Annotated in this window: 55 protein-coding genes (2 of these 55 cut by a window edge); 51 read left to right on the top strand and 4 right to left on the bottom strand. The window is 38.3% G+C overall.

All coding sequences use genetic code 11. The features are described from left to right. From fliP to ABH968_RS04360, 42 genes are all read left to right on the top strand, one after another. On the top strand, nt 1–100 hold the 3' end of the coding sequence (fliP, locus tag ABH968_RS04565; protein ID WP_370042857.1) for a flagellar type III secretion system pore protein FliP. 566 nt of this gene lie to the left of the window's left edge; only the last 100 of its 666 coding nucleotides appear in the window; its start codon lies beyond the left edge, outside the window; its stop codon occupies nt 98–100. 13 nt (nt 101–113) lie between these two features. Further along, nucleotides 114–383 carry a flagellar biosynthesis protein FliQ gene (gene fliQ / locus ABH968_RS04560; protein WP_079560472.1) on the top strand — a complete coding sequence of 90 codons (270 nt, stop codon included), beginning with the start codon at nt 114–116 and terminating at the stop codon, nt 381–383. 4 nt (nt 384–387) lie between these two features. After that, nucleotides 388–1164 carry a flagellar biosynthetic protein FliR gene (gene fliR, locus ABH968_RS04555; protein WP_370042856.1) on the top strand — a complete coding sequence of 259 codons (777 nt, stop codon included), beginning with the start codon at nt 388–390 and terminating at the stop codon, nt 1162–1164. A 1-nt stretch (nt 1165) separates the two neighbouring features. Then, the gene (flhB, locus tag ABH968_RS04550; RefSeq protein ID WP_370042855.1) at nt 1166–2254 is read left to right on the top strand and encodes a flagellar biosynthesis protein FlhB; all 1089 of its coding nucleotides are present in this window, start codon (nt 1166–1168) and stop codon (nt 2252–2254) included. Between the two features lie 22 nt (nt 2255–2276). Next, the gene (gene flhA / locus ABH968_RS04545; RefSeq protein WP_370042854.1) at nt 2277–4310 is read left to right on the top strand and encodes a flagellar biosynthesis protein FlhA; all 2034 of its coding nucleotides are present in this window, start codon (nt 2277–2279) and stop codon (nt 4308–4310) included. Continuing rightward, the gene (gene flhF / locus ABH968_RS04540) at nt 4307–5503 is read left to right on the top strand and encodes a flagellar biosynthesis GTPase FlhF (protein WP_370042853.1); all 1197 of its coding nucleotides are present in this window, start codon (nt 4307–4309) and stop codon (nt 5501–5503) included. Before flhA ends, flhF begins: the two co-directional genes overlap by 4 nt. Continuing rightward, complete coding sequence (locus tag ABH968_RS04535; RefSeq protein ID WP_370042852.1) at nt 5500–6375, top strand: MinD/ParA family protein; 876 nt, start codon at nt 5500–5502, stop codon at nt 6373–6375. The genes flhF and ABH968_RS04535 overlap by 4 nt, the downstream gene beginning before the upstream one ends. Next, nucleotides 6376–7530 carry a protein-glutamate methylesterase/protein-glutamine glutaminase gene (locus ABH968_RS04530; RefSeq protein ID WP_370042851.1) on the top strand — a complete coding sequence of 385 codons (1155 nt, stop codon included), beginning with the start codon at nt 6376–6378 and terminating at the stop codon, nt 7528–7530. It begins immediately after the preceding gene. Between the two features lie 14 nt (nt 7531–7544). Then, entirely contained in the window at nt 7545–9611 is a 2067-nt protein-coding gene (locus ABH968_RS04525; protein ID WP_370042850.1) for a chemotaxis protein CheW, read from the top strand. A 27-nt stretch (nt 9612–9638) separates the two neighbouring features. Beyond that, entirely contained in the window at nt 9639–10085 is a 447-nt protein-coding gene (locus ABH968_RS04520) for a chemotaxis protein CheW (protein WP_370042849.1), read from the top strand. A gap of 9 nt (nt 10086–10094) precedes the next feature. Then, nucleotides 10095–10727, top strand: a complete 633-nt coding sequence (locus ABH968_RS04515; RefSeq protein ID WP_370042848.1) for a chemotaxis protein CheC — start codon at nt 10095–10097, stop codon at nt 10725–10727. Further along, entirely contained in the window at nt 10728–11234 is a 507-nt protein-coding gene (locus ABH968_RS04510; protein ID WP_370042847.1) for a chemotaxis protein CheD, read from the top strand. It begins immediately after the preceding gene. Continuing rightward, nucleotides 11234–11608: a hypothetical protein gene (locus ABH968_RS04505; protein WP_370042846.1), complete on the top strand. Its 375-nt coding sequence runs from the start codon at nt 11234–11236 to the stop codon at nt 11606–11608. Before ABH968_RS04510 ends, ABH968_RS04505 begins: the two co-directional genes overlap by 1 nt. A 267-nt stretch (nt 11609–11875) precedes the next feature. Beyond that, nucleotides 11876–12646: a FliA/WhiG family RNA polymerase sigma factor gene (locus ABH968_RS04500; protein ID WP_370042845.1), complete on the top strand. Its 771-nt coding sequence runs from the start codon at nt 11876–11878 to the stop codon at nt 12644–12646. 37 nt (nt 12647–12683) lie between these two features. After that, complete coding sequence (locus ABH968_RS04495) at nt 12684–12992, top strand: RNA polymerase subunit sigma (protein ID WP_370042844.1); 309 nt, start codon at nt 12684–12686, stop codon at nt 12990–12992. 9 nt (nt 12993–13001) lie between these two features. Beyond that, the gene (locus ABH968_RS04490; protein ID WP_370042843.1) at nt 13002–13598 is read left to right on the top strand and encodes a hypothetical protein; all 597 of its coding nucleotides are present in this window, start codon (nt 13002–13004) and stop codon (nt 13596–13598) included. Nucleotides 13599–13755: 157 nt separating this feature from the next. Then, complete coding sequence (rpsB, locus tag ABH968_RS04485; protein WP_049668466.1) at nt 13756–14475, top strand: 30S ribosomal protein S2; 720 nt, start codon at nt 13756–13758, stop codon at nt 14473–14475. A gap of 101 nt (nt 14476–14576) precedes the next feature. Next, nucleotides 14577–15464, top strand: coding sequence for a translation elongation factor Ts (gene tsf / locus ABH968_RS04480; protein ID WP_370042842.1), 888 nt, complete (start codon nt 14577–14579; stop codon nt 15462–15464). 419 nt (nt 15465–15883) lie between these two features. Then, nucleotides 15884–16609, top strand: coding sequence for a UMP kinase (gene pyrH / locus ABH968_RS04475; RefSeq protein WP_370042841.1), 726 nt, complete (start codon nt 15884–15886; stop codon nt 16607–16609). After that, entirely contained in the window at nt 16609–17166 is a 558-nt protein-coding gene (gene frr, locus ABH968_RS04470; protein WP_370042840.1) for a ribosome recycling factor, read from the top strand. Before pyrH ends, frr begins: the two co-directional genes overlap by 1 nt. A 931-nt stretch (nt 17167–18097) precedes the next feature. Further along, nucleotides 18098–18892: an undecaprenyl pyrophosphate synthase gene (locus tag ABH968_RS04465; protein WP_370042839.1), complete on the top strand. Its 795-nt coding sequence runs from the start codon at nt 18098–18100 to the stop codon at nt 18890–18892. Beyond that, nucleotides 18889–19686 carry a phosphatidate cytidylyltransferase gene (locus ABH968_RS04460; RefSeq protein WP_370042838.1) on the top strand — a complete coding sequence of 266 codons (798 nt, stop codon included), beginning with the start codon at nt 18889–18891 and terminating at the stop codon, nt 19684–19686. The genes ABH968_RS04465 and ABH968_RS04460 overlap by 4 nt, the downstream gene beginning before the upstream one ends. A gap of 141 nt (nt 19687–19827) precedes the next feature. Continuing rightward, nucleotides 19828–20973, top strand: a complete 1146-nt coding sequence (gene dxr / locus ABH968_RS04455) for a 1-deoxy-D-xylulose-5-phosphate reductoisomerase (protein WP_370042837.1) — start codon at nt 19828–19830, stop codon at nt 20971–20973. Between the two features lie 45 nt (nt 20974–21018). Next, nucleotides 21019–22284: an RIP metalloprotease RseP gene (rseP, locus tag ABH968_RS04450; RefSeq protein ID WP_370042836.1), complete on the top strand. Its 1266-nt coding sequence runs from the start codon at nt 21019–21021 to the stop codon at nt 22282–22284. A 200-nt stretch (nt 22285–22484) separates the two neighbouring features. Then, a complete protein-coding gene (locus tag ABH968_RS04445) occupies nt 22485–24191 on the top strand; it encodes a proline--tRNA ligase (protein WP_370042835.1) in 1707 nt (568 codons plus the stop codon). Nucleotides 24192–24680: 489 nt separating this feature from the next. Next, a complete protein-coding gene (locus ABH968_RS04440) occupies nt 24681–29012 on the top strand; it encodes a PolC-type DNA polymerase III (protein WP_370042834.1) in 4332 nt (1443 codons plus the stop codon). 668 nt (nt 29013–29680) lie between these two features. Continuing rightward, nucleotides 29681–30151: a ribosome maturation factor RimP gene (rimP, locus tag ABH968_RS04435; RefSeq protein ID WP_142507439.1), complete on the top strand. Its 471-nt coding sequence runs from the start codon at nt 29681–29683 to the stop codon at nt 30149–30151. Between the two features lie 32 nt (nt 30152–30183). Then, nucleotides 30184–31323 carry a transcription termination factor NusA gene (gene nusA / locus ABH968_RS04430; RefSeq protein ID WP_370042833.1) on the top strand — a complete coding sequence of 380 codons (1140 nt, stop codon included), beginning with the start codon at nt 30184–30186 and terminating at the stop codon, nt 31321–31323. A gap of 517 nt (nt 31324–31840) precedes the next feature. Next, the gene (gene rnpM, locus ABH968_RS04425; protein WP_370042832.1) at nt 31841–32119 is read left to right on the top strand and encodes an RNase P modulator RnpM; all 279 of its coding nucleotides are present in this window, start codon (nt 31841–31843) and stop codon (nt 32117–32119) included. Next, nucleotides 32116–32424, top strand: a complete 309-nt coding sequence (locus ABH968_RS04420) for a YlxQ family RNA-binding protein (RefSeq protein ID WP_370042831.1) — start codon at nt 32116–32118, stop codon at nt 32422–32424. Before rnpM ends, ABH968_RS04420 begins: the two co-directional genes overlap by 4 nt. A gap of 14 nt (nt 32425–32438) precedes the next feature. Beyond that, nucleotides 32439–34694, top strand: a complete 2256-nt coding sequence (gene infB / locus ABH968_RS04415) for a translation initiation factor IF-2 (RefSeq protein WP_370042830.1) — start codon at nt 32439–32441, stop codon at nt 34692–34694. Continuing rightward, nucleotides 34694–34972 carry a DUF503 domain-containing protein gene (locus ABH968_RS04410; protein ID WP_004225006.1) on the top strand — a complete coding sequence of 93 codons (279 nt, stop codon included), beginning with the start codon at nt 34694–34696 and terminating at the stop codon, nt 34970–34972. Before infB ends, ABH968_RS04410 begins: the two co-directional genes overlap by 1 nt. Nucleotides 34973–35075: 103 nt before the next feature. Next, nucleotides 35076–35417 (top strand): 30S ribosome-binding factor RbfA, encoded by a 342-nt coding sequence (gene rbfA / locus ABH968_RS04405; protein ID WP_100543905.1) that lies wholly within the window; start codon nt 35076–35078, stop codon nt 35415–35417. Nucleotides 35418–35555: 138 nt separating this feature from the next. Then, nucleotides 35556–36467: a tRNA pseudouridine(55) synthase TruB gene (gene truB, locus ABH968_RS04400; protein WP_370042829.1), complete on the top strand. Its 912-nt coding sequence runs from the start codon at nt 35556–35558 to the stop codon at nt 36465–36467. Between the two features lie 13 nt (nt 36468–36480). Beyond that, entirely contained in the window at nt 36481–37437 is a 957-nt protein-coding gene (gene ribF / locus ABH968_RS04395; protein ID WP_370042828.1) for a riboflavin biosynthesis protein RibF, read from the top strand. 484 nt (nt 37438–37921) lie between these two features. Beyond that, entirely contained in the window at nt 37922–38191 is a 270-nt protein-coding gene (gene rpsO / locus ABH968_RS04390; protein WP_370042827.1) for a 30S ribosomal protein S15, read from the top strand. A 278-nt stretch (nt 38192–38469) separates the two neighbouring features. Next, the gene (gene pnp / locus ABH968_RS04385) at nt 38470–40584 is read left to right on the top strand and encodes a polyribonucleotide nucleotidyltransferase (protein WP_370042826.1); all 2115 of its coding nucleotides are present in this window, start codon (nt 38470–38472) and stop codon (nt 40582–40584) included. Nucleotides 40585–41072: 488 nt separating this feature from the next. Next, nucleotides 41073–42296, top strand: a complete 1224-nt coding sequence (locus ABH968_RS04380; protein WP_370042825.1) for a M16 family metallopeptidase — start codon at nt 41073–41075, stop codon at nt 42294–42296. Nucleotides 42297–42530: 234 nt separating this feature from the next. Then, nucleotides 42531–43526, top strand: coding sequence for an ABC transporter substrate-binding protein (locus ABH968_RS04375; protein WP_370042824.1), 996 nt, complete (start codon nt 42531–42533; stop codon nt 43524–43526). A gap of 15 nt (nt 43527–43541) precedes the next feature. Then, nucleotides 43542–44534, top strand: a complete 993-nt coding sequence (locus tag ABH968_RS04370; protein WP_370042823.1) for a FecCD family ABC transporter permease — start codon at nt 43542–43544, stop codon at nt 44532–44534. After that, on the top strand, nt 44534–45316 hold the full coding sequence (locus tag ABH968_RS04365) for an ABC transporter ATP-binding protein (RefSeq protein WP_370042822.1): 783 nt from the start codon (nt 44534–44536) through the stop codon (nt 45314–45316). The genes ABH968_RS04370 and ABH968_RS04365 overlap by 1 nt, the downstream gene beginning before the upstream one ends. 11 nt (nt 45317–45327) lie before the next feature. Further along, on the top strand, nt 45328–45822 hold the full coding sequence (locus ABH968_RS04360; protein WP_370042821.1) for a pyridoxamine 5'-phosphate oxidase family protein: 495 nt from the start codon (nt 45328–45330) through the stop codon (nt 45820–45822). A 35-nt stretch (nt 45823–45857) separates the two neighbouring features. Here the strand turns inward: ABH968_RS04360 and ABH968_RS04355 are convergent, their stop codons facing one another. The 4 genes from ABH968_RS04355 to ABH968_RS04340 are packed head-to-tail and all read right to left on the bottom strand — an operon-like array spanning nt 45858 to nt 48337. Then, nucleotides 45858–46475 (bottom strand): ABC-2 transporter permease, encoded by a 618-nt coding sequence (locus ABH968_RS04355; protein ID WP_370042820.1) that lies wholly within the window; start codon nt 46473–46475, stop codon nt 45858–45860. Nucleotides 46476–46487: 12 nt separating this feature from the next. Continuing rightward, nucleotides 46488–47114: an ABC-2 transporter permease gene (locus ABH968_RS04350; RefSeq protein ID WP_370042819.1), complete on the bottom strand. Its 627-nt coding sequence runs from the start codon at nt 47112–47114 to the stop codon at nt 46488–46490. Further along, a complete protein-coding gene (locus ABH968_RS04345; protein WP_370042818.1) occupies nt 47114–47959 on the bottom strand; it encodes an ABC transporter ATP-binding protein in 846 nt (281 codons plus the stop codon). Before ABH968_RS04345 ends, ABH968_RS04350 begins: the two co-directional genes overlap by 1 nt. Beyond that, nucleotides 47960–48337 (bottom strand): GntR family transcriptional regulator, encoded by a 378-nt coding sequence (locus ABH968_RS04340; RefSeq protein WP_370042817.1) that lies wholly within the window; start codon nt 48335–48337, stop codon nt 47960–47962. Nucleotides 48338–48480: 143 nt separating this feature from the next. On the opposite strand from ABH968_RS04340, the gene ABH968_RS04335 reads away from it, so the two are divergent. The 9 genes from ABH968_RS04335 to ABH968_RS04295 all read left to right on the top strand — a co-directional run. Then, nucleotides 48481–48744 (top strand): YlmC/YmxH family sporulation protein, encoded by a 264-nt coding sequence (locus ABH968_RS04335; RefSeq protein WP_370042816.1) that lies wholly within the window; start codon nt 48481–48483, stop codon nt 48742–48744. Between the two features lie 9 nt (nt 48745–48753). After that, complete coding sequence (locus ABH968_RS04330) at nt 48754–49533, top strand: dipicolinate synthase (RefSeq protein ID WP_370042815.1); 780 nt, start codon at nt 48754–48756, stop codon at nt 49531–49533. Continuing rightward, nucleotides 49527–50117 carry a dipicolinate synthase subunit B gene (locus ABH968_RS04325; RefSeq protein ID WP_370042814.1) on the top strand — a complete coding sequence of 197 codons (591 nt, stop codon included), beginning with the start codon at nt 49527–49529 and terminating at the stop codon, nt 50115–50117. The genes ABH968_RS04330 and ABH968_RS04325 overlap by 7 nt, the downstream gene beginning before the upstream one ends. Nucleotides 50118–50199: 82 nt before the next feature. Continuing rightward, the gene (locus ABH968_RS04320; protein ID WP_370042813.1) at nt 50200–51237 is read left to right on the top strand and encodes an aspartate-semialdehyde dehydrogenase; all 1038 of its coding nucleotides are present in this window, start codon (nt 50200–50202) and stop codon (nt 51235–51237) included. A gap of 13 nt (nt 51238–51250) precedes the next feature. Further along, nucleotides 51251–52168, top strand: a complete 918-nt coding sequence (dapA, locus tag ABH968_RS04315; RefSeq protein ID WP_370042812.1) for a 4-hydroxy-tetrahydrodipicolinate synthase — start codon at nt 51251–51253, stop codon at nt 52166–52168. A 362-nt stretch (nt 52169–52530) separates the two neighbouring features. Further along, nucleotides 52531–54198, top strand: a complete 1668-nt coding sequence (locus ABH968_RS04310; RefSeq protein WP_370042811.1) for a ribonuclease J — start codon at nt 52531–52533, stop codon at nt 54196–54198. Between the two features lie 139 nt (nt 54199–54337). Beyond that, the gene (locus tag ABH968_RS04305; protein ID WP_370042810.1) at nt 54338–56626 is read left to right on the top strand and encodes an FtsK/SpoIIIE family DNA translocase; all 2289 of its coding nucleotides are present in this window, start codon (nt 54338–54340) and stop codon (nt 56624–56626) included. Between the two features lie 185 nt (nt 56627–56811). Beyond that, the gene (locus tag ABH968_RS04300; RefSeq protein WP_370042809.1) at nt 56812–57540 is read left to right on the top strand and encodes a GntR family transcriptional regulator; all 729 of its coding nucleotides are present in this window, start codon (nt 56812–56814) and stop codon (nt 57538–57540) included. 54 nt (nt 57541–57594) lie between these two features. Beyond that, nucleotides 57595–57671, top strand: partial view of a BMP family lipoprotein gene (locus ABH968_RS04295; RefSeq protein WP_370042808.1) — the 5' portion only. Its footprint extends 1012 nt past the window's final position; only the first 77 of its 1089 coding nucleotides appear in the window; its start codon is at nt 57595–57597; the stop codon falls past the right edge of the window.

Below are 57671 nucleotides of genomic sequence, written 5' to 3'. Positions count from 1 at the left end.
GTTACCACCGGTTATGATTTCATTGCCGTTTAAGATTTTATTATTTGTACTCGTTGATGGTTGGTATCTTGTGATGAAATCACTACTACAAAGTTTTTAGGGGATGATACAGTATGACAGGTGAATTGGTTATTTCAATTGCAGAGCGTGCCATTATGATTATCCTTCTAACAAGCGGTCCGCTACTATTAGTTGCTTTAATCACTGGTTTAGCGGTAAGTATTTTTCAGGCAACAACATCAATTCAAGAGCAAACTTTAGCATTCGTTCCAAAAATCATCGCTGTATTTGCAGCCATCGTATTTTTCGGTCCTTGGATGTTATCACAAGTGACTAGCTATGCGAGAGATATTTTTGAGAATTTAACGCGTTATATAGGGTGAGTAGATGAATGAATTAATCCCGCATTTTACGATTTTCTTATTAGTACTTGTGCGCGTATCGGCATTTTTCGTCACGGTGCCTTTTTTCTCGTACAGAACGATTCCGCCACAAGTTAAAATAACTCTCGCATTAGTTTTAGCTTGGATGATGTACTACACGATTGACGTCGAACCATTTGTATTTAATGGTGATTACATACTTTTAGTGATGAAAGAAGCGCTCATTGGGCTGTTACTTGGTCTAGTTGCTTATATCATCATGTCGGCAATTCAAATTGCCGGAAGCTTTATAGATTTTCAGATGGGTTTTGCCATTGCCAACATTATTGACCCGCAAACAGGCGCACAAAGTCCATTGATAGGACAATTTTTTAATTCGCTAGCATTACTGTTCCTTCTAGCTATAAATGGACATCATATGATTCTCGATGGAATTTATTATAGTTATCAATTCTTACCGATGAATCAAGGATTTCCTAATTTCGCAAATGACAATTATATCGAGTTTATCATCACAACATTTACGGCTGTTTTTGCGATTGCCTTTCAAATGGCTGCTCCTGTTGTAGCAACTTTATTTTTAGTTGATTTAGCACTAGGAATCACAGCGAAAACTGTACCACAATTAAATATTTTTGTTGTCGGTTTTCCTATTAAAATAGGCGTTAGTTTTCTAGTGTTGTTCACAATGATGGCTGTAATGATTCAAGTTATTCAAAAGCTTCTTTCAATTATGATTTATGCTATGCGTGATTTTATGGCTATTTTAGGTGGTGGGTAAAATGTTGCTACTACTGGATTTAGATTTACAGTATTTTGCGGGAGAAAAAACGGAAAAGGCGACGCCTAAAAAACGACAAGATGCTCGAAAAAAAGGTCAGGTTGTCAAAAGTCAGGATATTTCCAGTGCAATTGTCATGCTCATGGTATTTATCTTTTTATTCTTCTTTGCAGGTTCACTGCGAGACGATCTTTTAGCTTTTTTCAGGCAAACTTTTATTCATAACATACGCGTAGAAACATTAACAATTGATAGTGTGATGCGCCTATTTACAGAAACGTTAGTGCAAATGGCTTTTATTATTGTCCCAATAATGGGAATTGCATTTGTTGGAGCGTTGGCAGGGAACTTCCTACAGTTCGGTTTCCTATTTACATTAGAGCCGATGAAGTTTGATTTAAAAAAGATGGACCCGATTAAAGGGTTGAAAAAAATATTTTCTGTTAAAGCCATTATAGAGCTTCTCAAGTCAGTATTAAAGATTGGCTTCATAGGTGGCGTTACGACAATTATCGTTTGGACGAATTTGCCGGAAGTTTTGGCGTTATCCTTTAAAAGCCCATGGATGACTCTTATTACAGTGGGTAAGCTTGTTGGTATCATGGGGATTGCTGCTTCTCTCGTCTTACTATGTGTATCCCTTTTAGACTGGATGTATCAAAAACATGATTACGAAAAAAATCTTAAAATGTCTAAGCAAGACATTAAAGATGAATATAAAAATAGTGAGGGCGATCCGCTGATAAAATCGAAAATCAAACAACGCCAACGCGAAATGGCGATGCGTCGAATGATGTCAGAGATTCCAAACGCCGATGTTGTCATAACAAACCCAACTCACTATGCGATTGCCATCAAATATGATGAGGAAAGTATGGATGCCCCACGCATCGTTGCTAAGGGTACAGACTTTATCGCTCAAAAAATTAAACTGATTGCGAAAGAACATGATGTAGTAATGGTTGAAAATAGGCCATTAGCACGAGCAATGTACGATCAAGTAGAGATTGGCGATCAAGTACCAGAAGAGTTTTTCAAAGCAATAGCAGAAGTGCTTGCTTATGTTTATCGAATTAAGCGGAAAATTTAAAGCTTTTTTAGGAGGGACACAAATGAAAGTTCGCGATATAGGGGTTTTAGGTGCGGTTATTTTAATCGTTGCGATGCTCATCATTCCTCTTCCTCCGTGGATGTTAAGTTTCTTAATCGTCATTAATATTACATTAGGATTAATAGTACTGTTAACAGCAATGAGTATGAAGGAAGCGTTAGACTTTTCTATTTTCCCCTCAGTTATTTTATTGTTAACTTTGTTCCGACTCGGACTGAGCGTTTCTACAACACGTGCCATTTTAGCCAAAGGTGATGCTGGTGCTGTTGTTGAAACGTTTGGTGATTTTGTAGTCGGCGGGAATGTACTAGTTGGTTTAGTTGTATTCTTAATTCTTGTGTTAATTCAGTTTATCGTTATTACAAAAGGAGCGGAGCGTGTAGCTGAAGTAGCAGCACGTTTCACACTGGATGCGATGCCGGGTAAACAAATGAGTATTGATGCTGATTTAAATGCAGGAATTATTTCTGAACGGGAAGCACGTGAACGACGCGAAAAAGTAGCGGGTGAAGCGGACTTCTATGGAGCGATGGATGGTGCCACAAAGTTCGTAAAAGGGGATGCCATTGCCTCAATGGTCATGGTTATTATCAACTTATTATTTGGTATCATCATCGGTGTTGTGCAGATGGGTCTTCCGTTTGCAGATGCAGCAAATCATTTTTCTAAGTTAACGGTTGGGGATGGTATTGTCTCGCAAATTCCTGCGCTACTTATCTCTACAGCGACAGGGATTGTTGTAACACGGGCATCCTCTAAAGGTAGCCTGGGTGAAGATATTACAGGACAGTTATTTGCTCAAGCAAAACTGCTTTATGTAGCGGGTGGAACAATACTTTTACTTGGATTTTTCACACCTATACCTCTCTGGATAACAATTCCAATTGGTGGTTCACTAATTGCTGGTGCTTATATGATGGATCATAAAAAACCAGAGGATGAAGAAGAATTACTTGAAATTGAGGAAGAAGTGGCAACAGACGGCATGAAGAGCCCTGAAAACGTTGTGAATTTATTAAATGTGGACCCAATCGAGTTTGAATTTGGCTATGGTTTAATACCGTTAGTAGATGCTGCTCAAGGCGGCGATTTATTAGATCGAGTCATTATGATACGTCGACAGTTAGCATTAGAATTAGGGATTGTCATTCCGGTTGTCCGTATTCGCGATAATATTCAATTACAACCAAATGAATACCGAATTAAAATAAAGGGTAACGAAATGGCACGTGGGGAACTTCTGCTTGATCATTATTTAGCAATGAGTCCAGGAGATGATGATTCCATCGAAGGAATTGACACAGTTGAACCGTCATTTGGTTTACCTGCAAAATGGATTACTGAGCAAGTTAAAGAGGATGCCGAAATGTTCGGCTACACAGTTGTTGACCCACCGAGCGTTGTGTCGACTCACTTAACGGAAATGATTCGTGCAAATGCTTATGAATTACTCGGTCGTCAAGAGACGAAGCAGTTAATTGATCATTTACGTGAAACGCATCCAATTTTAGTTGAAGAGTTGACGCCTACACCGTTATCGACTGGGGAAATTCAAAAAGTACTGGGTAAACTTCTACGAGAAAATGTTTCTGTCCGAAACTTACCAATTATTTTCGAGACGCTAGCAGACTATGCAAAATTAACGAGCGATACCGATGTATTAACTGAGTATGTCCGTCAATCATTGGCACGTCAGATTACTTCTCAATACGTAGGGGACAGCACATCATTAAAGGTCATAACTGTTTCGGGTAGAGTAGAGAAGATGATTGCTGATAGTATTCAACAAACTGATCACGGAAATTACTTAGCGATGGATCCACAAGATTCTCAAACTGTCTTGGAGACTATTGCTGCAGAAGTAGAACGCGTTTCCTTTATGGAACAATCTGCTATTATATTATGCTCTCCAGCAGTTCGTATGTATTTACGTCAACTAACGGAGCGTTATTTCCCGCAAATTCCAGTTCTATCATACAATGAACTTGATGCTACAGTTGAAATTCAAAGTGTTGGGGTGGTGAATGTTGAATGAAAATGAAAAAATATTATGCATCCTCCATACCAGAAGCGATGAAGCTTGTGCGTGCTGAATTAGGTGAGGACGCTGTCATCTTGAATTCAAAAGTAGTAATTACAAAAAAGTTTTTTGGAATCATTAAAAAGAAAAGTTTTGAGGTTGTTGCAGGGATTGATTCAATGGAGCCAAGTAATGCGGCTCCAGCACCTGCAGTTTTACCTATAACAACATCTAAAAAAGAAAATGTAAGGTTACAAGAGATTACGAATGCTGTGCAAGCTAAAGTACACCCAGTACAGCCACAGAATGATGCGCCCTTACATGAGGAAACTGGCATTTCTGAAGATTTGAGGAAGGAAATTGCAGATTTAAAATCTTTAATGCATTCCATGCATAAGAAGACTATCCAAGATCAATATCCCGATGAACTCTTACCCTTCATTGAATACTTAAGACAGCAGGAGCTAAGTGAGGAGCTCATCACAACGATTGGTGATGAGCTTTTTACGCATTTCAAAGAAGCGTCAGAAATCAATTTCTCTCAATGTAAGATGATTACGAAAAATTTATTGCGCAAAGAGCTGGAGGATCTCCCAGTGGGGGGCCTATCCTATGAAAAAAAATATATTAATGTTTTAGGTCCAACAGGTGTCGGAAAGACTACGACCATTGCTAAAATGGCAGCTAGAGCAGTTTTAGAAAAAAAGAAAAAAATAGGATTTATCACGACAGATACTTACCGTATTGCCGCAATTGAGCAATTAAAAACGTATGCTGGACTGTTGCAGGCTCCTGTCGAAATTGCCTATAATGCAACAGATTTTGAACAAGCAATCCACCGATTGGCCCATTTAGATTTAGTGTTTATAGATACAGCAGGCCGCAATTATAAAGAGGTAAAATATGTAGACGATTTACAGCGTCTCATAAAATTTGATGATCAAGCAGAGTCCTTCTTAGTACTTGCTATGACAACGAAAGAAAAGGACATGGCAAACATAGTAGAGCAATTTAAGCAATTACCAGTTGAAAAATTCATTTTTACAAAGATTGATGAAACAAATTCTATTGGCACAATGATTAATTTAATGATTAAATATAATAAAGGACTTGCTTACTACACGAATGGTCAAGAAGTACCAGAAGATATTGAAGAAGCTGATCTAGAAGCAGTACTAAATTTATTTTTTCAAGGTGAAGAAAAATGAGAGACCAAGCTGAAACATTACGCTTGAAAATGTTGGGGCAGCAGGGCGAATTAGGTAGGGCAATTGCGGTTGTAAGCGGCAAAGGTGGGGTTGGTAAAAGTAACTTCTCTATGAATTTTGCAACTACATTGGCCAATAAAGGGAAAAAAGTTGTCATCGTTGATATGGATATTGGTATGGGCAATATCAATATTTTAATTGGAAAAAATGTTTCTTATAGTTTAAAAGATTACTTGGAAGGAAATAAGTTACTAGATGAGGTAATATTTGAAGGTCCTTGCGATTTAAAGTATATTTCAGGTGGGTCTGGTATGTCGGGCGTCTTAGAATGGTCAGAGGAACTGTTTGAACGACTCATTCATGCATTTGAGCAGCTTCAAAAAAACTTTGATTACATCTTCTTTGATATGGGAGCAGGGGCTACTAGCTGGTCATTAGACTTGCTAGCCTCAATAGATGAAATCATTGTTTTATCAACAGCTGAGCCAACTTCTATAACAGATGCATATTCAATGATGAAATACATTCATATGCGAGATACGGACAAGCAGTTTTATATACTCTGTAACCGTGCTTATAGTAAAGAAGAAGGACTGGAAACCACTGAACGCCTAAAGCGTACGATGAAACGTTTTTTGGACAAAGAGGTTACGATATTAGGCTCATTACCTGAAGATTCTGTTGTGCGTAAGGCTGTGCGAGAGCAAGTACCTTTTTCACTTGCCTATCCAGACGCACTTATTACAAAGACACTTCAACTTATAGTGGCGCGTTTTATGGAACACCGTGCGGAGGAAGTTCATGCACATGATCAGTCAGCGGGTAAATTCTTAACTAAATTAAGAAGTATTTTTTCGAAAGGACGTGATTAATTGGACTTTTTACATAAAAGCAAGCTATTAGTTGTTGATGATTCTGCTTTTATGAGAAAGCTAATTAGTGACTTTTTTGTTGACAACTCGAAGGTTGAAGTAGTTGGAACAGCACGAAATGGGAAAGATGCGATAAAAAAGATTCAATCATTGCAGCCAACAGTTGTGACAATGGATATTGAGATGCCTGAAATGAATGGGCTTGATGCTTTAAAAGAAATTATGACTATATGTCCAGTACCTGTTGTTATGCTCTCTAGTACTACTCAACGAGGAGCAGAAAATGCCTTATCAGCAATTGAATTTGGGGCAGTAGATTTTGTCGCGAAGCCTAGTGGAACGATTTCTCTTGATTTACATAAAATCCAAACCGAACTTGTCCACAAGGTTGAACAAGCATCATTGGTACCTATTTCAAAATTAAAGAAACCTTCTGGTAGTAAAAGACAACAAGAACAGACATTAAAAGCGAGTACCATTAGAAGAGAATCACTTAGTGAAGGTAGAGTGACTCCTCCTGTCAATGTTTTTCCGACAAGAGCAGAACTATCAAAGCCATATGTGGAATGGAGTAAAGTAGGTCGGAAAATTGTACTGATAGGTACTTCCACTGGCGGACCTAGAGCATTACAAGAAGTAATTACAAAAATCCCGAAATCAATTCAAGCACCAATTTTAATTGTCCAGCATATGCCAGCAGGATTTACAAAATCTCTTGCTACTCGTCTGGATCAATTGAGTGAGATTACGGTAAAGGAAGCTGAGCAAGGAGATATTCTCCAAAACGGAGTGGCGTATATTGCACCTGGTGGGTATCATTTAAAACTTAGAAAAGTAGGTACCTCCTTTGGCATAGTCCTTGATAATAATGAACCACCTAGATCTGGACATCGCCCTTCTGTAGATGTGATGTTTGAAGATGTGAGTCAATTTACAGATTTTGATAAAGTGGCAGTTATTATGACAGGTATGGGCCATGACGGCTCTAACGGACTAAAAGCACTAAAAAGTACTGGAAATGTGATGGCAATCGCTGAGTCAGCCGAAACTTGTATAGTGTATGGTATGCCGAAAGCAGCAGTGGAAACGCAACTTGTCGATGAAGTAGCAGATGTAGATGATATTGCACAAACAATAATGAAATATTTGCCTTAAAGGGGTGTCCTCTTATGGAAGTCAATCAATATTTAGAGATGTTTATTGAAGAAAGTAAAGACCATTTACAAGCGTGTAGTGAACATTTATTAGAACTAGAAAAAAATCCAGATGATCTGGCGATTGTTGGAGAAATTTTCCGCTCCGCGCATACATTAAAAGGTATGTCTGCGACAATGGGCTTTGAAGATTTAGCGGACTTAACTCATAAAATGGAAAATGTGTTGGATGCGATCCGAAACGAGAAAATCCATGTTTCTCCTGAAATTTTAGATGTTGTCTTTGAGTCTGTAGACCATCTAGAAGAAATGGTGATGGACATTGCGAATGGTGGAGATGGAAAACGTGATGTATCTTCGACTGTTGCTCAATTAAAGCGTATTGAATTAGGTGAAGAAGCGATTTCTGAAGTCGTAGGAACTATTGAGACACCAGCTACTGCTGTAGCAAGTATGTTAGAGTATGACGGCTTCGAACAAACAGTTATTTCACAATCTGCTGAGCAAGGTTTCAATGCATTTGAAATTTCAGTGAAATTACGTGAGGACTGTCTTTTAAAAGCAGCACGAGTATTTATGGTGTTTGAGATTTTAGAAAAAGATGGGGATGTTATTAAATCAAGTCCATCTGTAGAAAAGCTTGAAGACGAACAGTTCGATCAACAATTTTACGTAGCTTTCGTAACAAAAGAATCTGCCGAAGATATGCAGAAAAAGATTATGAAAGTTTCGGAAGTCGAAGAAGTGATTGTCTCAACTATCGAACAAAAGCAATATAGTGAAAAAGAACAAGCAATTCAAGAAGTAGCAGCAACAGCTACAGTAGAAGCGGTGGCTAAACCTGCTACTGCACCTGAAAAAAATACTGCAGCACCTGAACCTGAAAAAGCAGCAACTCCTGCTAAGGCTGATAAAAGCCATGCGCCTGTTGGTAATAAAACAATTCGTGTTAATATCGAGCGACTTGATATATTAATGAACTTATTTGAAGAGCTTGTGATAGATCGAGGACGACTACAGTCTATTGCAACTGAGGTTAACCATGGAGAGTTAAATGAAACAGTAGAACGCATGAGCCGTGTCATGGGTGACTTACAAACGATTATTTTAACGATGCGTATGGTTCCGGTTGAAACAGTATTCAATCGCTTCCCGAAAATGATTCGTCAATTATCTCGTGATCTAAACAAGAAAATTAACCTCGAAATTATTGGTGCTGAAACAGAATTAGATCGTACAGTAATCGATGAAATTGGGGATCCTCTTGTTCATTTAATTCGTAATTCTGTTGACCACGGTATTGAAAATCCTACGGCTCGTCTTGCTAAAGGTAAACCAGAAGAAGGAACGGTTGTACTGCGTGCTTATCATAGTGGTAACTATGTCTTTATTGAAATTGAAGATGATGGAGCAGGTATTAACCGTGAAAAAGTACTTGCGAAAGCTATTTCTAAAGGTATTGTTACACAAGAACAATCATATTCAATGTCAGATAAGCAAATCAATGAGCTTATTTTAGCTTCTGGTTTCTCAACGGCAGATGTTATTTCTGACGTATCAGGCCGAGGCGTTGGATTAGACGTTGTTAAAACAACGATAGAATCATTGGGTGGAAATATTTCAATTGAATCTACACAAGATGTAGGCTCAGTATTCTCGATTCAATTACCACTAACATTATCGATTATTTCTGTCATGCTAGTAGAAATCGAAAAAGAAATTTATGCAATTCCACTTTCATCAATTATTGAAACTTCAATTATCCGTTCATCAGAAATTATGAATGCGCATAATCAAAAAGTAATCGACTTCCGTGGCAAAGTAGTACCACTAGTATTCTTAGAAGAAATCTTTGAGGTACCTCGCAAAGAACTACAGGATGACGAATTCCATTCAGTAGTCATCGTTCGAAAAGGTGAAAAACTTGCTGGTTTAGTTGTGGATTCATTCATTGGCCAACAAGAAATTGTTCTGAAATCATTAGGAAATTACTTAACGAATATCTTTGCAATTTCAGGTGCAACAATTTTAGGTAACGGGAAAGTAGCCTTAATTGTGGATTGTAACGCACTTATTAAATAAGGTGAATGAATAAGAGAGGTGTAAACAATGACAAATGCAGTGGAACAAGAAAGTATTAAAGTAATTGTTTTTCAATTAGCCGATAAAGAATATGCGATTCCAGTGTCACATGTACAAGGGATTGAAAAACTAATGCATATTACACGTGTACCGAAAACGGCGAAATATGTAAAAGGTGTTATTAACCTACGTGGTGTCGTAACGCCAATTGTGGATTTACGTGAACGATTTGAATTACCTGTCTCTGAGCATGAAGAAACAACACGTATTATCATTATTTCATTAGAAGATATGGAAGTAGGTTTCGTCGTAGACTCTGCAAATGATGTGTTAGACATCCCAGCTGACTCAATTGAACCACAGCCCGAAGTGGTAGGTTCACTGGAAGAAGAGTTTATTTCAGGAGTGGCTAAAATAGATAAAAGATTATTAATTTTATTGCATTTAGAGAAAGTACTAAATCCACTAAAGTAGGGATCTATAATGACATATAATCAAAAGATTACATCACTACATTTAGATGTATTGAAGGAAATTGGTAATATAGGTGCTGCGCATGCTGCGACAGCACTTTCCAATTTACTTGGTAAAAAAATTGATATGCGAGTACCAAAGGTTGAAATGGTGTCATTTAATGACATGATGGAGCTTGCTGGAGGATCTGAAAATGTCGTAGTTGGAATCTATCTTCGCATTGAAGGTGATGCTCAAGGTAGTATGTTCTTTATCCTGCCAATTGAACAGGCAAATCGTTTTATTCGTCGTCTCATATTTGATGAATCATTCGACTTTAAAAAACGACCTGTTTCAGAGTTAGGTTTATCAGCTATGCAGGAAATGGGTAATATTTTATCCGGCTCTTATTTATCGGCATTATCTGACTTTACGAATTTAAAAATTTATCCAACTGTGCCAGGACTAAGTGTTGACATGTTTGGTGCTATTATTAGTATTGGCTTGATTGAATTATCACACGTTAGCGATAATGTTATCGTCATAAACACATCCATTTTTGAAGACGGTGTAGAGGATCAGGAAACAGTAAGAGGGCATTTCTTCTTATTACCAGATCCAGACTCATTTGATGCTATTTTTAAAGCATTAGGAGTTTCGTAGATGATACTAAACAGTAGTAATGGGCAAGTTATCAAAGTTGGAATTGCACAAATGGATGTAGTAAAGTTACCAAATACGATAAGAACATCAGGTCTTGGGTCTTGTGTAGGTGTTATTTTATATGATGAATCAAAAAAAATTGCTGGTTTAATACATGTGATGTTGCCGGATTCGAGTTTAGGTAGACAAGAGTCAATAAATGTGGCTAAATTTGCTGACACAGGCATTGCGGCAATGATTGACTTATTAAAGTTAGAAGGCGTTCAAAAATTCAAGCTAAAGGCAAAAATTGCGGGTGGTGCGCAGATGTTTCAATTCACTTCAGATAAAGACTCCATGCGCATCGGTCCACGTAATGTAGAAGCTGTAAAGCATGAACTAAAGCGTCATGGAATTCGTTTAGTTGCCGAAGACACTGGTGGTAATAGTGGTAGAACAATTGAATTTAATCCTGCGACGTCTACATTACATATTCGAACGGTTAACCAAGGAGTGAGCGAAATATAATGTTTGGTTCTATTTTTTATAACCTATGGGGAGCGTTATTGGCCTTTTCTCTATACTTTTTTATTACATTTCAAAAACCCTATACACCACTACGTATTATCATAGGGTCATTTGTGGCGGGAATATTTGTGTTTTTCGTCATGTATATTGTAAGGTTTTTAATTGCCTACGTTTTATTCACACCAGAGGGTGATGAAGAAGTCGTTGAAGGTGAGTATGAAGAAAACGAATCCGACAATCACGAGGAAGAAAATCAAGAAACACCGACGGCCAACTCTGCCGTTGAGTTTCAAGATGAAAGCTCAGAAGAAATTGCTCAGGTTGTACGAACGATGATGAATCGTGAGGATGATCCGCAAGTAAATAATGCTTAAAAATGGGAGTCGCTAGTAGCGGCTCTTTTTTATAGTTATCTTAATTCTTTTGCATTAGTAAGTTTTGACTATAACCAAACTAAAAAATGCCCGACACATAAATGTAAAGAATCTGTGATAGAGTAGGAGAAACAAATGAAATTATAGTCGATTTTTGTTATAATAATAGGAAAGAATTACAGAATGAACTAGTTAATAAACATCAAGGTAATATAAGACAGTGGCAAACAGACGCGTAAATGCGTTTTTCTTAGAGAGGTGGATTACATGACACAACCAATTCTGAACGATGAACAAAAGCTGTGGAACCGCTGGATAAATGAACGTGATCCAGATGCTGGTGATTTACTTATAAAAAAATATATTTCTCTAGTATCATATCATGTACAACGCATTGGAGCGAGCTTACCAAAGAATGTATCGCGAGACGATTTAACGAGCTTAGGTATGATAGGTCTTTTTGACGCGTTGAATAAATTTGATATTAATAGAGACTTGAAATTTGATACATATGCCTCTTTTAGAGTAAGAGGAGCAATTATTGATGGTTTACGTAAGGAAGATTGGTTGCCACGCTCCGCACGTGAGAAGGCGAAAAAGTTAGATGCACAGATTGAACAGTTAGAACAAAAATATATGCGTCATGTAACACCTGAGGAACTTGCGGAACATATGGCTTTACCTGTTGAGGACGTTTACCAAACTGTACAAGAGCATTTCTTTTCAAATGTTCTTTCCATTAATGAGCAGCAAGATCAAGATGAGACTGATGGAAAGTCATTTGTTATTCGTGATGACACGACTAAAACACCTGAACAAGCTGTCGTTAAGTCAGAATTGCTTGGGGATTTAGCGGAAAATATCCAAAAGCTCAATGATAAGGAGCAGCTGGTGCTTAGTTTATTTTATTCTGAGGAATTAACATTAACAGAAATTGGAGAAATGCTTGAATTATCTACATCACGCATTTCACAAATCCACTCTAAGGCGTTATTAAAGCTACGGAAATTATTATCCAATGAAATGATTAATGCATAATAATCCTTATATACATATCATTTAAGGAGGGAGTCACATGAGTTTAAAGGGTGTCGAATTACAAATAGCTATTCCAAAAACGTTTGAAGCAGGAAAAATGGCTGATCAGGCACAACAACAAACTTTGGCTCAGCAAGCACATGCAAATGAAGCGTTAAAGAAAGAAATAGAACGCAAGCAAAAAGTTGTGAATACTTCAGAGGGTATGGATGGGATTAGTGAAGATGAAGAAGCAGGTGGCGAGTATATAAAAGGTACTCGAAAAAAGAAAAATAAGGATGACGAGAAGCGAGAAAAGCAGGCGCAGCATCCGTTTAAAGGGAATTTCGTGGATTTTAGTGGATAGGAGTTTACTATGACAATCATACTAATTGCGGTTCTATTTATTTTACAGCTAATTTCATTTTATTTCCTTATCATATTAAATACGAAGCTAGCAAAATTTAAGGACTTAGAAAAGAAACAGGAGCGCTTAATGCGTGAAATGGATGATACCATCAGTGTCTATTTAGCTGATATGAAAGATGAAAATGATCGCCTAATTCAAGAGCTGCAAAGAGTTTCTAAGTCTGAAACTCAAACGAATGCTGTGAAACAGGAAGAACAGATTGTGAGACAAAAGGAGCAGGAGCAACCACCTTCTCTGACAAAGGAAAAAAGTACAGTAGACGGTTCTATTAGTCTAGATAATGAACAGCGTATTTATGTGCCCAAAAATATCGTAGCCAATGCTTATTCACGTCAGCAGCAAACTGGGGCTAAAACTGAAGCGAAGGTGGTACATTCGGACCAACAAGCAACTGATGCAACCAAAAAGCAAGAAGCTAAGCCATTAACAGTGGAACAACAAGTTGTTGAATTAGCGAAACAAGGTAAAACACCAGAAGAAATTGCAAAGCAGCTTCAAAAAGGAAAAACAGAAATCGAGCTTTTATTGAAATTTCATCACTAAAACAGTTGCGAATGGGGTAAAGCTATGATATAGTTGCAAATGGTGTTATTAATACACACGCATTTTGATGTAGTAAGTGGTGCTCTAAGCTTAGGGTAGCTTGTTGCAAGTGATAAATGCGGAGGATAAAAACCAAACATACTAGGAGGAAATACACATGTCAGTAATTTCTATGAAACAATTACTTGAAGCTGGTGTACATTTCGGTCACCAAACTCGTCGTTGGAACCCAAAAATGAAGAAATATATCTTCGTTGAGCGTAACGGGATCTACATCATCGACTTACAAAAAACTGTTAAAAAATTAGAGGAAGCTTATGACTTCATGCGTCAAGTTGGTCAAGACGGTGGTAAAGTTCTTTTCGTTGGTACGAAAAAACAAGCACAAGAAGCGATCAAAGATGAAGCTGAACGTTCAGGCAACTACTACATCAACCAACGTTGGTTAGGTGGTACTCTTACAAACTTCGGTACAATTCAAAAACGTGTTGCACGTATGAAAGCAATCGAAAAAATGGAAGAAGACGGAACTTTTGAAGTTCTACCTAAAAAAGAAGTAATCCAACTTAAAAAAGAACACGAACGTCTAATCAAATTCTTAGGCGGTATCCGTGATATGCACGCTCTTCCAGACGTAATGTTCGTGGTTGACCCACGTAAAGAACGTATTGCTGTTGCAGAAGCTATTAAATTAAACATCCCTCTAGTAGGTATTGTTGATACAAACTGTGATCCAGATGAAATCGACTACGTAATTCCTGCTAATGATGATGCTATTCGCGCTGTTAAACTTTTAACTGCTAAAATGGCTGACGCTTTAATCGAGTCAAAACAAGGTGAAGAGGAAGCTCCAGCTGTAGAAGCTGCTGCTGAGTAATTCACGTTTACAAAAAGGTGATAAGTGGCTCAAAACCCTTATCACCTTTTTTAGAACCTATCACTAAAATTTGTAGAACCAATTTGAGGAGGAAACACTAAATGGCAAACATTACTGCACAATTAGTAAAAGAATTACGCGAAAAAACTGGCGCTGGAATGATGGATTGTAAAAAGGCGTTAGTACAAACTGATGGCGATTTAGATGCTGCAATCGACTTCCTACGTGAAAAAGGACTTTCTTCAGCTGCTAAAAAAGCTGACCGTATCGCTGCAGAAGGTACAACTTACATTTTAGAACAAGGTAACGAAGCAATCATCCTAGAAGTAAATGCTGAAACTGACTTCGTTTCTAAAAACGATAAATTCCAAGTATTAGTTGCTTCATTAGCTGAACAATTACTTGCTGCTAAACCTGCAACAGTTGAAGCTGCATTAGAGCTTGCAAATGCTGAAGGTGTAAAAGTTGTTGACCAAATTTCAACAGCAATTGCAACAATTGGTGAAAAAATCACTCTTCGTCGTTTCGAAGTGAAAACAAAAACTGATGCAGATGCATTCGGTTCTTACCTACACATGGGCGGCCGTATCGGAGTATTAGTATCTTTAGAAGGCTCTACAGATGCTTCTGCTGCAAAAGATGTTGCTATGCACATCGCAGCTATTAACCCAACTTATGTTTCTCGTGATGAGGTTTCTGCAGCAGAGGTTGAACGTGAGCGTAAAGTATTAACTGAACAAGCTCTTAACGAAGGTAAACCAGAAAACATCGTAGCAAAAATGGTTGAAGGCCGTCTTGGTAAATACTTCGAAGATGTTTGCTTACTTGACCAAACATTCGTTAAAAACTCAGACCAAAAAGTACGTGACTTCGTTGCTTCAACTGGCGGTTCAGTAAATGGCTTCGTACGTTACGCTGTAGGTGAAGGTATCGAAAAACGTGAAGATAACTTTGCTGAAGAAGTAATGAGCCAAGTTAAAGGTAACTAATTTAGCTTGCGTTTGATCCTAACCAAATAATATCTAGATTTTCTAGACAAAAAATGGGGAACACAACATAGCGTGTTCCCTATTTTTCCGAAATGAACGAAAAAAAGATATAATGGGTTCATTCACCAAAAGTTGTGGATGACATTTGTTGAAACGTATGCTATGTATATAAGTTGATTGGAGTGGAGGCTGGGCGACTCCTTGGCGGCTCATCGGACGCCCCCAGGAAGCTCTGCTCTGCGCGAAAGCGAAGCGTCAGCAACAAAGCGCCCAGTCGGAACGGAAATCAACCACACGTTATGGTGATGAGCCATATAATTTTCTATTCTGCCTTATTCATAACTAGCAATTATTGTTATTTATACTATAATGGAAAAGGGAATAGAGATGTTTTAAATAAAGTCTGACGGAGGTTTACAATGAGTGTGCCACAATATAAACGAGTAGTTATAAAATTAAGTGGTGAAGCGTTAGCTGGAGAAGCGGGCTTCGGTTTATCACCAAAAATAATCAAGTCTGTTGCAGAAGAAGTAAAAGAAGTAGTAGATCTTGATGTAGAAGTTGCTGTTGTTGTAGGTGGCGGTAATATATGGCGTGGGAAAATCGGTAGCGAAATGGGGATGGATCGTGCAGCAGCCGACTATATGGGTATGCTAGCAACGGTTATGAACTCATTAGCGTTACAAGATGCACTGGAAAAATTAGGGATTGAAACACGTGTGCAATCTTCTATTGTAATGACACAAGTAGCAGAGCCATATATTCGCCGTAAAGCAGTTCGTCATCTAGAGAAAAAACGCGTAGTAATTTTTGCAGCAGGTACGGGTAACCCATTCTTCTCTACTGATACTACAGCTGCGTTACGAGCAGCTGAAATCGACGCAGATGCGATTTTAATGGCAAAAAATAATGTAGATGGTGTTTATTCTGCAGATCCGAAAGTAGATGCAACTGCCGTTAAATATGAGACACTCACTTACTTAGACGTTATTCAACAGGGCTTACAAGTAATGGATTCAACAGCTTCTACTTTATGTATGGATAACGATATTCCGTTAATTGTCTTCTCAATTACGGAACCAGGTAATATTAAACGTGCCGTACAAGGCGAGAAAATTGGAACAGTTGTTAGGAGGAATGTATAATGTCTAAACAAGTTTTAGAACAAGCTAAAGAAAAAATGAACAAAACAATTGCTGCTTTTACACGTGAACTAGCTTCAATCCGTGCAGGTCGTGCAAATGCTGCTCTATTAGATCGCATTATGGTTGAATATTATGGTGCACCAACACCAATAAATCAACTTGGTGGTGTTTCGGTACCAGAAGCACGTTTATTAGTTATTACACCTTACGATAAAACAATTTTAGGTGAAATCGAAAAAGCGATTATGAAATCAGATATTGGTATTACACCAACAAATGATGGATCTGTTATTCGTTTAATGATTCCTGCTTTAACAGAAGAGCGTCGTAAAGATCTTGTGAAGCAAGTGAAAAAAGAGGCAGAGGATGCAAAAATCGCTGTACGTAATGTTCGTCGCGATGCTAATGATGATCTAAAAAAACTTGAAAAAGCTGGCGAAATCACAGAAGATGATCTACGTGGCTACGGTGAAGATATTCAAAAATTAACGGATGAATTCATTGTTAAAGTAGACCAAGTAACGAAAGATAAAGAAAAAGAAATTCTAGAAGTGTAAGCAACTATTCGCTTTGCATATCTATGATGGAACTTTTTGATGAGATGAAGGCGTCCTATAAATATCAGGACGTCTTTTCTCTTTACTTTTAAATTATTATGTAAAAGATGTAGTAAAGTCTTATACATTAAACTTTAACTTCTTTCATCAGAAGTCCCCCACCTCTATGGGTGGTGAGATGAATGCGGATTTAAGCTACTTTTCAGCGGATGTCCAAACACCTGATGAAAGAGGTTAAAGCCTCCGGCGGATGTCACGGAATCGGAGAGGAGTTCTTAGGGGATGTTAGCCTAAAACCATCGCATCCATGCGATAACGGCTAACTGACCTGCATCGGTAAAAACGCCACGTCCTGTGGCATTACCGAAATGACCGACATCGTGTCGGCCCTCGTGCAGGCCTAAGCACAAAGCCGATTCCGGACGCAATTATGCCGAGGCATAATTGATTAGTTTTAGGGAAATACCTTTCATCTATTTTTACTTTCTTTTAAGATTAAGAAGAACTGTTCTTTACTTAAGCGAAATACATTATTGAAGATTGAACGAAATAAGGGAAACACCTCTTAATAAGTTTTCTAGCCTTTCTTTATAAAGGGATCATCACCAAAAGCTGGGGATGACATTTTGTTAAAACGTATGTCATGAGGATAAGTTGATTGGAGTGGAGACTGGGCGACTCCTTGGGGATTAGCGAAAGAGGAACGAAGGCTAAAAACATCACGTCCTGTGATAACGCCTTCGTCAGCAACAAAGCGCCCAGTCGGAACGGAAATCAACCCCACGTTATGGTGATAAGCCTAAAATGTGTGTTGTTCTAAAATAAGGTAGTTCATACATAGTCAATTTAGAGGGAAAAAAAAGACAAAAAGCGCTTTTGTTTGTTATGATAGGTTAGTATACGTCCGATTAGTTGTAGTGGGGGAGTTAGCATGTTTAAAAAGCTATTAGGTAAACAAATAAATATGGATTCACTATCATTGGAGGAACGTGTTGCCCTTGCTAAAAACGAGCCGATTCCTAACCATGTAGCGATTATTATGGACGGAAATGGACGTTGGGCGAAGAAGCGTGCCATGCCACGTATTGCTGGGCACCATGAAGGTATGAAGACGGTACGAAAGGTAACTAGATTTGCATCAGATCTAGGTATTAAAGTTTTAACGGTGTATGCGTTCTCTACAGAGAATTGGAAGCGACCAAAAACAGAGGTCGATTTTCTAATGCGTTTACCTGTAGAATTTTTAGGTTCCTTTTTACCTGAAATGATGGAACGCAATGTACGTGTTGAAATGATAGGCGATCCATCTTTGTTACCAGCACATACGCAAAAAGCGTTGTACGAGGCGATGGAGGAGACGAAGCATAATACAGGGTTAATTCTAAATTTTGCTCTGAATTATGGAAGTCGTTCGGAAATGGTTAGCGCCATGAAAATGATGCTTCAAAAGGTGCAGGACGGTCAATTAACGATGCAAGACATAACGGAAGAATGCTTGACATCTCATTTAATGACGGCTCATCTGCCAGAGCCGGATTTATTAATTCGTACAAGCGGTGAAGTGCGATTAAGTAATTTTATGTTATGGCAGCTCGCCTATACAGAATTTTGGTTTACAGATACATTGTGGCCAGATTTTAGTGCGGAAAACTTACTGGAAGCGGTGGAAAACTACCAGAAACGTAATCGCCGTTACGGTGGGTTGAAGGGAGAAGAAACAACTTGAAACAACGAATTATCACGGCAATAATTGCAGCAGCGCTATTTATTCCATTTGTTATCTATGGAAAAGTGCCATTTACAATACTTGTACTTGCAATGGCTGTTGTCGGCTTTTATGAAATACTAAAAATGAAAGGTATTTCACTTTTTTCAGTGCCTGGTTTTTTAGGGCTACTAACATTAATACTACTTGTTATACCAAAGAACTGGTCGAGTAAGGTAGTAGATGCAATTGGCTATTCCTCCGATTTAATGGTTGTGTATGGTCTAATGATGCTATTGCTCATATACGTAGTCCTTGTAAAAAATAAAATTACATTCGATGAAGTTGCATTTATTTTATTAGGTGCGTTTTATGTCGGGTTAGGCTTCCATTACTTAATCGAAACACGAAGCTATGGTCTAGAGTTTGTCGTATATTGTTTACTTGTAGTTTGGACAACTGATTCAGGTGCATATTTTGTTGGAAGAAAGATAGGCAAAAATAAGCTATGGCCTGAAATCTCACCGAAGAAAACCGTGGAAGGTTTTGTAGGGGGAATTGTCATTGCAGTAATTTTTGCTGTTGGGATGCAGGCAATTTATCCATTTGCGCATGGCTATGTCTCACTTATTTTCATTACAATCTTTGCGTCAATTATTGGTCAAATGGGCGATCTAGTGGAATCGGCTATAAAGCGTCATTTTGACGTAAAGGATTCAGGAAATATTTTACCTGGGCATGGCGGTATTTTAGATCGCTTTGATAGTCTATTGTTCGTCGTGCCTTTACTACATTTTTTGCGTTGTTTTTGGTAGCTAGGAACAATAGCGTTCAGTCGGAATCGAAATCAACTCTACGTTATGGTGATGTGCCATAACAATAGCATTTTCCTCTAAACAGAGTGATAATAATCGTGCTATATCATTTGCTGAGATAGAAAAAGGGGACAATTTGTCGTGAAAAAAATTAGTTTACTTGGTGCAACTGGTTCAATCGGTTGGCAAACCTATGATATTTTAACAGAACAACGCGATGCCTTTCATTTAGTGGCATTTTCTTCAGGAAAAAATATCGAAAAAACTCGTGAAATGATTGAAACTTTAAAGCCTGAGCTTGTATCTGTTCAATTAGAAGAAGATGCAATTATGCTCGCTAAAGAATATCCACAAGTACACTTTACGTTTGGTGCAAAAGGGCTTGTAGAGGTCGCTACACACCCTGATTCAACGGTGCTTGTAAACGCGGTTCTTGGAAGTGTTGGACTAGAATCAACATTAGCTGCAATTCGCATGGGCAAAACAATTGCCATCGCCAATAAAGAAACACTTGTAACCGCTGGACATTTAGTGATGGCAGAGGCCAAGAAATATAATGCAACAATTTTGCCGGTTGATAGTGAGCATTCTGCGATTTTCCAATCGATGAATGGTGAGAATCCGAAAAATATTGAACGTTTAATTATTACAGCTTCTGGTGGTAGCTTCCGTGACAAAACACGCGAGGATTTGAAGCATGTAACGGTTGCGGATGCACTAAATCATCCGAACTGGTCAATGGGTGCGAAAATAACGATAGATTCAGCTACAATGATGAATAAAGGACTAGAAGTCATTGAAGCACATGTCTTATTTGATATGCCTTATGATAAAATTGATGTACTTTTGCATAGAGAAAGTATTATTCACTCCCTAGTTGAGTATCATGATACTAGTGTCATTGCACAGCTAGGTACGCCGGACATGCGTGTACCTATCCAATATGCATTAAGCTACCCAGATCGTATGCCGCTGCATAACGGACAACGACTTAATTTAGCACAAATTGGTCAGCTACATTTTAAAGAAATGGATTTTGAACGTTATCCAGCATTGCGACTAGCATATGAGGCTGGGCGCACAGGCGGTACAATTTTAACAGCGATGAATGCAGCGAATGAAGCGGCAGTTGCGGCATTTTTACAAGGGAAAATAACATTCCTTGAAATTGACGAAACGATTGAGCGTGTAATGCAAGCACATAACAACATATTAGTGCCAGATTTGCAAACAATTTTGCATGTAGACAGTGAAACAAGAAAAACAGTGTTAGACATGGTAAAATAAAGAGAGAAGATATCGTTAACTATTCGCTTTTAAAGGTGGGGTATTATGCAAACAGCTATTGCATTTATTTTAATATTTGGCCTACTTGTATTCTTCCATGAATTTGGTCACTTCTTGTTCGCGAAACGAGCAGGAATTATGGTTCGAGAATTTGCAATCGGTATGGGACCAAAAATTTATGGGAAAACACATGGTGAAACAATCTATACGCTACGTTTATTGCCGATTGGTGGTTACGTGCGTATGGCTGGTGAGGACATGGATGGCGCCGAATTACAGCCGGGCTATCGAGTAGGGCTTATTGTAGATGAAGATAATGTGGTAAAGAAAATTATCTTTAATCAAAATAATAAGCAATTACCAGATCTATTATTTTTAGAAGTTGAGCGTGCTGATTTAGAAAAGGATTTGTTTGTAGAAGGCTATGATGAAGAAGAAAAATTAGTTCGTTATAATGTTGCAAGAGATTGTATTCTCGTAGAAAACGGTAAAGAAACGTTAATTGCACCATATGATCGTCAATTTAACGCTAAAACAGTCGGTCAACGAGCAATGACAATCTTTGCAGGCCCGTTATTTAACTTTATATTAGCTTTTATTATTTATATGCTGATTGGATTAATTCATGGTGTGCCTACGTATGAACCAATCATCACAGAAGTAGTAGAAAATGATCCAGCCGCACAAGCAGGAATGCTTGCAGGCGATAGAGTAACTGCCATCGATGGACAAGTAGTTGATAAATGGCAAGATTTAGCTGCTTTTATACAAGATCATCCAAGTGAAGACATTACTGTAACAGTTGATCGAAATGGTCAACAAGTTAACCTAAATATGAAGGTAAAAGAAAAAATAGAACAAAATGGCGAAAAATATGGTCAAATAGGGGTTAAGTATGAAAGCCCGCGTGAATTTAATCCATTAAAGGCTGTTGTTTATGGCGCTCAAGAAACTTATAATATGACTGCTCGAATATTTGAATTGCTTGGTATGTTAATTACCGGTAAATTCACGATAGATGCTCTATCAGGTCCAGTAGGGATTTATAAAGCGACAGAGCAGGTAGCTCAATATGGATTCATCAATTTAATGAATTGGGCTGCGATGTTAAGTATTAACCTTGGCATTATGAACTTACTACCGCTTCCAGCACTTGACGGTGGTCGTCTATTATTCTTTGGCTTCGAAGCAGTAAGAGGTAAACCAATCGATCGTCAAAAAGAGGGTCTTGTGCATTTTGTAGGTATCGTACTATTGATGATCTTAATGGTCGTAGTTACATGGAACGATATACAACGATTCTTCTTTTAACTAAATGAAGTGAAGTTAAGTTTTTCAAGTAAAACATATTTAGAAGAAGCCATGACGTCTGTTGCAATTACGCCAAGGTGAAAATTGATTGAAATAACATAGCTTTGAGCGCAATTTTTTTGAAACATTGCGTTCAAAGCTAAATTTGTTTATGCTAATTAGAGTATAAAAACTTATCTATTAAAAAGGTGGAACACTGAATGAAGCAAAGTAAAGCATTTATCCCAACGCTACGTGAAGTACCTGCTGATGCAGAGGTAAAATCACATAAACAATTACTACGTGCAGGGTTTATTCGTCAAAATACAAGTGGGGTATACTCGTATTTACCGCTTGCAAAACGTGTGTTAACAAAAATAGAAAACATTATTCGTGAAGAGATGGAAGCAATCAATTCAATTGAGCTTTTAATGCCTTCATTACAATCTGCGGAACTTTGGCAGGAATCAGGCCGCTGGGAAAAATATGGTCCAGAATTAATGCGTTTAAAAGACCGTCATGATCGTGATTTCGCATTAGGGCCAACACATGAAGAAGTGATTACAACTTTAGTACGCGATGAAATTAAATCATATAAAAAATTACCATTAACACTTTATCAAATTCAAACTAAATTCCGTGATGAAAAGCGTCCTCGCTTTGGTTTACTACGAGGCAGAGAGTTTATTATGAAAGATGCATACTCTTTCCATGCTTCGCGTGAAAGTTTAGATGAAACATATGATGATATGTATCGTGCCTATTCAAATATTTTCTCTCGTCTTGGTTTAAACTATCGTGCAGTTATTGCAGATGCAGGCTCAATTGGTGGGAAAGGTACACATGAATTTATGGTGCTTTCTGAAATTGGAGAAGATACAATTGCATACTCTGACACGTCTGATTATGCGGCGAACATCGAAATGGCAGAAGTTCTTGTAGACTATCAACCATCAGATGAAGCATTAAAAGAGCTTGAAAAAGTGACAACACCAGATCAAAAAACAATCGAAGAAGTATCAGCTTTCTTAAATGTTGAACCTTCAAATGTCATTAAATCATTAGTGTTTGACGTTGATGGTGAATTAGTGGTTGTACTTGCTCGTGGAGATCACGAAATTAATGATATTAAGCTGAAAAATGCGCTTAATGCTGGTTCTGTTGAACTTGCTAGTGAAGCGGCAATCCGTGATTTATTAGGCTGTGGAGTTGGTTCAATCGGTCCTGTTAAATTACCAGTAGACGTAAAAGTAGTAGCTGACAATGCTATTAAATCGATTCGTAACAGTGTAGCCGGTGCAAATGAAGATGGTTTCCATTTAGTAAATGTTAATCCAGAGCGTGATTTTGCAGTGAATGAATACGTAGATATTCGTTTCATTCAAGAGGGTGATCCATCTCCAGATGGACAAGGAATTATCAAATTTGCAGAAGGTATCGAGGTTGGTCATATTTTCAAATTAGGAACAACTTACTCTGCAAAAATGAATGGTACATTCTTAGACGAACAAGGTAAGGCACAGCCATTTATTATGGGATGCTATGGTATTGGTGTATCACGTATTTTAGCTGCTGTTGCAGAGCATTTCCAAGATGAAAATGGTTTTGTTTGGCCAACACAATTAGCTCCGTATGATATCCATGTTGTACCTGTTAATACAAAGGATGAAACACAGGTTGCCTTGGCTGATGAGCTTTATGGTTTATTGAAATCATACCGTTATGATGTGCTATTAGATGATCGTGCTGAGCGCGCTGGGGTTAAATTTGCAGATGCTGATTTAATTGGCTTACCTGTCCGTGTAACAGTAGGTAAAAAAGCAACTGAAGGTGTTGTTGAAGTGAAATTCCGTCAAACAGGTGAAACGTTCGAATGGAAAAAAGAAGAGGTCATTGATCGCTTAAATGAATTTTTTCGCAAAAATTAACTTCTTTCAGCGGGAGTCTCCCATCTCTATGGTGGTGAGATGAATGCGGGTTTTAAGCTCCTTTTCAGTGGGTGTCCAAACACCCGCTGAAATAGAGGAACTCAGGCTAAGAACTTCACATCCTGTGAAAACGCCTGAGTGACCAGCATCGTGCTGGCCTAAAGCCTCCGGCGGATGTCACGGAATCGGCTTTGTGCAAGCACAAAGCCGATTCCGGACGCAATTATGCCGAGGCATAATTGATTTTTTCCTTTAGAATGGCTTGTCCCAAAAAGGATGTAAATGGCATTAAATAGATAAAAGATTCGCGCCACTTCTCGGGGACAGCGAGCCAAGCATGAATTCATAGATGTTTAGGATTTGTGAGGCTTGACGGTCGCCCGTGGAAAGGGAGCGAATTTTTTTCTTCAAATCGTAAATGTTGGTGAGGAATTATAACAAGGGGCTTTTAAGATTGCTTGCCTCTTTCTGAAAGTAGGTGTCAATAGATTGGAACAGCAACAAGAAGCAAGAACTAGGTTTCAAATGCTCTTGCAACAACTAGAGTTAACAGATGATGTGTATATGTCCTTTTTTGAGGAAGGTGAATTATCACGGTTAACTGTACACAAAAAGAATAGGCTATGGAATTTTTCTATTAAATTACGAGATGTACTTCCTTTTTCACTATACCAACTATTTCGTACTCGTTTGACTGAAAAATTTTCAACTATCGCTCAAATCCACACAACTTTTGATACAGTAGAGCAAAATGTTACGGAGGAACTTGTCCAACAATATTGGTTAACAGTAGTAGAGCAAATAGATGAGATGGCGCCAACTTTAAAACATTGCCTAGCATCGCAAATGCCTATGTGGAATGGGCAAAAAATTACTTTATCTTGCATGCAAGAAATGGAATTTATGATGCTGAAAACAAAGTATACAGAAAAGCTTTCCGAAAGCTATAGTCAATTCGGCTTTCCCCACATTGTGATAGATTTCGTGCTTCAAGATCAAACGGAAGAAATGGTTGCGGCACAGGAAGCTTTCATGGAGCAGAAGCGTTTAGAGGAAGCAGCTTTAGCTCAGCAAGCGATACAAGATTACCAAAAACGTGAGCAGGAGAAGAAAGAAAATCCAGCTATTGCCAACCTTGGCAACCGTCCATTCCAGCTTGGTATGTTAATTAAAGACGATGAAACTATGGAAATTAAACGCATTGTTGAAGAAGAACGTCGTGTTATCATTGAAGGATTTGTTTTTGATACGGAAATTAGAGAGCTAAAAAGTGGTCGCTCTTTATTACAAATAAAAATTACCGACTATACGGATTCTATCGTAGTAAAAATGTTCTCACGTGATAATGATGATGCAGAGCTTATGCAGCATTTGAAAAAAGGTATGTGGGTTAAAGTTCGTGGTTCTGTACAAACTGATACGTTTATCCGTGATTTAATCGTGATGGCAAATGATATTAATGAAATAAAAAAAGCAACACGTCAGGACCACGCACCAGAAGGCGAAAAACGGGTGGAGCTACATCTTCATACACCCATGAGTCAAATGGATGCTGTGACACCAGTTGGTAGACTTGTTGAGCAGGCTGCAAAGTGGGGTCATCCAGCCGTGGCTATTACCGACCATGCTGTTGTGCAATCCTTCCCAGAGGCCTATGCAGCAGGGAAAAAGCATGGCATAAAAGTTATTTATGGCTTGGAGGCTAATTTAGTAGATGATGGTGTACCGATTGCTTATGCATCTGAGCACCGCTTATTAGCTGATACTACCTATGTCGTGTTTGACGTAGAGACGACAGGACTATCAACTGCTTACGATACTATAATTGAGCTTGCTGCGGTGAAAATTAAAGATGGAAATGTGATAGACAAATACGAAAGCTTTGCCAATCCACATCACCCACTTTCAGCAACAACCATTGAACTGACAGGCATTACAGATGATATGGTACGAAACGCGCCAGAAGTGGAGCAAGTCATTAAGGAATTTCATGCATTTATCGGAGATGGCATAGTAGTAGCCCATAATGCATCGTTTGATATGGGCTTTTTATACACAGGCTATAAAAAATTTGGGCTGGAGGGAACAATTCATCCAGTTATTGATACGTTAGAGCTTGCCAGATTGCTTTACCCAACGATGAAAAACCATCGTTTAAATACACTTTGTAAAAAATTCAATATTGATTTAACCCAACATCACCGAGCTATATATGATACAGAAGCAACAGGTTACTTACTTTTACTGCTATTAAAAGATGCAGATGAATTAGCTATCAAATACCACGACGACTTTAATAAGCATATTGGTGGTGGGGATGCTTATAAAAAGGGACGACCAATGCACTGCACAATATTAGCAGTAGATAATGTTGGTCTAAAAAATTTATTTAAAATAGTTACCCACTCCCATACAAAAACGTTCTATCGTGTACCTCGTGTCACACGAGCGGTCCTAGAGCAATATAGAGAAGGGTTATTAATCGGATCAGGTTGTAATAATGGTGAATTATTCGAGACGATGATGAATAAATCCCCAGAGGAAGCAGAGCAAGTTGCGAGATTCTATGATTATATTGAAGTTCAACCAAAGGCCGTGTATGCACCGTTAATTGAGCGCAATGTCGTACGTGATGAATGGACGCTTGAAGATATTATTCGCAAGCTTGTAAAGCTAGGAAAGAAAATGGATAAACCCGTTGTAGCTACCGGTAATGTCCATTACTTAGATCCAACAGATGGGATGTTCAGACAAATTCTAATTGGCTCTCAAGGTGGCGCCAATATTTTAAATAGATCGAAGTTGCCTGAAGTTCATTTTAGAACTACTGATGAAATGCTTGAAGAATTTGATTTTTTAGGACCGGATCTTGCGAAGGAAGTTGTTGTTACCAACTCTCAAAAAGTCGCCAATATGATAGGCGATGTAAAGCCAATTAAAGATGATTTATATACACCAAAAATTGAAGGCTCAGATGATGAGGTTACAAATTTAACCTATGAAATGGCTCATCTTATATACGGAGAAGAGCTTCCAGAAATCGTAAAGGCCCGAATTGAAAAGGAATTAAAATCAATTTTAGGACATGGTTTCGGAGTAATTTATTTAATTTCTGCAAAGCTTGTGAAAAAATCATTAGCTGATGGCTATTTAGTAGGTTCCCGTGGTTCAGTTGGATCTTCACTAGTAGCGACCTTTATGGAGATTACTGAAGTAAATCCACTTCCACCTCATTATATTTGTCCAAATTGTAAGCATTCCGAGTTTTTTAATGATGGTTCAGTAAGCTCAGGCTTTGACTTACCAAATAAAGATTGTACGGAATGTGGAACACCGTATAAAAAGGATGGGCAAGATATCCCATTCGAAACGTTCCTTGGCTTTAAAGGAGATAAGGTACCTGATATCGATTTGAACTTCTCCGGGGAATATCAACCACAAGCTCATAACTATACGAAGGTACTATTCGGTGAAGATTATGTATATCGTGCCGGGACAATCGGTACTGTTGCGGAGAAAACAGCTTATGGCTATGTAAAGGGCTATGCCAATGATAACAATCTACATTTCCGCGGTGCCGAGGTAGATCGATTAGTGCAAGGCTGTACAGGCGTTAAACGTACATCAGGACAGCACCCTGGAGGAATTATCGTAGTACCAGATTATATGGATATTTATGATTTCTCACCAGTGCAATTCCCTGCGGATGCACAGGATGCAGAATGGCGTACAACGCACTTTGATTTCCATTCCATTCACGATAATATTTTAAAGCTCGATATACTTGGGCACGATGATCCGACTGTGATTCGGATGTTGCAGGATTTATCAGGGATAGATCCAAAAACGATTCCAACTGATGATCCAGTCGTTATGAAAATCTTTAGTTCTCCAGAATCTTTAGGCGTAACAGAAAAACAAATTGGCTGTAAGACAGGAACACTTGGCATTCCTGAGTTCGGTACCCGTTTTGTACGCCAAATGCTTGAAGATACAAAGCCATCAACATTCTCGGAGCTCGTGCAAATTTCAGGACTATCTCACGGAACAGACGTATGGCTTGGTAACGCGCAAGAGTTAATTCAAAACGGTACTTGTGTGCTGAAAGAAGTAATCGGCTGTCGTGACGATATTATGGTGTATTTAATTTATCAAGATCTAGAACCGTCACTGGCGTTTAAAATTATGGAATCCGTGCGTAAAGGGAAAGGATTATCTGAAGAATTTGAAGCGGAAATGCTGGCGAATAAAGTACCAGGCTGGTATATCGAATCATGTAAAAAGATAAAATACATGTTCCCGAAAGCCCATGCTGCAGCTTACGTGTTAATGGCAGTTCGTATTGCATGGTTTAAGGTACATTTCCCAATTCTTTATTATGCAGCGTATTTCACAGTACGTGCAGATGATTTTGATTTAATTGCCATGGTACAGGGCCCGCAAATGATTCGTACAAAAATTGATGAAATCAATCTGAAGGGCTTAGATGCTTCAACAAAAGAAAAAAACTTATTAACTGTAATGGAACTAGCACTTGAAATGTGTGAGCGTGGTATGAGCTTCCAGAAGGTGGACTTATATCGTTCACATGCTAGTGAATTTATCATTGATGGGAACACTTTAATTCCACCATTCGATGCGATTCCTGGACTTGGTACAAACGTTGCTAAACAAATTGTAGCAGCACGTGAGGACGGAGAATTTTTATCGAAGGAAGATTTACAGCAACGAGGACGAGTATCCAAAACATTAATAGAATATATGGATCAATTGGGTTGTTTAGAAGGAATGCCTGATGCCAATCAGTTATCACTTTTCTAAAATAGAAAGTTAGTCTGAAGGCATTTTCATCATTAACGAATAACTTATCTGCCTTATGTTCAAATTAAGGCTTATAAAGTTGAGGATGACATTTGTTAAAATGTATACCATGTATAAAAGTTGGTTGGAGTGGAGGCTAGGCGACTCCTTGGGGATTAGCGTCACAGATGAGACCCTGGAGCGAGCACATAGGGGAACGAAGGCTAAAATCATCACGTCCTGTGATAACGCCTTCGTGACCAACATCCTGCTGCTGCCGCTACGTTAGCACTACGCTTTCGCGCAAAAAACATCTGTTGCCCCAAGCGGCACATCGGACGCCCCCAGGAAAGCGCCTAGCCGGAACGGAAATCAACTCCCATGTTATGGTGATGAACCCTAATTTAAGCAAAAAAATCAATTTCCAGACGCAATTATGCCGAGGCATAATTGATTAGATGTCTAGAAAAAGGAAATTTGCATTGTGCTGTAAACTATGCTATTCTTATGGTAATAATTTGTTGATATTTTTCCAGCAAAAGAGTGGGGCCTTCCCGCTCTTTTCTGTTGTTATACCGTAGCAAAACAAATTTTTGACTAACAGTAGGTAAGACCGTTAAATTTCACCAAAGCTACTGGTGGAATTTCTGTTTTATTACGCCAGATTTTGATAGATACAGGAGGAAACAATGAGCAAAGTACCATCTTTAATTGAAGAGCTCGCCAAACCGATTGTTGAAGAGTTAAATCTTGAGCTTGTAGATGTCGAGTTCGTAAAAGAAGGACGTAACTGGTTTTTACGTGTTTATGTGGATACACCTGAAGGTGGAATTGACATTGAACAATGTGCTCAAGTTAGTGAACGACTAAGTTTGCTATTGGATGAAAATGATCCAATTACACAAAACTATTATTTAGAAGTTTCTTCACCTGGAGCAGAACGTCCATTAAAAAAAGATACTGATTTTGAAAATGCGATTGGCAAATTTATTTATGTTAAAACCTATGAGCCCATCAAGGACATGAAGGAATTCCAAGGCTACTTAACATCATACGATGAACATACATTAGTGATGGAAGTACGCATTAAAACGCGTAAAATTACAGTAACAATTGAACAAGAAAAAATCGCTTTGGCACGACTTGCCATCGATTTTTAAGCATAATGCATATTTAGGAGTGAAAACAAAAAATGAGTAGTGATTTGTTAGATGCGATAAATGCGCTAGAAGAACAAAAAGGAATTTCAAGAGATGTGTTAATTGAAGCAATAGAAGCGGCATTAGTTACAGCTTACAAACGCAACTTCAATCAAGCACAAAATGTCCGTGTTGACTTAAATTTAGATAAGGGCTCTATTCGTGTCTTTTCACGTAAAGATGTTGTTGAAGAAGTAGAAGATGACCGTTTACAAATCTCTGAAGAAGATGCCAAGGCTATCAACCCTGCATACCAGTTGGAAGATGTGGTTGAGCAAGAAGTAACACCTCGAAACTTTGGTCGTATTGCTGCACAGACAGCGAAACAAGTTGTTACACAACGTGTACGTGAAGCTGAACGTGGCCTAATTTACGAGCAATATGTGGACCGCGAAGATGATATCGTGACGGGTGTAGTTGAGCGTTTAGATGCTCGTAATATTTACGTAGGTCTAGGAAAAGTAGAGGCTGCATTACCACAAAACGAACAAATTCAAGGTGAAACATATCATCCACATGATCGCATTAAGGTCTATATTACAAAGGTTGAACGTACAACTCGCGGACCACAAGTTATTGTTTCACGCACACATCCTGGTTTATTACGCCGCTTATTTGAAATGGAAGTACCTGAAATCTATGAAGGTATTGTAGAAATTAAATCAATAGCTCGTGAAGCAGGGGATCGTTCTAAAATCTCTGTTTATGCACATAACGAAGAGGTAGATCCAGTAGGTTCATGTGTAGGAGCAAAAGGCGCTCGTGTGCAAACAATTGTAAATGAATTACACGGCGAAAAAATCGATATCGTTGAATGGTCAGAAGATCCAGTTGTATTTGTAGCAAATGCTCTTAGCCCATCTAAAGTTTTAGATGTTCAAGTCAATGAAGAAGAAAAATCTACTACTGTTGTTGTTCCAGACTATCAATTATCACTAGCAATTGGTAAACGTGGTCAAAATGCTCGTTTAGCTGCTAAGCTAACTGGCTGGAAAATTGATATTAAGAGTGAAACAGATGCTCGTGAGTTAGGTATTTATCCATCTGCTACAAGCACTTTCATACCTGCTGAGGATGAAGAAAGTGATTTTGATGATGTGGCAGTTGACTTATATCAAGACGACGAAGAATAAGTAAGAAAGCCCGTGTGACTAGTTGGCTGCCATTATTCAGTCGGCGTAGCCCAACGCCCACTGAATAATGGCAGAGCCTACAATGTAAAATTTTATGGTGTTTAACTTCTTTCAGCGAGTGTCCAACCACCTGCTGAAATAGAGGAACTCAGTCTAAGAACGCCACGTCCTGTGGCAACGACTGAGTGACCAACTTAGTGTTGGCCTAAAGTCTCCGGCGGATGTCACGGAATCGGAAAGGAGTTCTTAAAGGATGTTAGCCTAAAATCATCGCATCCATGCGATAACGGCTAACTGACCTGCATCATGTTGTTGCTGTCGCTTCGCTTTCGCGTAATAAACATCTGCTGCTGACGCTTCGCTTTCGCGCAATAAACATCTGCAGGCCTAAGCACAAAGCCGATTCCGGACGCAATTATGCCGAGGCATAATTGATTTTAAATCCAAGTTTATAACCAATGTAGGGCATGGCTAGTCCACCTCTTACGACAAGCTTCAGAGAGGAAAGGTGATTCTTATGGCTATTAATAAAAAAGTACCTCTTCGAAAATGTGTAGCTACTGGAGAAATGCTACCAAAGAAAGAAATGGTTCGTGTCGTTCGTTCGAAAGAGGGCGAGGTAAGTGTTGATATCTCCGGAAAAAAACCGGGACGTGGTGCCTATGTCTCTAAATCGGAGGAGGCGATTGAAATCGCCCGTAAGAAAAATGTTTTAGGGCACCAACTTGATATAAAAATCCCTGAAGAAATCTACGATGAACTTATTTTGTTGATCCGTAGGGAGTCTATTATATGATCAATCAAGCAGTGCATAATTTGCTTGGAATAGCGGCAAGAGCCCGTAAAGTAATTTCAGGAGAAGAGTTAGTAGTAAAGGAAGTCCGTAATGGTAATGCTAGGCTAGTACTGCTTGCAAACGATGCTTCTAAAAACTCTAGCAAAAAAATTCAAGATAAATGTACGTACTACAACGTTGAGTATCATGTAATTGGTGATCGTTATGATCTAGGACATGCTACAGGTAAGGAGGCCCGCGTGGCTTTAGCTATTACCGATAAAGGTTTTGCAAGCAAATTGTCTAGTCTACTCAACGAAAAATAATCGGGGGTGAGCAGATGACCAAAATCAGAGTTCATGAATATGCGAAACAAGTGAATAAAACGAGTAAAGAGGTTATTGAAGCACTAAATAAAATAAATGTTAGCGTAACAAACCATATGTCAATGTTAGAAAAAGACATAGTGGCAAAGTTAAACCAAACATTTAAAAATATAAAAGAAGTGAAGCAACCTACTCAAAACGTATCGCAAAAATCACAGCAATCGGTGAAAAAGCAAGACGGGCAAAAGCAGCAATCTGCTACTTCTAAGCCTAAAGCCAATAATCAGCAACAAACGCATCAAAACTCAAATTCGTCTAACGAAAAATCTAAGAATACAAAAGGTAGTCAAAATCGAAATATGACAAATAATAATAATAATAATAATAATAATAATAATAATCGCAGAGGCGGAGGTTACAACCAACGTCCAAAACCAGGAATTCATGGCGGAAAACGTCGCCATCCAAAAACACATCAACCAAGTCTACCAGTGAAACAGAAGGAATTACCAGAAAAAATTACTTTTGTTGAATCACTTTCTGTAGCGGAAATAGCTAAAAAATTACACCGTGAGCCATCAGAAATTATTAAAAAATTATTTATGCTTGGTGTAATGGCAACAATTAACCAAGAATTAGATAAGGATGCAATTGAATTAATTTGCGCAGACTATGGTGTAGAAGTTGAAGAAGAAATCCGTGTAGATATTACGGATTTAGAAACACACTTCGAACAAACAGAAGAAGTTAACGAGGCAGAATTATCAGAACGTCCTCCGGTAGTAACAATTATGGGTCACGTTGACCATGGTAAAACTACATTGTTAGACTCTATTCGCAATACTAAAGTTACAGCTGGAGAAGCTGGTGGTATTACTCAGCATATCGGTGCTTATCAAGTAACTGAAGGCGACAAAAAAATTACGTTCCTAGATACACCAGGACACGCTGCGTTTACAACTATGCGTGCGCGCGGTGCGAAAGTAACGGATTTAACGATTTTAGTAGTAGCTGCGGATGATGGTGTTATGCCACAAACAGTAGAAGCGATTAACCACGCAAAAGCAGCAGAAGTTCCAATTATTGTTGCAGTCAATAAAATGGATAAACCTTCAGCTAATCCAGACCGTGTGATGCAAGAGCTAACAGAGCATGGCCTAGTTCCTGAAGCTTGGGGCGGCGAAACTATTTTCGTACCAATCTCTGCATTAAAAGGTGAAGGCATTGACACATTACTTGAAATGATTTTACTTATCGCTGAAGTAGGAGAATTGAAAGCAAACCCTGATCGCTTAGCACTTGGTACAGTAATTGAAGCACAGCTAGATAAAGGTCGAGGCTCTGTTGCAACACTTTTAGTACAAGATGGAACATTAAAAGTTGGAGACCCAATTGTTGTCGGCCATACTTATGGGCGAGTACGTGCTATGGTGAATGACAAAGGCCGCCGTGTGAAAGAAGCTGGACCATCAACGCCAGTAGAACTCACAGGTTTAAATGATGTACCACAAGCTGGCGACCGTTTCGTTGTCTTTGAAGACGAAAAAACAGCACGTCAAGTTGGAGAAACTCGTGCAATGTCAGCGATTCAAGCGCAACGTTCAGAAAAACAACGCGTAACGCTTGATAACTTATTCGAACAAATGAGTCAAGGCGAAATGAAGGAGCTTAACTTAATTGTTAAGGCTGACGTTCAAGGTACTGTAGAAGCTATGGCTGCATCATTAATGAAAATTGATGTTGAAGGCGTAAATGTGAAAATTATTCACACTGGCGCTGGAGCGATTACAGAATCAGATATTTCTCTTGCTGCGGCTTCAAATGCAATTGTTATCGGCTTCAACGTTCGTCCAGATGTCAATGCAAAACGTGCAGCAGAAGAAGAGGGCGTAGATATTCGTCTACACCGCATTATCTATAAAGTAATCGAGGAAATTGAACAAGCAATGAAAGGTATGCTTGATCCAGAATTCGTAGAAAAAATTATTGGTCAAGCAGAAGTTCGACAAACAATTAAAGTATCAAAAGTTGGTACAATTGCTGGTTCATACGTAACAGAAGGTAAAGTAACTCGTGATTCTGGCGTACGTGTAATCCGCGATAATGTAGTAATTTTTGAAGGCGAATTAGATACACTTAAACGTTTCAAAGATGAAGTAAAAGAAGTTGCCAGAGGTTACGAATGTGGTATTACAATTACAAACTTCAACGATATTAAAGAAGGCGACATTATCGAAGCCTATATTATGGAAGAAGTTAAACGTGCTTAATGATTGTTTACGCAGAGGTTGAATTCATTATTCAAACTGCCCATTCGTTGAAGGAAAAACGTGCTGTCTTACAGCGTATGATTACCCGCACGAAACAAAAATTTAATGTATCCATTGCGGAAATTGACCATCAAAATGTATGGCAACGCACGAAATTAGCGCTTGTTGCTGTTTCTTCTTCAAAAGAAGCAGCCGAGCGTGAAATTAATCACGCGCTTCACTACTTACAGTCAAATCCATCTTGGGAACAGCTAAATGTGTGGCGAGACTATCTATAAGTAACATTAGAAGTTGTGTTGTATGATTTAGCCAACCTTGCATGTAAATATATGTGTAAGTGAGGACACAACTTTCTGTACATCGAAATTGAGGTGACAAACTATGTCTCTACGCTCAAACCGTGTCGCTGAGCAAATGAAAAAAGAGCTTGGTGATATTATTGGACGTAAAATAAAAGATCCGCGTGTTGGTTTCGTTACTGTTACTGGTGTTGAGGTAACAGGTGATTTACAGCAAGCGACAATTTATATTACAACTCTAGGCAATGAACGTGAAAAAGAGGAAACACTAAAAGCTTTATTAAAGGCTTCTGGTTTCATTCGCTCAGAAATCGGTTCACGAATCCGTTTACGTCGTACACCAGAACTAATCTTTGAATTCGATTCATCGATTGAATATGGGAACCGTATTGATTCATTGCTACGTGGTTTACACGAAGAATAAGCTTAACTAAAAAAGTCTGCCATATGCATGTTCATGCAGGCAGACTTTTTACATTCATCGGAAAATGCAACAGAACATTTTTTGGGGTCTATCATTTTTAAAATAAACTAAAAACGAATTGATTTTAGGAGGGAATTTATGAACGGTATTTTACCGCTTTGGAAGGAACGTGGCATGACAAGTCATGATTGCGTCTTTAAATTACGGAAAATTTTACGTACTAAAAAAGTTGGCCATACAGGCACACTTGATCCAGGTGTTGAGGGAGTTCTTCCTATTTGTATTGGTCAGGCAACACGCATCGCAGAATACTTAACTGATGCAGGAAAAACCTATGAAGCCGTTATTTCAATTGGCCGTACAACGACAACTGAGGATGCAGAAGGAGAAACGGTTGAGCAAGATAGTACGAATAAAAAGTTCACACGTACTCAATTGCAAGAGGTTTTAACCTTGCTAACAGGTGTTATTCAACAAACGCCACCGATGTTTTCAGCAGTCAAAGTAAATGGTAAACGTCTCTATGAATATGCACGAAAAGGCGAAATTGTCGAAAGACCTACACGTCAAGTTACTATTTATGCATTAGAGCTACTAGATGATGTAGAAATATATGAAGGACATGAAATTACATTCCCTGTACGTATAGCGTGTAGTAAAGGGACGTATATTCGAACACTAGCTGTGCAAATCGGAGCGGCACTTGGCTATCCTGCACATATGAAAGAGCTCGTACGTACAGCCTCAGGTACATTTACACAAGAAAATTGCTTTACATTGGCACAAGTTGCTGAGCTGATGGAAGCTGAACAAATGGATACATGCATTTTACCAGTTGAGTATGCATTAACAGATTATCCATATATTGAGATCGTTTCTGCAAACGAAAAAGAAATTTTCAATGGACAAGTGCTTCCCGCAGATGCATTATTAAAGATACATGATAAAATTGTTTTTGGAATCAGTGGGAAAGCAATTGCGGTTTATCATGCCCATCCTACAAAGGAAGGGTTTATGAAGCCACATAAGATGTTTCCGACGATAGAGTAGGAGGATTTTTAGTATGGAGGTTATTCATTTAAAATACCCACACCAACTACAGCAACGAGAAAGCATGCAGCCATATTCATTGGCACTTGGTTTTTTTGATGGTGTACATAGAGGGCATCAGGAAGTAATTAAGGCAGCGAAGGAAGAAGGAGACAAACGTCAAATTCCAACGGCTGTTATGACATTCGATCCACATCCTTCTTTAGTGCTTGGCGGACGTAACGAAAAAGTATTTTATATAACGTTATTACAGCAAAAATTGCAGCTTTTTGAAGAACAAGGTGTTGATACAGCATTTGTTGTACATTTCACATCTGATTTTGCAAAGCTTTCACCTGCTGCATTTATTGATACATTTATTCGTGGGTTGAACATTCAGCATGTTACAGCTGGCTTTGATTATTCTTTTGGTGCATTTGGTAAAGGCGCAATGGAAGATATGCGTGCATTGAGTAATGGAGATTACGGCGTAACGGTTGTTGAAAAGAAAACCGACGATATCGAAAAAATTAGCTCTACACGTATCCGTAAGCTTTTGCAAGAGGGAGATATGGAAGCAGCAAGATTACTCCTTGGACGACCATTTGAAATTACGGGTATCGTTGTACATGGTGATAAGCGAGGACGCACAATAGGTTTCCCAACTGCAAATATCCAAGCGTTGGAGGGAACTTATATCCCAGCAAGCGGTGTATATGCGGTTCGATTACTGGTCCAAAATAACTGGTATGATGGTGTATGTAATGTAGGCTATAAACCAACATTTAAAGATCCAAATGACAAGCAATTATCCATCGAAGTCCATATATTAAACTTCGAAAAAAATATCTACGGTGAAGAAGTACATGTCGCTTGGTTTAAACGTATAAGAAGTGAACGAAAATTCGATGGTATTGAAGCATTGAAAGCACAAATCGAACAGGATAAACAAGAAGCAATTGACTATTTTAAGGTTATTACCAAAAGTTAAAACGTATACCATGAATATAAGTTGATTGGAGTGGAGGCTGGGCGACTCCTTGGGGATCAGCGATAGGGGAACGAAGGCTAAGAGCATCACATCCTGTGATAACGCCTTGTGACCTACGTCGTGTTGGCCCGAGACCCTGGAGCGAGCACATAGAGGAACGAAGGCTAAAAGCATCACTTCCTGTGATAACGCCTTCGTGACCAACATCCTGCTGCCCCAAGCGGCTCATCGGACGCCCCCAGGAAAGCGCCCAGCTGGAACGGAAATCAACCCCACTTTATGGTGATGACCCATATTTTATCGAGTTAATGCAAATTAAATCTACTTTAACATATGAATAGGCTTACGTTAACGCTTGCTTGACCTTTTGATTTATGGTAACATTCATAAGTGCATAATATGCTTAACCTTAGCTCGGTATATCGATGACTCCAACGTTTACTGTGCTAATGGGGATTAACAATTATTTAGGAGGTCCATACAAATGGCTATTTCAAAAGAACGTAAAAACGAAATTATTGCTGAGTACCGTACTCACGAAAGTGACACTGGTTCTCCAGAAGTACAAGTTGCAGTATTAACAGAGGATATTAACGCTCTAAATGCTCACTTACGTACACACAAAAAAGATTTCCACTCTGAGCGTGGTCTTCTTAAAATGGTAGGCCGTCGTCGTCACTTATTAAAATATCTTCGTGAGACTGACGTACAACGTTACCGTGAACTAATCACTCGTTTAGGCTTACGTCGCTAATTGTCAATCGAAAAGCGGGATTAATCCCGCTTTTTCTTTATGTTTATAAATATTAAGAAGACGGATTGAGAAAAAAAGCATATATGACATGAATTTCAAGCAAAAAAACATCGTTTCAATCAAGTATAGAAATAAATCCTAAATAAATTGGCAATAACTGAATTTAAATGTATGATTATTTGATGAAATATTTAGCATAGAACAAGCATTTTTGGTACACTTACTATTAGTACATACAGACGAAGTAAGTGTTTTTATAATAGAGAGGGGTTCATTGAATGAACGAAAAGAAAGTCTATTCCTATGAATGGGCTGGCCGTCCACTAGTAATCGAAGTTGGACAGTTAGCAAAACAAGCAAATGGGGCCGTATTAGTACGCTATGGTGATACATCAGTACTTTCAACAGCAACAATGTCAAAATCACCGAAACCACTTGATTTCTTCCCATTAACAGTAAACTATGAAGAACGTTTATATGCAGCAGGTAAAATTCCTGGTGGCTTTATTAAACGTGAAGGCCGTCCATCTGAAAAAGCAATACTAGCAAGCCGTTTAATCGACCGTCCAATTCGTCCGATGTTCCCAGACGGTTTCCGTAATGAAGTACAAGCGATTTCGATGGTCATGTCTAACGATCCGGATTGCACGTCTGAAATGGCTGCAATGGTTGGTTCATCATTAGCATTAGCTATTTCGGATATTCCATTTGATGGACCGATTGCAGGTGTACAAGTTGGATATATTGACGGTAAATTTATCGTGAACCCAACAGTGGAACAATCTAATCAGTCAACAGTCCATTTATCTGTAGCAGGTAACAAGGATGCTATCAACATGGTTGAAGCTGGTGCACTAGAAGTACCGGAAGAAGTAATGCTTGAAGCCATTATGTTCGGTCATGAAGAAATCAAAAAAATTATTGCTTTCCAAGAGCAAATTGTTGCAGAAGTAGGGAAAGAAAAATTACCTGTAACATTATTTGAAATTGATGAAGCGATTCAAGCAGATATAAAAGCAGCTTGTGAGACTGACATGCATGATGCTATTCAAACTGCTGAAAAACATGCACGTGATGAGGCTATTAAAGCAGTAAAAGATCGTGTTATTGCTTCTTATGAAGAGCAAGAAGCGGATGAAGTAACAATGAAGCAAGTTTATACAATTCTAGATAAGATGGTAAAAGACGAAGTACGTCGTCAAATTACAGAAGATAAAGTTCGTCCAGATGGTCGTAAGCTAGACGAAATCCGTCCACTTTCTTCTGAAACAGGCTTATTGCAACGTACTCACGGTTCAGCATTATTTACGCGTGGACAAACACAAGCCCTTTCTATTTGTACATTAGGTGCACTTGGTGATGTGCAAATTATCGACGGTTTAGGTGTAGAAGAATCGAAACGCTTTATGCATCACTATAACTTCCCGCAATTCTCTGTAGGGGAAACTGGCCCAATTCGTGGACCAGGTCGTCGTGAAATCGGTCATGGTGCATTAGGAGAGCGTGCTCTTGATGCGGTTATTCCAGGTGAATCTGAATTCCCATATACAATCCGTTGTGTATCGGAAGTACTCGAGTCAAACGGTTCTACATCTCAAGCTTCTATCTGTGCTTCAACGTTAGCGATGATGGATGCTGGTGTTCCATTAAAAGCACCTGTAGCAGGTATTGCAATGGGTCTTATTAAAAAAGGCGAACATTACTCTATTTTAACTGATATTCAAGGTATGGAAGACCACCTTGGAGATATGGACTTTAAAGTTGCAGGTACAGCTAAAGGTGTAACAGCACTTCAAATGGACATTAAAATTGATGGTTTATCACGCAATATTTTAGAGGAAGCATTAACACAAGCTAAAATTGGTCGTATGCACATTTTAGAATCAATGCTTGCTACTCTTGCAGAACCACGTGAAAAATTATCTACATTTGCACCGAAAATTGTGATCGTGAAGATTAATCCTGATAAAATTCGCGATGTTATCGGACCTGGTGGTAAACAAATTAACAAAATTATTGAAGAAACTGGCGTAAAAATTGATACTGAGCAAGATGGTACAATTTACATCTCTTCTGCAGATGAAGAAATGAACGCTCGTGCAAAACAAATTATCGAGGACATCGTACGTGAAGCAAAAGTTGGCGAGTATTACTTATCAACAGTTAAACGTATTGAAAAATTCGGTGCGTTCTGTGAAATATTCCCTGGTAAAGATGGCTTACTTCACATCTCTGAAATTCAAGAGGAACGTACAAAACAAGTTGAAGATGTCTTAAAACTTGGCGATCAATTACTTGTAAAAGTTATTGAAATTGACAAGCAAGGTCGTGTGAATTTATCTCGTAAAGTAGTGATCCAAGAAGAAAAAGAACGCGCTGAGCAAGATAAATAATAAATTGTAGAAAAGGCTGCGTATAATGCGCAGCCTTTTTTAAATCAACTATAAGGAAAATGGTTCTATAAGGGATATTTTGGGGGAAGCTTCACATTATGGTTCATCACTAAAAGTCGTGGATGACTTTTGGTAAAACGTATACTATGTAAATAAGTTGATTGGAGTGGAGAATGGACGACTCCTTGGGGATTAGCGATAGAGGAACGAAGGCTAAAACCATCACATCCTGTGATAACGCCTTCGTGACCAACATCGTGTTGGCCCGAGACCCTGGAGCGAGCATCGCGAGTGAAGCGGCTCATCGGACGCCCCCAGGAAGCTCTGCTCTGCGCGAAAGCGAAGCGTCAGCGGCAAATGTTTTCTGTAGCGAAAGCAAAGCGGCAGCTACAAAGCGCCCAGTCGGAACGGAAATCAACCACACGTTTTGGTGATGATCCCACATTATGCCTTTGATGTAGAACCAGAGATAAATTGGGGGAGATTTTTTGGTACAAGTACATACATGTCAGAATGGCGTGCGTATTGTGTCTGAGCAAATCGATCATGTAAGGTCTGTTGCGCTAGGCATTTTTGTTAATGCAGGATCTCGTTATGAGCTACCTGAGGAAAATGGCATTACGCATTTTATAGAACATATGCTTTTTAAAGGGACAAAAACTCGAACAGCTCGCCAAATCGCTGAAGAATTTGATCGAATTGGTGGAGAGTTAAATGCCTTTACATCCAAGGAAAACACTTGTTATTATGCAAAGGTTTTAGACCATCATGCTGAGCTTGCAGTTGCAATATTAGCGGATATGTTCTTTAATTCTACGTTTGCAGAGGAAGAATTAGAGAAAGAAAGACAAGTTGTACTAGAGGAAATATTAATGAGTGAAGACGCACCTGATGACGATGTTCATGAAAAACTATGGGGAGTCATGTATCCAAATGATGCACTCGGTCGTCCAATTCTAGGAACTGCGGCTACATTAAAAACATTTACAGCAGATATTATACGTAACTATATGGCTAAACATTATGGTCCAGAATCAGTTGTTATTTCAATAGCGGGAAATATCTCTACAAAGCTTATGCAAACAATTGAAGACTTATTTGGCCAATATCAGCCATCTCCACTTGTGGTTGAACCTGTGCTAACGAATCCTCAGTTTTATCCAGGAGAGATTTCAAAAACTCGCGATACGGAGCAAGCGCATTTAGCCATTTCTTATCCAGCAATTGGTGTAAAAGATCCAGATATGTATAGCTTTATTGCACTTAATAATATTATTGGTGGTAATATGAGCTCTCGTTTGTTCCAAGAAGTACGCGAAGAACGTGGTTTAGCATATTCAATATTTTCTTATCAATCCTGTTATGCAGATGTTGGCGCATTTACGATTTATGGTAGTACAAGCCGTCAGCAATTATCACAGCTCCAACATACAATTGATGCGACATTACTTGATATCGTAGCAGGTGGCGTGACAGAGGAAGAACTTATGAATGCGAAGGAGCAGCTTAAGGGGAGTTTTGTGCTCGGTCTAGAGGGGACAGGCGCTCGTATGAATCGCAACGGTACAAGTGAGTTAGTGCATCGTAAACATCGTTCAGTAAACGAAGTATTAGCGTCAATTGATGCCGTTTCAATGGAATCGATCGATCGTTTAATAGCAAAAATCTTGAAAGCTGAGCCAGCCATTTCAATTATTGGCCCAGAAGCTTAAAATAAAAGGAGCACAAACTATTGCTATAGTTTGTGCTCCTTTTTTAATTAAACAATGTTTCATTTATCACTGACATCATTTTTTTCATAAAAGGAGGATCTCGATAGCTTTCGAGGTTCTCCTTTTCTAGTTGAAAATGCTCATTATCAATTAGAAGTTGATATTCTCAATAAAGTTTGGTAGTATAAATGATATTGAAAATCATTATCAATTAAATCGGAGGCAAGTATTAGTATGAAAAATTGGTTAGGTGTAGGGCTTCTAGCATTATCACTTACATTAGTTGGATGCTCACAACAAGAAAAAGAGGAAAATAAGGAGACACAAAAAGACAGGACTTCACAGCAACAGGAAATATCAGAATCAACTAAAGTACAAGAGGGGAAGTTTGAGGATGGTGTAAATGAGGAGGCATTTCAAAAAGCATTAGCAAGTTTACCAGCAACAGTTCCTGAAAAAATCGTTACTACATCGGTTCCTTTAACAGAGATGCTACACCTACTTGATATTGAACCTGTAGGCGTTCCAACATCGACAAATCCGATTCCAGCAGATTTCGATGCTATTACACGAATTGGCTCACCTATGGCACCTGATTTAGAAATAATTTCAAGTTTACAAACAGACTTAATAATTGGGGCTTCTTCTCTACAAAGTTCACTGGATCAAGCACTTCAGGGAATGAATTTACCAACAGCCTATCTACCGACAGATTCATATGATGACTTAAAATTGAGCTTCAAGGTACTTGGTACATATTTTGGAAAAGAAGAAGAAATGAATAAATTACTACAAAATATTGTTTCAAAGGAAACGGAACTTGAAACAAAAGCACAAGGAAAAGAACTTCCATCTGTCATGCTTGTTATCGGAACATCTGATTCCTTTATGGTTATGAATGAAAAGTCTTATCTAGGTAGTTTAGTTGAGCGTTTAGGCGCTGATAATATCGCTAAATCAGTGTTAAAAGCAGAATCAACTTATTCAGCAATGAATCTAGAGGACATTGTTGTTGCTGATCCAGATATTATTTTCGTATTAGCATCAGGCGACCATGGAGCAAACGAAGATAAATTCAAACAAGAGATTGAGAAAAATAGTGCGTGGAAACAACTCTCAGCTTATAAAAATGACAAGATTTACATGCTTGATTATAGTACGTTCGGTGTAACATCCATTTCTAATGTTGAGACAGCACTTACGACAATCGCAGATTATTTCTATAAATAACAATGAGGTAAACCTATGATAAGTACAAGAAGAAGTCGCATCATTATTATTATGACCTTTGTGCTAACAATGTTAGCAGCTATCGTTGCGATAGGGCTAGGGAGTGTACATATTACAATTCCAGATATTTTAACAACAATTGTCAATGGTCGTGATAATGATGGCATATATACTACAATTATTTGGGATATTCGTCTTCCACGTGTTTTACTAGCATTTATAATAGGTGCTAATATTGCGATCTCTGGTGCATTATTGCAGGCAGTAATGGGAAATCCATTAGCTGATCCAGGATTGACAGGTGTTACGAGTGGAGCAGCAGCATTTGTTTTAATCATTCTATTAGCAAATCCAGAATTCACTCATCTAATCCCAGCCGCAGCCTTTATTGGTGGTTTAATTGCTGCAACTATAATTTATGCACTTGCCTGGCGACGAACAGGCATTACTCCGATTACTATTATTTTGTCAGGAGTTGCAGTGAATGCACTGTGTGGTGGAGTTATTGGGTTTTTATCGATTCTTTATAGTGATCGACTACCATCAGCAGTGCAATGGATGAATGGTAGTTTAGCAGCCAAGGGAAATGCATCACTGCAATTGATTTATTTTTACGCAATAATAGGTTGGATCGTGTCCATCTTTGCGATACGCAAGGCAAATATTATACGTTTAGGAGATCAAGTGGCAGTAAATTTAGGGGAAAATGTAACTCGTATTCGTATTATGTTATCTATTTTAGCAGTATTTTTAGCGGCTATCTCGGTAGCTGCAGTCGGAATGATTGGCTTTATTGGCTTAATCGTACCGCATATGGCTCGAATGCTTGTAGGCTCAGATTATAAATATCTACTACCCATGAGTATGGCAATGGGGGCAATTGTGTTACTTATTGCTGATACTGGTGGACGAACATTGTTTGCGCCACTCGATATTCCAGCGGGTATTCTAATGTCTGTCATTGGTGGGCCTTACTTCTTATATTTAATGCGAAAGAAGGCGTTTTAATGTTAAAAATTGAACAGCTATCTGTCCGCTATGAACAAAAGGAAGTTGTCCATAATTTTTCTTTTGAAGTTGCAAAAGGTGAGGTGCTATCCATTATCGGACCAAATGGCTCTGGAAAATCTACTATTTTAAAGGCTATTGCACGTATGCAGCCTTATAATGAAGGAACAATTATCTTTGATGGCGAAAATATACGTCGACTCTCGTCCAAAGACATAGCAAGAAAAATGTGCATGTTGAGTCAAAAAAATCAGGCTCCAACTGATATATCTGTTAAAAACCTAGTGGCATATGGTCGATATCCACATAAAAAGTGGTTTGAGCGCTTAAATGCAGAGGATGAGGCTATTATTGATTGGGCTCTAGAGAAAACACATCTCACACATTACAGAGAAAAACCTATTGCAGCTTTATCGGGTGGTGAAGCACAGCGAGCTTGGATAGCAATGGCTTTAGCGCAGCGACCGCAAATTTTATTATTGGATGAACCAACGACATACTTAGATATCGCACACCAGCATGAAGTTCTAGAATTAGTGAGAGAGCTAAATTATGAAATGGGTATGACGGTTGTGATGGTGCTCCATGATTTAAATCAAGCATCTAGCTATAGTGATAAAATCGTAGTTGTAAAAGGTGGTCAACGCGCCCAAGTTGGCACACCCGAAGAGGTAATGACCGAACAGATGATTCAGCAAATATACCGAATGGATGCAGAAATTCAATATGTATCATGGGATAGTGCTCCACGGATTCAATTAAAAAGTACTGTCAAGGCGTAGGAGGAAATAGGATGCAAAAAGAAATTGATATTGAGCAAGTAAAGCAAGGCTATGAAAAATTTATTCAAGGAAAAAAAAGTTGTGTGTTAAGTCTAGTGGATGGTGAAGGGAAACCTTTTAGTAGCACTACTCCATTTGTGCGTGTAAATGGTGAATTTTACGTCTATATTAGTCGTATCGCAGAGCATTTTCAACTCATGGAGCAGGCTCAACTTGTAGATGTACTTTGCGTGGCAGATGAGGCAGTAACACCAAATCCATTTGCAGCAGAACGAGCACGTTGGCAATGTAAACCAAAGAATTTAGGGAATGAAGGATACGAGGACGTATTTGCAGCATTCAATAAATTGTTTAATGCTAAAATGATGGAGCTGTTACGAACACTTGATTTTTCACTATTTGAGCTCACACCATTGGAAGGCCGCTACGTGGTAGGCTTCGGTAAGGCATTTACAATTGATATAGCGAATGATACGTTAGTCCATGTAGTAATTGATAAAAAATAGGTCGCCCTTTTTCGGCAACCTATTTTTTAAATTCTTTAAAAAACCTCTCTTGCTAAATATAATGTAAGGCTTTGAAGTAAAATAAAAATACTAATGATTATACTTATGATTGTAGGGATCAAAATAATTATCAAAAAATTTTCTACTACTTGTGATAAATAGTAATGGATAGGAAAATTAATTATAAAAATAAGGAAGATGGCTGATATCATTCTAAAATAACGCATCCGCTTTGTCTCGTCTAGATGATGGATATAAAACTGGATGGAGATGAGTAAAGAAGCACTGCTAATATAGGCGAAGTACATGGCAAAATGCTCTGAAAAATTATCATCAGCTGCAGTTTGTGAAAAATAAGCAGGTGCTAATAGAACAAAAAGTAGCATCACGATACCGTGACTATATAGAAAATCAGCCTGTAGCTGTGTTTTTCTCGTCAAAGGTAGACTATTCACAAATAATTCCCAATTTACTTTTTGATCTTCCTCATAGATCCCTCTAATAATGGAAGCAGAAAAAACTACAACAAATATTCCTATTAAGGGATTATCTAAAAAGGGTATTTCCATGTAACTAATGATTATACAAATAATAACTGCAAAAAGGATGGACCATTTTTGCACCATTATTCTTTGCAAAAGTAAAGCCTGCATTGTCTTTTCCTCCTAGAATTCTTTGCGTTGATATATAGCGGTTGAAATGAGAGAGGACAGCCATAAGATTAAAAGTCCGGCAAACGGAGCTAAAAACATATATTGTTTTAAGTTGGATAATGTTAATGTCATATCTGGAAAATACTCTTTTAAAAGACCAAATAAGAAACCAGGTATGAAGCAAAGAGCAAATAGGGCAATTCTTCCTTTGATGGCGCCAAATTTAATGTAGATTGGAATTAATAATGCCAGTATACAAAATGACAATACCACAGTAAGATTAAATGTTAGAAAAAATTCAGCTGAAGCCAAGTTATTCGTGAAGTGATTCATAAGAAATACGATAGGTAGAGCAATGACAAGCCCTATGATCATGAGTAGGAAACTCAGCATGTATTTACTAAGCACAATATCCCCTTTGGAAATTGGTAAGGTATTTGCGTATTTATCCCAGTTGCTGTGTTCGTCGTAGGTAATGGCAGTTGTCGCTTGAATGGTCACGATAAATACAATAACGGCTAAGAGCAGTGAACCTTTTTGCATGAAAATCGCCATAAAAAGGATGATAATTAGAAAAGAAGCTTGTGATTTTATTTGACGCTGAATCGTCATGAAATCTTTTAATAGAAGAGCAGTCATTATAGAACACTTCCTTTCACATAAAAAAGCATGATATCTTCAATTGAAGGCCTTTCAAGTGAAAATACTTTGTTTACTTTATTTTTATGAACTAGTGCCTCAATACCAAATGCTCCATTACGCTTTTTTATAATGGCATGCTCTGGAATATCGCTTACTTCCTCATTACTTCCTTTAAATATGCCGTACTCATAGACCAGCGCATCCTTACTTTCGCTAAATAAAATTTCCCCATTATGAATGAATGTAATGTAGTCAGCTATCTTTTCTAAATCACTTGTTATATGAGAAGAAAATAGGATGCTATGTGTTTCATCCTGCATAAACGTTAAAAATAAATCGAGAATTTCATCACGTATAATCGGATCTAGCCCACTCGTTGGCTCATCTAAAATTAAAAGTTTTGGATGATGCGACAATGCTAATGCTATGGAAAGTTTCATCCTCATTCCTCGGGATAATTCTTTAATCTTCTTCCTCTCCGGAACTTTAAATTGTGCTAATCGCTCAAAATAATAGCCTGAATCCCATGTTTTAAAAACTTTTTTCATAATTTTGTCGAGTTGCGCCGCATTAAGTGTTTCAGGCACATGTAAATCGTCAAAAACCACACCGATGTCGTTTTTTAGCGATAATTCATGTTCGACAATATCCTTACCAAATAGCGAAATTTCGCCATATTCTTTTTTGAGTAGGTTAAGTATGCATTTAATTGTAGTAGACTTCCCAGCACCGTTTTCTCCTACAAAACCCATAACAGTGCCTTGAGGTACTGAAAAACTTACATCATTAAGAGAAAACCCTTTAAAGCTTTTCTGTAAATCATGAACTTCAATAGCATTCATTTAGTTGTCCTCCTCCAAAATTAATGAAAGTAACTCCTGTACTTCTTCTTTTGTCAGCCCAGCAGTTTTGGCCATTTTCACTGCTTTTTGCATATGCTCCTCAACTTGACGCAATAATTCCTCGCGTAGAAAATCTTGATTTCGTTCTGTAACAAAACTTCCTTTTCCAGCTACTGTTTCGATAAATCCATCTCGCTCTAAATCAGCATAAGCTCGCTTCGTTGTCATAACGCTAATTTTTAAATCCTTTGCCAGTGCACGAATAGATGGTAGTGCGTCGCCTGCCTGTAATTTATTGGCTAGTATCGCTTCCTTAAGCTGTACGGTTATTTGTTCATAGATGGGTTTATCACTGGAGTTGCTTAAATGAATATGCACAAATTTCTCACCTCGCATAACTGTATATACACACTATACACAGTGTGGTAAATAAATGCAATATTTTCATACTTTGGGTAAGGGTCACGAATTGCAAAAACTCGGCATATATTGGGGTAACGGTTCAAGGAGGGAGATGAGGAATGCTACTATCAGAGATGGTGGATAAAGAGTTAATTCAAGTTGAGGGTGGCGTACACTTTGGCATATTGGCACATACGGAATGTTTATTAGATGTGCAAACAGGAAAGATTCATGGTTTTGAGATTGTTAAAGATAAATTGCCATTCCAAAAAAAGAAAGTGAAAGTTAGTGAAATGATACCTTGGCATGAAATTATACTAATTGGTGAAGATCGGATTTTATTTAACAAAACAACGACAGTGCAGTCAGACTTTTTACAGTGAGGTGAGCTTTTGGAAAATGAAAAATGGCTTGTTATCGGTGAGGATCTAAGATTAAAGGAATTAGCTACAATGCTAAGAAGCCCATCGAGAACGGTATTTTATAAAAGAACATCAGTTTGGAATGAAGAGTTAAATAAGCTTGTATTAGAATTCCAACCGAATAGAATTATTCTTCCCATTCTTCCACTTAAAATTGAAGTGGAACAGCTTTATGGGATATCCCAAGTTAAGTTTTATACAGGGCGTTTGACTATGCATTGGAAGCATTTGCTTGAGAAAAATGAAACAAATTGCTATTTACAACAAGAATCTTTTATTTGGCAAAACGCAAGATTAACAGCGGAGGGATTTATTGCCACATTTTACGGACTCGAGCAAAAATGTATTTACGGACAAAACTTTACTATCGCAGGTTTTGGACGCACAGCCAAAATGCTCGCTTCTTTACTCGTCAAGATGGGCGCTAATGTCCATATAGTAGCGCGTTCAGTTGTACAAGTGAGTGAAGCTAAGGCATATGGTTATAAAGCTACGGATTTAGATGACCGTAAATGGTCAATTAATGATGGGGTTTTTATCAATACGATTCCAGCTAAATGGATTACAGAATCATTCCAAGATCATGTCCCAGCTGTCCTATATGATTTGGCTTCAGAGCCTGGATGTTTGGATATAGACGCTGAGCAATTACAAACGTACGTGCTATTGCCATCATTACCTGGGAAATACTTTGCACATGATGCAGCTACAATATTGTGCAAGGCAATAGAGGAGGAAGAAAATTGCTAACGGGTAAACGAATAGGTTTAGGTATTACAGCCTCTCACTGTACGTATGAGGATGTAGTACCTAAAATTCAAAACTTTATAGATGTAGGAGCAACGGTTGTTCCAATAATTACGCATTCCGTGTTACATGCGGCTACGCGTTTTGGTACCGGAGAGGAATGGATTGCAAAAATAGAGGAATTGACTCGAGAAAAGGTTATTTCCTCTATTAAAGAGGCAGAACCATTCGGACCATCCAATCCATTGGATGCGATGGTTATAGCACCGATGACAGGCAATAGTATTAGTAAATTTGCTAATGCAGCAACAGATAGTCCGGTATTGATGGCTGCTAAGGCAACATTGCGTAACGGTTCTCCTGTTGTCCTAGGCATATCAACAAATGATGCTCTTGGCTTAAATGGCATGAATATTATGAGGCTGCTAAATGCTAAAAATATTTACTTTATTCCATTCGGGCAGGACTCACCACATTCAAAGCCAAATTCCTTGATTGCTGATTTTGATCAAATGGTTGCGACTGTTCATGAAGCGATTACAGAGAAAAAGCAATTACAACCACTGTTGATACAATATTTCAAATAATTCACGAATTACACACAATTTTCAGTATTTTTGTGATACAATAGCACACATTATGTAACATGTATTCAAGGAGAGATGACAGATGACAAAGCAGTTAACAGTTGCGGTTGTTGGAGCAACAGGGGCAGTAGGCACAAAAATGATGGAGCAACTCATTAAACGGAATTTTCCAATCGGAGATATTAAGTTCTTAGCTTCTGCACGTTCAGCAGGAAAACCAATCGAATTTAATGGTAAGACATATACAATTGAAGAAGCGACACCTGAAGCTTTTGAAGGCGTCAATGTCGCTTTATTCTCAGCTGGTGGTTCTGTATCAGCGGCGTTGGCGCCAGAAGCGGCAAAACGTGGTGCAGTAGTTATCGATAATACGAGCCATTTCCGCATGGATCCAGAGGTACCACTAGTTGTGCCTGAAGTAAATCGTGGCGATCTTGCTAAGCATAAAGGGATTATTGCGAATCCAAACTGCTCTACAATTCAAATGATGGCTGCACTTGAACCTATTCGTAATGCATTTGGCTTAACAAAAATTATTGTATCGACATACCAAGCAGTTTCAGGTGCAGGTATTTCTGCTATTCAAGAATTAAAGGCACAAAGTGAAAATTGGGATGCAGGTAAGGATGTAGAAGCAAATATTTTACCTTCTGGTAGCGACAAACGTCATTATCCAATCGCTCGTAATGTCATTCCACAAATTGATAAATTTACAGACAATGGCTTTACATATGAAGAAATGAAAATGATTAATGAAACGAAGAAAATCATGCATGCACCAGAGCTAAACGTAGCTGCAACTTGTGTTCGCGTGCCAGTCGTTTCCGGACACTCTGAATCTGTTTATATTGAAGTAGAAAAAGAAGCAACGGTACAGGAGATTTTTGAAGTATTACGCAGTGCACCAGGTGTAGTATTACAAGATGAGATCGCAACACAAACTTACCCAATGCCTATCTATGCAGAAGGGGAAGACGATACTTTTGTAGGACGTATCCGACAAGATTTAGACAATAAAAAAGGATTCCACCTATGGATCGTTTCTGACAATCTTTTAAAAGGCGCTGCATTAAACTCTATCCAAATTGCAGAAGCAATGCTGGAGGATAACTTACTATAAGAGGGGTGTAAGGATGAATTTAGGTCGAATTGGAACGGCGATGATAACGCCGTTCAAAGAAGATGGCACGATTAATTATCCAGAACTAGAACGTATTATTAATCATTTGATTGATAATGGTACAGATTGTATTGTCGCATGTGGCACAACCTCTGAAAACCCAACTATGTCCACAGAAGAAAAAATTGAAGTTGTACGCTTTACAGTAGAAAAAACAGCAGGTCGTGTACCCGTTATTGCAGGTACAGGGGATAACGAAACTGCTTACTCTATTGCAATGACACACAAGGCTGAAGAAAATGGTGCTGATGGTATCATGCTTGTAGCACCATATTATAATAAGCCAAATCAACGCGGTATTTTTGCGCATTTTGAAACAATTGCAAAAGAAACTAGTTTACCTGTCATGCTTTATAACGTGCCAGGACGTACAGGCGTCAATGTTGCCTATGAAACTTCTGTTGCCTTAAGTAAAATTCCTAATATTTCATGGATTAAAGAAGCGAGTGGCAATTTAGATCAAATGGGCGATATTATTGAAAATGTTGATTCAGATGATAATTTCTTAGTGTATAGTGGGGATGATGGTTTAACACTTCCACTACTAGCAATCGGCGGAGCAGGAATTATTTCAGTTGCTGCTCATGTTGTTGGAAATGATATGCAATTAATGATTAAAGCGTTTGAAGAAGGAAATCACGAGCTAGCAGCCAAAATTCACCGAGCATTATTACCACTTGTACGTGCGCTGTTCGCACAGCCAAACCCATCGCCTGTAAAATACGCGATGACCAAATTAGGCTTTGATACACTTAATGTTCGTCTGCCAATGATGGAAATGACAGATGAAGAAAAAGCAAACTTTGACCGAATTTGGGATACGTATCAAGAAAAAGCAAGAAGCTTTAGAAAAATAAGTACCTTTAGTTAATTTACTTAAACCCTCAGACCGTAAACAAACTCGAGATTTTTTAGTTTGTTTACGGTCTTTTTTTATTATATAGAAGAATAAGGTTGTTACTTTCCACAATTCGGGTATTTTGTAGACTTATATTCAATAAGAATGTCGGAACCTTTTCTTGAAATATCAGTATCATTTCTGAATTTATCGGAACGTTTTTTACATTTATCGGAATACTTTTTATCTCGCTCTATTAGTACACATGAGTTGTTTTGTAAAAAAATTCTGTTTCCACCATGAAAGATGTATTTTTAATTTGTGCAAAAGCTTTGCAAACCGTATAATAAATCTTAAGTGGTTGCTGTTCGGGATATTTTTTAGGAGGAAATAAATTGACAAAAAAGAAAAATGAATTAATTCGCATCATTCCACTTGGTGGCGTGGGCGAAATTGGAAAAGCAATGTACGTAGTAGAAATTGACGAAGAGCTATTTGTAGTGGATAGCGGCTTGATGTTCCCTGAAGACGAAATGCTGGGCATTGATATCGTAATTCCTGATATTACGTATTTAGAAGAAAATAAAGATCGTGTGAAAGGGATATTCTTAACACATGGTCATGAAGATGCAATTGGTTCGATTGCTTATGTATTACAAAAAATAAAAGCGCCGGTGTACGGATCAAAATTAACAATTGCACTTGCAAAGGAGCAATTAAAAGAATTGCCTGCACCACATCAGGTGAAATTCTTTGAGGTTACGAACCGTAGTCGTATGAATTTTAACTCAACGTATGTGACATTCTTCCATACAACACATAGTATTCCCGATTCGTTAGGGGTAGTGTTCCATACATCTGAAGGAGCAATTGTTCATACAGGTGAGTTTAAATTCGATCAATCAGCGACAGGTAAATTTAAACCTGATTTAGCAAAAATGGCTCAGCTAGGAGAAGAAGGCGTATTTATTCTGTTATCTGAGTCGTGTGAAGCTGAGCGACCAGGCTATACGACATCTGAGATTGTGATTGAAGAGCAATTATCAAAAACATTCCATTCAGCACCAGGTCGTATTTTAGCTGCTGTTTATGCATCGAATTTTATTCGTATTCAACAAGTATTTGCACAAGCTCAAAAGTCGTTCCGTAAAGTAGTCATTGTAGGAAAACCTTTAGAAAAAGCTGTGGATTTAGGTGTACAGCTTGGCCACTTAACGGTAGAGGAAGAAACAATCATCCCTATCTCAGAAATGCAAAAATACCAAGATGATGAGATTATTATTATTGCTACAGGTAATAAAGGGGAACCACTTGATGCATTAGAAAAAATCGTCCGCAAACATCACCGAGACATTAAAATTAAGAAAGATGATACGGTATTAATTACATTTACACCGTCTCCAGGTATGGAAGTACAGATGGCTAATACGATGAATTCTATCGCAAAAGCAGGTGCGGCAATTCTAACATCTAGCAAAAATGTACATGTGTCGGGTCACGGTAGCCAAGAGGATTTAAAATTAATGCTAAACTTAATGCAACCGAAGTACTTTATCCCTGTGCAAGGTGAGTATCGCATGCTTATTGCTCACTCTAAGCTTGCTCAACAGCTAGGTATGCAAAAATCACAAATTTTTATCGCCGATAAAGGGGATATTGTAGAATATAAAAATGGTAAAATGCGAATGAGTGGCCGTGTACAAGCTGGTAATGTATTAATAGACGGTATTGGTGTTGGCGATGTAGGTAACATCGTACTTCGCGATCGTAAGTTATTATCGCAGGATGGTATTTTCATTGTTGTAGTAACACTAAACCGTGCTCAGAAGAAAATTGCATCTGGTCCAGAAATTTTATCACGTGGTTTCGTATATGTACGCGAATCAGAAGAATTAATGGTGGAAGCTTCTGATATTGCGAGAAATGTTATTGAAAAATACGTTGGTAAAGATACATTTGAATGGACAAATATTAAACAAGAAATTCGAGATACACTGAATACGTATTTATTCCAAAAAACGAAGCGCCGCCCAATGATTATCCCAATCATTATGGAATATTAAAAATGATAGCTCATCGTTAAATGAAAAAGGATTTTCTAGCCGAATGTGAACGGTGGAAAATCCTTTTTTTGAATAATCAAGTTCTACATGTTATTATTCGCTACATATAAAGAATGGATTACAAAAGAAGGTGAAATAGATGGCGACTAGTAAAAAAAGAAAAGTCACTAAAGGAAAAGCGACTACAGAAAAAAAAGAAATGCATCCGCTTATGTATGAAATTTTAGGGCTTATCTTAATCGCATTAGCGGTTATTATGATTTTTGAATATGGTATGACTGGGCGTATTTTACAAACGATAGCAATGTTTCTTTTAGGAAATTTACATTTTGCTGTGCCATTTATGCTTATATTTGTTGCGTTGTTACTGATGATTGGGCAGAAAAAAGTAAGCATTTATGATCGTCTAATCTTAGGTATGCTCCTCATTGTTATGAGTTTAACAATTTTTAGCCACGGCATTCTGTTTGAACAATTATCAAAATCTGGTGGTTTATTATCAGACTCTGTTTTGCGAGAATCTTGGCGAATTTTAATTAATTCAGAGGGTATTATCCATCGAAGTAATGCACTTGGTGGAGGTATGGTTGGTGCACTGTTATTTAGTGCTCTACATGTATTATTTGAGGCAACAGGCGCGAAGGTCGTCGCTTGGGTTATTTTCTTTATCGGAGTAATTTTAGTAACAGGAAAGGCACTAGTTCCATATTTAGCGGGAAAAATGCCCGACCTTTTTGGTAAATGGCAAAAGAAACAGCGTGAAAAGAAAAAAAATATGCCAAAGAAACCTAAAAATCGTCGTTCAAAAGTAGACAGCAGGGATGAAATTGCAGCTGTCGAACAGGCGCCTGAGGTACAAGAGGAAGAAGAAGTGTCTCATGAACCAATTATCTCTGCCTTCACTCAAAATGTGTCTCATGAACGAGAAGCATTTGCAGCAGCTGAAAATGAAGATATTGAACATGGAGAAATTATTGATGATGTCCATATCGAAGGGGCAGATGCTGTGGAAAATGCAGATTATCAACTGCCTTCTTATAATCTATTACAATTACCGCCACAGCATGACCAAAGTGGCGAATATTCTGTCATTCAGGCAAATGCGAAAAAGCTTGAGCAAACTTTGCAAAGCTTTGGCGTAAAGGCAAAAGTAACGCAGGTTCATTTAGGCCCAGCTGTAACAAAATATGAAATATTACCAGATGTAGGTGTGAAAGTAAGTAAAATTGTAAACTTACAGGATGATCTTGCCTTAGCACTTGCTGCGAAGGATATTCGTATGGAAGCACCCATTCCCGGGAAGTCAGCGATTGGCATTGAAGTACCAAATAGTGAGGTAGCAATTGTTACACTACGGGAAGTGTTAGAGTCTAAAGATGGGGCAAAGCCAGAAGCATTATTACAAGTGGCGTTTGGTCGTGATATTACTGGGCAAGCAGTACTCGCTGAACTCAATAAAATGCCACATTTACTTGTTGCAGGTTCAACAGGTAGTGGGAAAAGTGTGTGTATAAATGGTATTGTCGTATCAATCCTAATGCGTACAAAACCACATGAGGTAAAGCTGATGATGATTGACCCGAAAATGGTGGAGTTAAATGTTTATAACGGAATTCCTCATCTACTGGCACCAGTTGTTACAGATGCACGTAAAGCGTCTCAGGCTTTAAAGAAAGTTGTGTCAGAAATGGAACGCCGCTATGATCTATTTTCTCATACAGGTACTCGTAATATCGAAGGCTACAATGGCCATGTACAAAAAGTCAATGAACAAACGGGTGAAAAACAACCGAAATTACCTTATATTGTGGTAATTGTAGACGAGTTAGCGGACTTAATGATGGTTGCCTCAAGTGATGTAGAGGATTCTATTACACGTTTAGCACAAATGGCCCGTGCAGCAGGGATTCATTTAATCATTGCAACTCAACGACCAAGTGTAGATGTGTTGACAGGTGTTATTAAAGCAAATATTCCTTCGCGCATTGCCTTTGCGGTGTCATCAGCAATCGATTCTAGAACGATATTAGATATGGGTGGAGCAGAACGTTTGCTCGGTCGAGGAGATATGTTGTTTTTACCTGCCGGTGCATCTAAACCAAAACGTGTGCAAGGTGCTTTTTTATCAGACCAAGAAGTTGAGTCAGTTGTTAACTTTGTTATAGAACAGCAAAAGGCACAGTATCAGGAGGAAATGATTCCGACCGAAGAAGAGGCAATTTTAGAGGAAACGGATGATTTATATGATGAGGCTGTACAGTTAGTTGTAAGTATGCAAACGGCCTCTGTTTCGATGTTGCAACGCCGCTTCCGTATCGGCTATTCGAGAGCTGCTCGTATTGTCGATCAAATGGAACAACGCGGTATTGTTGGGCCTTCAGAGGGTAGTAAACCTCGACAAGTGCTCATTCATCAATACGATAATTAGAGCCAAAATAACGACAAAAACTCGAATAATATTGTATACATCGAGCAGGCTCAAATTCTTTCAAAATTCGAAAGCAATTACACTAAGGTGTAATTGCTTTCAGTCTATAAAAATGTTATATTTATGAACGATTAGTAGGAATGTTGTACATCAGATGTCTGATCTCTGATTTGGTGGTGATATATGTGACTATTAAAGCAGATCATCGTCATCTCTATCTTCAAGTAATTGATCGTTTAAAGTCTGACATTGAAATAGGCGTTTTTAAAGAAAATGAAAAACTGCCTTCAGAGTTTGAATTATCGAAATCACTAGGAGTCAGTCGAGCAACACTTAGAGAAGCGCTACGACTGTTGGAAGAGGAAAATGTTATTGTGCGTCGACATGGGGTGGGGACATTTGTCAACCCTAAGCCGTTGTTTACATCAGGTATCGAGCATTTATCGAGCATTTCTTCTATGATCGAGACAGCAGGTATGGAACCCGGTTCCCGCTTTTTAAAGGCGACGGAAAGCATACCTTCTGAGGAAGATTTAAAACGCTTCCAATGTGATGGCGAAGATAAAATACTCACAATTGAACGTGTCAGAACAGCGGATGGTGAGCCGGTAGTATACTGCATAGACAGATTACCAGCAAGCTTCCTGCCAACTGACTTTGTAGAAAAAAAGGAAGTTTCACTCTTCTCTGCACTTGAACAATCCGGTAAAATTCATGTTGCCTATGCTGTTACATATATTGATCCAATCGGGCATCATGAGCAAGCTTCACCGATTTTAAATTGCGGACGTGAAACAGCTCTTTTAGTATTAAAGCAGTTGCATTACGATGATCATGATCAAGTAGTGCTGTATTCAAAAAATTATTTCCGAGCTGATAAATTCAGCTTCCATGTAGTTCGTAAAAGGGTGTAGAACATTTCTAAATATTTTTCCTGCTAATTACAATACCTTTGGGGGGTTAATCAAATGAAAAAACGTAAATTTGGCTTAGTATTATCATCAGTTTTAGCTGCAAGTGCAATCTTAGGTGCATGTGGTACGAA

This window comes from Lysinibacillus sp. RC79, from assembly GCF_041262405.1.
In the GTDB taxonomy this organism is placed as follows: Bacteria; Bacillota; Bacilli; order Bacillales_A; family Planococcaceae; genus Lysinibacillus.
The sequence above is the reverse complement of the archived record's forward strand: the minus strand, read 5'-3'. Positions and strand labels throughout refer to the sequence as shown.

What these genes read in the sequence shown, in the direction of transcription:
- fliQ (WP_079560472.1), top strand. Translation starts at nt 114, where the DNA reads ATGACAGGTGAATTGGTTATTTCAATTGCAGAGCGTGCCATTATGATT.
- fliR (WP_370042856.1), top strand. Translation starts at nt 388, where the DNA reads ATGAATGAATTAATCCCGCATTTTACGATTTTCTTATTAGTACTTGTG.
- flhB (WP_370042855.1), top strand. Translation starts at nt 1,166, where the DNA reads ATGTTGCTACTACTGGATTTAGATTTACAGTATTTTGCGGGAGAAAAA.
- flhA (WP_370042854.1), top strand. Translation starts at nt 2,277, where the DNA reads ATGAAAGTTCGCGATATAGGGGTTTTAGGTGCGGTTATTTTAATCGTT.
- flhF (WP_370042853.1), top strand. Translation starts at nt 4,307, where the DNA reads ATGAAAATGAAAAAATATTATGCATCCTCCATACCAGAAGCGATGAAG.
- ABH968_RS04535 (WP_370042852.1), top strand. Translation starts at nt 5,500, where the DNA reads ATGAGAGACCAAGCTGAAACATTACGCTTGAAAATGTTGGGGCAGCAG.
- ABH968_RS04525 (WP_370042850.1), top strand. Translation starts at nt 7,545, where the DNA reads ATGGAAGTCAATCAATATTTAGAGATGTTTATTGAAGAAAGTAAAGAC.
- ABH968_RS04520 (WP_370042849.1), top strand. Translation starts at nt 9,639, where the DNA reads ATGACAAATGCAGTGGAACAAGAAAGTATTAAAGTAATTGTTTTTCAA.
- ABH968_RS04515 (WP_370042848.1), top strand. Translation starts at nt 10,095, where the DNA reads ATGACATATAATCAAAAGATTACATCACTACATTTAGATGTATTGAAG.
- ABH968_RS04510 (WP_370042847.1), top strand. Translation starts at nt 10,728, where the DNA reads ATGATACTAAACAGTAGTAATGGGCAAGTTATCAAAGTTGGAATTGCA.
- ABH968_RS04505 (WP_370042846.1), top strand. Translation starts at nt 11,234, where the DNA reads ATGTTTGGTTCTATTTTTTATAACCTATGGGGAGCGTTATTGGCCTTT.
- ABH968_RS04500 (WP_370042845.1), top strand. Translation starts at nt 11,876, where the DNA reads ATGACACAACCAATTCTGAACGATGAACAAAAGCTGTGGAACCGCTGG.
- ABH968_RS04495 (WP_370042844.1), top strand. Translation starts at nt 12,684, where the DNA reads ATGAGTTTAAAGGGTGTCGAATTACAAATAGCTATTCCAAAAACGTTT.
- ABH968_RS04490 (WP_370042843.1), top strand. Translation starts at nt 13,002, where the DNA reads ATGACAATCATACTAATTGCGGTTCTATTTATTTTACAGCTAATTTCA.
- rpsB (WP_049668466.1), top strand. Translation starts at nt 13,756, where the DNA reads ATGTCAGTAATTTCTATGAAACAATTACTTGAAGCTGGTGTACATTTC.
- tsf (WP_370042842.1), top strand. Translation starts at nt 14,577, where the DNA reads ATGGCAAACATTACTGCACAATTAGTAAAAGAATTACGCGAAAAAACT.
- pyrH (WP_370042841.1), top strand. Translation starts at nt 15,884, where the DNA reads ATGAGTGTGCCACAATATAAACGAGTAGTTATAAAATTAAGTGGTGAA.
- frr (WP_370042840.1), top strand. Translation starts at nt 16,609, where the DNA reads ATGTCTAAACAAGTTTTAGAACAAGCTAAAGAAAAAATGAACAAAACA.
- ABH968_RS04465 (WP_370042839.1), top strand. Translation starts at nt 18,098, where the DNA reads ATGTTTAAAAAGCTATTAGGTAAACAAATAAATATGGATTCACTATCA.
- rseP (WP_370042836.1), top strand. Translation starts at nt 21,019, where the DNA reads ATGCAAACAGCTATTGCATTTATTTTAATATTTGGCCTACTTGTATTC.
- ABH968_RS04445 (WP_370042835.1), top strand. Translation starts at nt 22,485, where the DNA reads ATGAAGCAAAGTAAAGCATTTATCCCAACGCTACGTGAAGTACCTGCT.
- rimP (WP_142507439.1), top strand. Translation starts at nt 29,681, where the DNA reads ATGAGCAAAGTACCATCTTTAATTGAAGAGCTCGCCAAACCGATTGTT.
- nusA (WP_370042833.1), top strand. Translation starts at nt 30,184, where the DNA reads ATGAGTAGTGATTTGTTAGATGCGATAAATGCGCTAGAAGAACAAAAA.
- rnpM (WP_370042832.1), top strand. Translation starts at nt 31,841, where the DNA reads ATGGCTATTAATAAAAAAGTACCTCTTCGAAAATGTGTAGCTACTGGA.
- ABH968_RS04420 (WP_370042831.1), top strand. Translation starts at nt 32,116, where the DNA reads ATGATCAATCAAGCAGTGCATAATTTGCTTGGAATAGCGGCAAGAGCC.
- infB (WP_370042830.1), top strand. Translation starts at nt 32,439, where the DNA reads ATGACCAAAATCAGAGTTCATGAATATGCGAAACAAGTGAATAAAACG.
- ABH968_RS04410 (WP_004225006.1), top strand. Translation starts at nt 34,694, where the DNA reads ATGATTGTTTACGCAGAGGTTGAATTCATTATTCAAACTGCCCATTCG.
- rbfA (WP_100543905.1), top strand. Translation starts at nt 35,076, where the DNA reads ATGTCTCTACGCTCAAACCGTGTCGCTGAGCAAATGAAAAAAGAGCTT.
- truB (WP_370042829.1), top strand. Translation starts at nt 35,556, where the DNA reads ATGAACGGTATTTTACCGCTTTGGAAGGAACGTGGCATGACAAGTCAT.
- ribF (WP_370042828.1), top strand. Translation starts at nt 36,481, where the DNA reads ATGGAGGTTATTCATTTAAAATACCCACACCAACTACAGCAACGAGAA.
- rpsO (WP_370042827.1), top strand. Translation starts at nt 37,922, where the DNA reads ATGGCTATTTCAAAAGAACGTAAAAACGAAATTATTGCTGAGTACCGT.
- pnp (WP_370042826.1), top strand. Translation starts at nt 38,470, where the DNA reads ATGAACGAAAAGAAAGTCTATTCCTATGAATGGGCTGGCCGTCCACTA.
- ABH968_RS04375 (WP_370042824.1), top strand. Translation starts at nt 42,531, where the DNA reads ATGAAAAATTGGTTAGGTGTAGGGCTTCTAGCATTATCACTTACATTA.
- ABH968_RS04370 (WP_370042823.1), top strand. Translation starts at nt 43,542, where the DNA reads ATGATAAGTACAAGAAGAAGTCGCATCATTATTATTATGACCTTTGTG.
- ABH968_RS04365 (WP_370042822.1), top strand. Translation starts at nt 44,534, where the DNA reads ATGTTAAAAATTGAACAGCTATCTGTCCGCTATGAACAAAAGGAAGTT.
- ABH968_RS04360 (WP_370042821.1), top strand. Translation starts at nt 45,328, where the DNA reads ATGCAAAAAGAAATTGATATTGAGCAAGTAAAGCAAGGCTATGAAAAA.
- ABH968_RS04355 (WP_370042820.1), bottom strand. Translation starts at nt 46,475, where the DNA reads ATGCAGGCTTTACTTTTGCAAAGAATAATGGTGCAAAAATGGTCCATC.
- ABH968_RS04350 (WP_370042819.1), bottom strand. Translation starts at nt 47,114, where the DNA reads ATGACTGCTCTTCTATTAAAAGATTTCATGACGATTCAGCGTCAAATA.
- ABH968_RS04345 (WP_370042818.1), bottom strand. Translation starts at nt 47,959, where the DNA reads ATGAATGCTATTGAAGTTCATGATTTACAGAAAAGCTTTAAAGGGTTT.
- ABH968_RS04335 (WP_370042816.1), top strand. Translation starts at nt 48,481, where the DNA reads ATGCTACTATCAGAGATGGTGGATAAAGAGTTAATTCAAGTTGAGGGT.
- ABH968_RS04320 (WP_370042813.1), top strand. Translation starts at nt 50,200, where the DNA reads ATGACAAAGCAGTTAACAGTTGCGGTTGTTGGAGCAACAGGGGCAGTA.
- dapA (WP_370042812.1), top strand. Translation starts at nt 51,251, where the DNA reads ATGAATTTAGGTCGAATTGGAACGGCGATGATAACGCCGTTCAAAGAA.
- ABH968_RS04305 (WP_370042810.1), top strand. Translation starts at nt 54,338, where the DNA reads ATGGCGACTAGTAAAAAAAGAAAAGTCACTAAAGGAAAAGCGACTACA.